Genomic DNA, 56,810 nt, shown 5'->3' with positions numbered 1-56,810 from the left:
ATAGGCGCGGGCCGCCGGGGCGTTGATGACCGGGTCGGCAGCGAGGATGCGCGCAAAATAGCTGCGCAGCGGGTCGTCTCGCTCCGGCCCGTCGAGCAGGCTCAGGAAGTCGTCGTAGAGCGCGGGGTAGAATGTCCGCGGCGCCGTCCCGAAGGACCAGTCGAGCTCATCGGCCGTGCCAAGGAAGGTGGCGCGCAGGACGATGCCGCTGACATGCCCGGGGTGCGCCTCGGCGTAGGCGAGCCCGAGCGTGGCGCCCCAGGATCCGCCGACGACCAGCCACTTGTCGATGCCGAGCCGCGTGCGGATCGCTTCCATGTCGGCAATGAGGTGCTGCGTAGTGTTGGCGTGGCGCGAGCCATGCGGCGTGCTACGGCCGGCGCCGCGCTGGTCGAACAGCACGGCATAGTGGCGCTCGGGGTCGAACAGCTGGCGATGCGAGGGCTGGCAGCCGCTGCCGGGGCCACCGTGCAGGAACACAACCGGGATGCCGGTCGGCCGGCCGACCGTCTCGACGTAGAGCTCATGCCCATCGCCGACCGGCAGGCGGAAGGTCACCAGCGAAGTATTGGTGTCGTCAAGGGGCATTGCTCGGGCTCTCCTACCCCACCGGCTGTCATCCCTGCGAAAGCAGGGATCCAACTCTCAGCTGGCGCGGGCGGTGACATCGATCCCTGCCTTCGCAGGGATGGCACCTGTGCTGAGGCAAGACCGTGCCTCCTCAGACCTCTTCCGGCTCCAGCGTGCCGCCGGCGAAGTTGCGGTAGATGTAGCGCGTGGTTCCCGTGGCCGCCTCGGTTTCGGCGGTCTTGAAGATGCGCTCGTGATGGGGCGAGAGGTGGCAGGCGGGATCGGTGTTGCCGGCGTCGCCGGTCAGCGCGAAGGCCTGGCAGCGGCACCCGCCGTAGTCCATTTCCTTGAACGCGCAGCCCTGGCACGGCTCCGGCATCCAGCCCGTGCCGCGGTACTTGTTGAAGGCATCGGAGTTCTGCCAGATCCAGGCGATCGAGTGGTTGGAGCGGACGCTCTCGAAGTCCAGCGTCGTGATCGTCTCCGCCGCGTGGCAGGGAAGGATCTTGCCCGAGGGGGTGATGTTGAAGAACTGCCGGCCCCAGCCGCCCATGCACTTCTTGGGGCGGAGCGCGTAGTAGTCGGGCACCACGTAATCGATGTCGAGGATGCCCTTGAGGCGGACCTGCGCTTCCTCGACGACGCGGGTCGCCTCGTCGATCTGCTCGATCGAGGGCATCAGCGCGGCACGGTTCTTCAGCGCCCAGCCATAGTACTGGACGTTCGCCACCTCGATGCGGTCGGCATCGAGCGCGACGGCGAGGTCGATCATTTCGGGCAGCTGGTGCAGGTTCTGCCGGTGCATCACGGCGTTGACGGTCAGCGGCAGGCCGAGCTCGCGCGCCCAGCCGGCAGCCTCGAGCTTCTTGGCGTGGCCGTTCCTGAACCCGCCGATGCGGTTGGCGAGCACCGGATCGTTGGCCTGGAAGCTGATCTGGATATGGGCGAGCCCGGCATCGGCGAGGGCCTCGAGCTTGTCGCGGGTGAACAGCACCGCCGAGGTGATGAGGTTGGTATAGAGCCCGAGGTCGTTGGCGAACTTCACCAGCTCGACGATGTCCTTGCGGACTGTCGGCTCGCCGCCGGAAAAGTGGACCTGCAGCACGCCGATCTCGGCGAGCTCGGTCAGCACCTTCTTCCATTCGTCGGTGCTGAGCTCGTTGCCGGCGCGCTCCATCTCGACGGGGTTGGAGCAGTAGCCGCATTGCAGCGGGCACCGGTGCGTCATCTCGAGCAGCACGGCCAGCGGGATGCCGTAGGTCTCGGCGATCGACTTCTCGCGGCCCTCCATGATGGCAAGCCCGTCCGTGCTGTCGTCCAGCACCGGACTTGCGTCGGTCAGCGTCGGGCTCATGGCTTTGGCTCCTTCGCTGCCACGACGAAGCCGGAATCGGCCAGGTCCTGCAGCATGGCGATGACGTCGCCGGCGATCTCCTCGCGCGGGGCGGCATAGCGTTCCGCCAGGATGTCGAGGACGGCGGCGACGGAGGTCTTGCCGTCGCAGAGCTGCAGGATTTCGACCGCGGTTTCGTCCGGGGCCATGACGCGCTCGGGGACCAGCAGCACCCAGCGCTGGCGGCTGTCGTCGAAGCGCAGGCGCACGCCGCGGGCGAGGGTGGGGACGCTCGTCTCCTCGACCTTCAGGCGGCGGCGCAGCGCGGGGGCGATCGTCTCGCTCATTGTGCGCTCGGCACGAAGGCGCCCGGCGGGATGTGACCGTCGACATAGGCGTGATAGAGCGCATCGAGTTGCACCCAGAGCACGTTGGTCTTGAAGATCAGCGCGTTGCAGACGAGCTGGCGCTCGTAGGGGGTCCTGGCGTGCTCTTTGACGTATCTCAGCGCAAACTCGGCATCGCGCGGCGCCTGGGTCAGGCGGCGGCTGAAATAGCTCATCACGTCCGGGTTCACGAAGTCGTAGTGCTTCAGCATGCCCGAGATGCGCTCCTCGTGAATGTTCGGCGCGAACAGCTCGGTGAGCGAGGAGGCGATGGCCTCGAGCGGGGACTTTTCGCGCACGAAATGCACATAGGCCTCGACGGCGAAGCGCGTGGCCGGCAGGATCCCTTCCGCGCTCTCGACATAGGCCGTATCGAGGCCGAGGCCCTCGGTCAGCTTGATCCAGCGCTCGATGCCGCCCTCCGTGCCAATGTCGCCATCATGGTCGGAGATGCGGTGGCGCCACTCGATGCGGGTGTCGCGGTCGCGGAAGCGGGAGATCACCACCGCATCCTTGATGGGGATCGTCGACTGGTAGTAGTAGCGATTGAGCGCCCAGGCCTGCACCTGACCCTTGCTGAGCTTGCCGCCATGCAGCAGGCCGTGGAACGGGTGGAGGCTATGGTAGCGCGTGGCGCCGATGAAGCGCAGCTGCTCCTCGAGCTGCTCGGGCGTATCGAGTGGAGCATCGGCCGGCACGGAAAAGGCCGTCAGGGCAGTCATAGCGTAATCTCCATCCCGTCGGCGGGGATTCGCCAGCCGGCGTGTTCGGCGGCCTGGCGCTCGGGTGAGCCGGGCATCAGGGCGGGGTTAGAATTGTTGATGTGCAGGAAGAGCTTGCGCTCGATGCCCAGGTGCTCGAGCGCCGGGATCGTCGCCGACATGGCCATGTGGCCCATGCGCTGGCCGGTCTTCTGGCTGAGGCCGGCCCGGATCATCTCGTCGTCGGTCCACAGCGTGCCGTCGAAGAAGACGAGCTTGCTGCCGCGCAGACAGGCCTCGACCTCGGGCGTGAGGGCGGCGCAGGCGGCGAGGAAGACGAAGCTCTCGCCGTTGGCCTTGTCGCGGATGACGAAGCCGAGCGTGTCGCCGTCCTCGTTGGCCCGGCTTTCCTCGACAAAGAGGGCCGCCTTGCCGGGGGTGACGAAGGGCAGGACCTCGAGGCCGGAGGGCGTGCCGTCGGGCAGGGTCGGCTCGAAAGCGGTGTCGGCCTCGATCGCGTGGCGCGGCACGAGGCTGGGCCTCAGGACGTTGAAGACGCTGTTGCCCGCGAGCAGTTCGAGCACGCGTGGGTGGCCATAGAGGTTGAACGCCGTGCCCTCGCGCAGGGAAAGCAGGCCGGCAATTGCGTCGATCTCCCCGTTGGAAAGGATCACGCCGGCAATCGGGCTGTGGCGCAACGCCCGGGGGTGCAGCGCCGGGGTATCGGTGATCTGCTGGCGCAGGTCGGGCGAGGCGTTAATGAGGAACCAGTTCTGCCGATCGGCGCTGAAGGCGATCGAGGCCTGGGTCATCCGCATTTCGGGGTGGCCGGTGCGGGCGGCGTTGCAGTTGGCGCAGCCACAGTTCCACTGTGGCACCCCGCCACCTGCCGCGGTCCCCAGGACGACGATGCTGAGCATGTGACCGGTCCCCGCGGCAGGATCAGCGTGCTACTTGCGGGTCGCGCAAGCGTACATGTTGATTTCCATGCTCACCGGAACTTCGACGAGCCGGGGCTTCTTCCATGCCTTCATTTGGGATCTCCTCACGATTGGGCGGCGGTGTTGCCGCACGGGTGAGGATTGCCGAGATCAATGCAGGACGCACTCTATCGCATTGATAGAAATGCCTTATTGTTTAGAAATCGGAGAGAGAGGGTCGGTCGAGGAACGGCGGGGTCGGGCGGATGGCGGGCAGCGCGAGGCTGGCGCCCGCCGCCTGCAGGGCATTGATCAGGCTCTCGTACGGCTCCTGCCGCCGATACTGCGAGGCCACCAGTGCGACGATGCGGCGCGCCTCGGCATTGATGCGGTAGAGGCGAACACCATCGAGCGAGGTGCCTCCGCTGAGGGTTGAAAGGGCGGGAGCCAGGCAGATGCCGGAGCCGGCGCGGACGAGGCCCAGAGCCACCTCGAAGCTGCGGCACTGGGCAACGACTCGATGCTCGGGCAGCATGTGATCGTACCAGTCGGCGACGCGCTTGGCGTGCTGCGTGCCGAAGATGAACTGAATGGAGCGGTTGAGGATGGCGGCCGCATCGGCGGGCAGGTCGGCTGCGTCGGCGATACCATCGAGGTCGAGGCGCTCGGGGACGACGAGGACGTAGGGGTCTTCGATCACCGGAACCTGCAGGAAGCCGACACCGGCCTCGGCCACGGAATTGGCGGCGAGCAGGCCGATATTAACGCGGCGGCTGTAGAGCATCTCGAGGATGTCGCCCGGGGCGCTCTCCTGGATGTCGAAATCGGCATCGGGGAACTTCGCCTGCACGCTGGCGATGGCGTCGGGCAGGACAACCCGCAGGACCGAATTGATACCCGCAAGCCGGATGGTGACGCGCTGGCCGCCGGAGTACTGGGCGAGGCCATCCTCGAGGTCCTGCATGTTGCGCAGGATCTGCTCCGCCTTGGGCAGCAGGAACGTGCCTGCTTCGGTCAATGTCATCTCAGTCGCGTGGCGGCGGAAAAGGCGGGTGCCGGCTGTCGCCTCGAGCTTGGCGAGCTGCTGGGACAGCGAAGGCTGTGCGAGGCCGAGGTGCTTGGCCGCCCGCGTCAGGGTCTCGGAATGGGCGACGGCCCAGAAGATGCGCAACTGGTGCAGGGTGATCTCGGCGCGGCGCCGACGGGACGAGCGGCCATCTCCGCGGTCGAGCAACTGGCCCAGTTCGCCGGAAAAAGTGCGGTCGTCGGTATCGCTCATCGACATTGCTCCCCGCTGGTCGTGTCAGAGCTAGCGCGCTCGCTCCATCGGATTGCCTATGAATTGCATTGGTGGCAGGGGCAACGCGGCGAAAGTGGGAGTGCCATCGACCGGGGAACCGGGTATCCACTTGCATCCGCATAGGCACCGGGAGCGCTCCATGGCCGAGGTCAACTACACATACGTTCCATGGGAGCAGCTACAGGCGAGAACCATCGCCGTGTTCCGCGCCGCGGGATCCGACCTGCGCGAAGCCCAACTGATCGCCGAGCACCTGGTCGAGGCGAACCTGCGCGGGCATGACTCGCATGGCGTCGGCGTCGTGCCGATGTACCTGGGCAGCCAGCGCGCCAAGGGGCTGGTGCTCAACCAGGAGCTGCGGGTCGCGATCGACACCGGCGCGATGCTGATCTGCGATGCCGGGCTCGGCGCGGGGCAGGTGATGGCGCACGATGCGATGGTGCTCGGTATCGAGCGCGCCAGGGACGAGGGCAGCGCCATCGTCAGCCTGCGCAACAGCCACCATATCGGTCGCATCGGCCACTGGGCCGAACAGTGCGCGGCGGCCGGCATGGTGTCGATCCACTTCGTCAACGTCGTCGCCGGTGCGATTGTCGCGCCGTTCGGCGGCACGCAGGCCCGGCTCGGCACCAATCCCTTCGCCGCGGCGTTCCCGCGCGCCGGCCAGCCGCCGGTGGTGGTGGACTTCGCGACCAGCACCTTGGCCTCGGGCAAGGTGCGCGTCGCGCACAACAAGGGCGTACCCATTCCCGCCGGTGCACTGCTCGACAACCAGGGCAAGCCGACTACCGATCCCGGCAAGCTGTTCGAAACGCCGCCCGGGGCGCTGACCACGTTCGGCGAGCACAAGGGCTGGGGGCTGATGCTGGCCTGCGAACTGCTGGGCGCCGCGCTGGTCGGGGCGCCGACCCAGCATGTCGGGCCGGGCACCGGCACCGTCATCAATTCGATGTTCTCGGTGATCGTCTCGCCCGAGCGGCTCGGCACGGCCGGACTGTTCGCCGGGGAACTCGAGGCCGTCCTCGGCTGGGTCACCTCCGAGGATGGGGTCCGGCTGCCGGGGCAGCCCGAGCTCGACTCGAGGAGCGTGCGCATCGCCAATGGCATCCCGGTAGATCCGGCAACGCTCGATCAGCTGGAGGCGGCCGCTCGCGATGTGGGGATGAATGGGTTCCTCGCGGCATAGGCCGCCGGGTAAGGCATTGCAGGTGGCCGGGTTGCCGGCTGCTGTCCTGGGATGATTGGGAGTTCGGCGTGAAGATCGGTATTTTCGGGCTCGGGGCCAGGGTTGGGTACCTGGCCAAACTCGCGGTGCAATCGGTGCCCGGGGCTCGTCTCGTGGGGTACGTCGACCCGAGCCCGTTCGGTTTGCCGCTGCTGGCCGAGGCCGGCATCGACGCCGGCCGGGCGTTCGCCTCCCCGCAGGAGTTGCTGGCGGCCGAAAAGCTCGACCTGCTGATGGTCGGCTCGCCTAACCACATGCACCTCGAACATATTCGCATCGGGCTCGAAGCCGGGCTCAAGGTCTTCACCGAAAAGCCGGTGGTGACCAGCGAGGACGAGACCTGGCAGCTGCTCGAGCTCCTGCGCCAGTCCGGCGGCGCGGACTCGGTGATGATCGGACTGGTGCTGCGCTATGCGCCGCTCTACCGTGATCTGGTCGCGAGCTACCGGCAGGGCGCCCTGGGCACGATCACCTCGATCGAGGCAAGCGAGCATATCGCGCCCTATCATGGCGCGTTCTTCATGCGCGACTGGCGGCGGCACACCCGCTATTCGGGCGGCTTCATCCTCGAGAAGTGCTGCCACGACATCGACCTTTACCAGGGGCTGGTGGGCAGCCGCCCCGTGCGGGTCGCGAGTTTCGGGGGGCGCAAGACCTTTGTGCCCGAGAACATGCCGAACAAGGCGGGGATCAACGACCTCGAGGTCTATTTCAGGAAGCCCGGTGGCTGGGAAAGCACCGACAGGGTATGGGACAGCGACGCCGACATCATCGACTACCAGACGGCACTGGTGGAATACGCGGGTGGCGAGAACCTCTGCTTCCACACCAACCTCAACGTGCCCGACGAATACCGGCACTTTACCGTCATCGGCACGCACGGCATGGCCGAGGGCGACTTCGTGCGCAACTACTACCGGGTGCACGACGCGCGCACCGGCGAAAGGCTCGTCGACAAGGGCTACCGGGCCGACGCCGGCCATGTGCACTACGGCGCCGACGAGCAGATGATCGCCGACATCTTCGCGCACGTGACCACGGGGGTGCCGCTGCCCGTATCGATCCTCGACGGACTCGAAGCGGGCCTGACCGCGATCAAGATCGACGAGGCGCGGGGCAGTCGGCAGGTGATCGAGATGGGCGAGACGTGGCGGCAGTTCGACAGCTTCGGTCTGAGGGGATAGGTCGTAGGACCCATCGCCTCTCAACGGGGGCCTCCGTGGCCGCACGCTCCGCAAGCAGAGGTTACCGCTTTCTCGGAAATGACTCAGTGGGTGGTTGGCAAGAACGCGGATGGCGCGCGCATGGCAAGCAGACGGATTCCCGGTTCGTAGGGCTTTGCGGGCGGGGGCGTCGCCGATAATGTCGCGCCCGGAATTTACGGAGGACTCCATCATGCTCAAGACCATCGCAGCCCTGGGGCTCGCGGCAACCCTGGCGCTCGGCGTCTCGCCGGCGGCGCTCGCCGCAGGCGAGAAAGTGTCCGTCATCACCCCGTTCCTTGCGGCCATCGCCACGGGCGAGATGATCGAGGCGTTCAAGGCCAAGGCGGCCGAGTACCAGTGGAGTGTCGACGTGGTCGACACCGCCGGTGACATGGCGGCGTTCGCGAGCCGCGTCGAAGACGCCACCACCAGCGGGGCCAAGGCCATCGTGCTGGTGTCGGTCGACCCGGCGCAGATTCAGGACCAGGTCGACAAGGCCAAGGCTGCCGGCGTGCCGGTGATCACCATCGACGGCGCGAAGAACGCCTCGAGCGTGCTCAACGTCACCTCCGACAACTATGCGCTCGGCGAGACGATGACCAAATTCCTGTTCGAGCAGATCGGCAACAAGGGCAACATCGTTCGCTTCTTCTACTCGGCGCATCCGGGCGTACATCAGCGCGAGCTGGCGCTCGACGATGCGCTGAAGGCCAATCCGGACGTCAAGCAGGTCGCCGACCACTACGTCGCCGTCCCGGGCCAGGTCGATGACAGCCGCGCCGCCATGGACGCCATGCTGCTCGCCAACCCGGGCGACGGCGCCATCAACGCGGTGTGGGCGGCCTGGGACGAACCCGGCATCGGGGCCGAACTGGCCATTACCGCGGCGGGGCGCAAGGGCATCATCATCGCCGGCATCGACGGCAATCCGCAGGCGATCGAGCTGATCAAGGGCTGCACGCCCTATGTCGGCACGGTGCGGCAGGGCTTTGGCGAAATGGCCAATATCGCCGCCGATCAGCTCAACAAGATCCTTGCCGGGGGCACGCCGGACAAGGACGAGCTCTACGCGCCGGTGGAACTGATCACCCGCGCGAGCCTCGGAGTCACCTGCAACTGACCCTGCTCGAACTCAAGGGCATCAGCCGCCGGTTCGGAGCGACACACGCGCTCGAGGATGTGAGCCTCGCCCTCGGTGAGGGCGAGGTGCTCGGGTTGGTCGGCCCCAATGGGGCCGGCAAGTCGACCCTGATCAAGATCATCGCCGGAGCCGATCGGCCGGATGCGGGCGAGGTGCTCGTCGACGGCGGGCCGGCCCACTTTCATTCGGCTCATGACGCCTATGCGGCCGGGATCAGGGTCATTCACCAGGATGCGCCGCTGGTGCCGGGCTTCGATACGGTCGAGAACTGCTATCTCGGCCGCGAGTATCCGCGCCGACACGGGATGATCGACCGTGCCGCGATGCGGGAGCGGATCGCCATGGTAGCGCGCGATATCGCGCCCGACCTGCCGCTCGACGTACCGATGATGTTCCTGCCGCCGGCCGAGCGGCAGTTCGTACGGCTGCTCAGGGCCATCGCCGACAAGGGCCGTATCCTCATCCTCGACGAACCGACGGCGGCGCTGCCGGCCGAGGATGCCGAGCGGTTCTACGACGTGCTCAAACGCACGCGGGACCGGGGCACCTCGATCGTTCTGGTCAGCCACCGGCTCGACGAGATCGCAGATTTCTGCGGGCGCGCCGTGGTGCTGCGCGACGGGCGGATCGTGGCTCGGCTGGGTGCCGGCGAAGTGACACCCGAGGCGATGATTGGCGCGATGGGCGGCAGCGCCGTGGAGCGTTCGACCCGCGCCACGGACACGAGCGCGCCGAAAGTGATTGAGGTCGAGGCCCTCGTTGCCGGCGATCTGACCCGGCCGGCATCGCTGCAGGTTCATGCCGGCGAGGTGATGGCGCTGTACGGGTTGGCCGGTTCGGGCCGCTCGAGCCTGCTCAATGCGATCTGGGGTGCCATCGGCTGGACCGGGTCCATGCGGCTGATGGGCGACGCCTATGCGCCGCGCAGCCCGCGCGAGGCCATCGCGCGCGGCGTGTCCTGCGTGCCGGCCGACCGGCACCGAAGCGGCCTGTTTCTCGACCAGGACCTGATCTTCAACAAGACGTTGCCGCTGCTCTCGAGCTACCGGCGGATACGCGGCCTGCCGGTCCCGCACGCCGCTTCCGAGCGCGATGCGTTTCTCGTCGCCGCCGAGCGCGTGTCGCTCAGCTATCGCGAGCCGGGCCAGCTGGCGCGCACGCTCTCGGGCGGCAACCAGCAGAAGCTGATCTTCTCGCGCTGGGCCAACCGGCACTCGCGGGTCATGCTGCTCGACGAGCCGACCGAGGGCGTCGACGTGATGGCAAAGGCCACCATCAAGGACATCATCCGGGCGATCGCGGCGGACGGCAACGCCGTGCTGGTCTCGACGTCCGATCGCGACGAGGCGCTGGAGCTGGGCGATCGCATCGCGGTGTTCCGCCAGGGCGGCATCGTCAGGATATTCTCGCGGGCGGAGGCGAGTGCCGAGGCGCTGTCGGCTGCCGCGCAATCGAGGGAGGCGGCGTGACCCGCACCAATCTCAATCGCTTCGGCACGCTGATCGCGTTCGTCGTCCTGTGCGTGGGCTTCTCCATTGCCTCGCCGACCGCCTTCGCCACGCCGGCCAACGCGTTCAACCTCGTCCAGCAAATGGCGACGCTGGCAATCGTCGCCACGGCGGCGACGCTGGTGATGACCATTTCGGAATTCGACCTTTCGGTCGGGTTCTCCGCCTCGCTCGCGGCGGTGATTTGCTTCGTGCTGTTCGGGCTAGGCTATGACGTCTGGCTGGCGGTGCCTGCCGCCCTGCTGGTCGGCATCGTCGGTGGAGCGGCCAATGGGGTGCTCGTGGCGCGCTTCGGCATTCCTTCGTTCGTCGCGACGCTGGCGCTCGGGACGATCCTCTCCGGCTTCGCCTTCGGCCTGAGCGGCGGACAGAGCCTGTTTCAGAAAGTACCGGATGCCTTCAAGGGCCTGGCGAGGGGCGATGTTTTCGGCATCCCCGTGCTCGGCTTCTGGATCGTGCTGGTGCTGGGCATCGCCGCCTTTGTGCTCAACCAGACCGAATTCGGGCGCCGGCTCAAGGCGATCGGCGGCAATGCGCAGGCAGCGCGCCTGGCCGGGTTGCCGATCGTGCGCGATGTGATCGTGACCTTCGCCATTGCCGGCGGGTTGTCGGCGCTGGCCGGGCTGCTGCTCGCCTCGCGGCTGGGCAGCGTGCAGCACACGATGGGCGAGCCGCTGCTGTTGCCGGCCTACGCGGCGGTGTTCATCGGGACGACGGCCTCGCCCACCGGGGCGCCGACCGTCGCCGGCACACTACTCGGCGTCGCCATCACCGGGGTGATGGTCAACGGCATGACCATTGTCGGGGTGGAACCGTTCGTGCAGCGCATCCTGACCGGCGTCATCATCATCGTCGCCGTGCTGCTGCGGCGGGTGGGACGGGCGCAATGAACGTGCTGGTGCTCGACTGCGGCAGTTCCGCGCTCAAGGCCACCATTTTCGCGGCCGATGGGGCGGTGATCGCGTCGGTCGATGCCGGCTACCCCACGGAACCGGCGCTGCATCGTCGCGATCCGCTCGACTGGTGGCGGGCGACGGTGGACGCGGTCGGCAAGCTGCCGCGCGAAGGGATCGGCGCGATCTCGCTGACCGGCATGATGGAGAACCTGATCGCGGTGGACGCGGCGGGGGAGCCGGCAGGCGAGGCCGTACTCTACTCCGATCCGGTGGGGGCGACGGCGCTCGAGGCTGTTGCGGCCAAGCTCGAAGCGGCGGGGGCGATGGCAATCCTCGGCAACGCGCCGGAGCCGTTGATGACGGCGTTCAAGCTGATGGCGCTTGGGGCAGAGGGCGCCACGCGCCTGTTGCCGGGCTCGAAGGACTTCCTCGCGCTCCGGCTCACTGGCGTCGCGGCGACCGATGCAAGCTGCGCCAGCACGACCGGGCTGATGGATATCGGTACCCGGGACTGGTCGGACACCTTGGTCGACCTGCTTGGGATCGACCGCGGCCTGCTGCCGCCGGTCCTCCCGGCGGAGGCGGTGGTGGGTCCACTTGCCGATGCCGCCGCTGATGCACTTGGTCTCGTGGCCGGCATCCCGGTGTTCAACGGCTGTGGCGACGGCGCGGCGACGACCATCGGCAGCGGCGCCGAGCGGCCGGATGAGGTCAGCGTCTACCTCGGCACGAGCGGGTGGGTGGCCGGGGTCACGGCGGACGCCGACCGGGCGCCGCGGCCGTACTACCGACTGGCGCATCCGCTGCATGCGGGGCTGATCGAGATCGCGCCGATCCTCTCTGCCGGGGCGGCGGCGCACTGGGCGCGACACACGCTGGGGCTGACTCTTCCAGAGTCGGAGCGGCTTGCGGCAGAGGTGGATGCGGCACCGGGCTCGGCACTGTTCCTGCCCTATCAGAGCGGAGCGCGGTCGCCCTTCGTCGACCTCGAAGTGAGGGCGGGGTTCGTGCAGGTCGCGGCGTCGGACAGCAGCGCGACGCTCTATTACGCCGCCCTCGAAGGCGTGGCCTTTGCCATCGCCGCCAATGTCCGCGCGATGGGCGCGGCAGGTCCGGTCTATCTCGTCGGCGGTGGCGCGAGAAGTACCGTCTGGCCGCAGGTCTTCGCCGATGTGTTGGGGCGCACCGTGACGGTGCCGAAGGATCCCGTGCTGGCAGCAAGCCTTGGCGCCTATCGCGTCGCGGCGCGGGCACTCGGTCTCGGTGCCGGGGAGGCAGCGGTTGGCCGGGTCCTGCAGCCACGACCGGAACGCGCCGAGCGCATCGCCGCCCAGGCCCGGGCGTTCGAGCGCGCGACCGCCATGCTGCGGGAACTGGCGCGGTCAGACTAGGCGTCGTCGCCCAGCATGTCGCCGAGGTCGCGCGAGAAGTGCTTGCGGAACATCGTCAGCTGGGCCGCGCCGAGCGGCGTGGCGCGGGAGCCGAGCTTGCCGGCGGCGAGTTGCGGTCGCGTGGCGCCGATCAGTTCGGCGAGGCTGCGGTCGGTGGCGGCAACGAGCCGTTCGATGATCCCCTGCGGTGAAGTGCTGTCGATGATGACATGGTCGACCTCGAGCACCGCTGCAGTGTTGGCGATGATCTCCGCCATGGCGGCGCCGGCGTGCTCGATCCAGGGGGCGACATGGGGCTCCCACTCCGCCCAGGGCCAATCTGCCGGGTTGGCTGCCGGCAGGACGAGCCCGTCGGCGGCCAGTCGACGGGCCAACGCGCTGTGCGAAGCAAGGTCATGGCCGGTGGTCCGTAGGCCGGCGGGGTTGTTGACCAGCATGGAGCCGAGATTGGCGGAGTTGCCGGTCGGTCCCTCCCAGAGCCTGTGCTCGGCGGTGAGGCCGGCGCCCAGGTAGGTCGACACGAACAGGTGTACCAGGTTGGGCGGGCGCGGCGCAGGCGACATCACCACCTGGGCGAAGCAGGCGCAGTTGCCATCGTTGAACCAGGTGGTGGGCAGGGCGGTTGCGTTCTCCAGTGCGGCCGTCAGGTCAAGCTGGGACCACAGTGCCACCTGCTCCTCGGGGACGCCGGCGATCGTCATGAGGCGGTTCATATGGCTGGGCGAGGCGAGGCCGATGCCGGTCACGCGTCGGCGCATGCCCGGCTCGAGCGTGCTGATCAGGTCGGCGATGGCGCCGGCGGCTTCCTCGACGATGGTTCGGGCATCGGGATAGGCGAAATCGCGGCGGTAGCGGCCGAGTTCCTCGCCGCCGACATTGACCAGCATGATGTCGAGGTGACGCCACGAGATCTCGCAGCCGATGCCGTAGGCGCCGGTGTGGTCGAGGAAAAGCGGCGTGGCGGGCTGTCCGCGGCGACCGCGCAGCACCTCGCCGCGGGTGACGAGGCCATCGTCCTCGAGTTCGGTGACGATGGCTGAGGCGGTCTGCGGCGCGAGGCCCGTCCGCCGCGAAACCTCGGCATTGGAAAGCCCTGGGGTGAGGGCGATGGCAGTGAGCACGGCGCGGCGATTGGCGGCCCTCAGGCTCGCGTGCTGAACGCCCCGCTCCGCCGGTTTGAAGAAGTCCGCCACGCCTCGCCTCATCGCAGGATGGATCGACGCCAAACGGTGCCGACCCATGCCAGGTATGGAGTGAGGTCTGATTCCCGCGTCTGCAAGTAATAGATGGCGACCGAGGTCGGGGGTCAACCCACTACGATGACTACCAGTTGGTCACCGAGCCGTCGCGGCGGTAGAGCATGGGCGCCTGCCAGTACTTGAAGCTTTGCTTCTTGATGAGTTCCTCGTTGACCTCGACGCCCAGACCTGGGGCATCGCTGACCGGATAGTGTGCGCCCTCAAGCCGCGGCTGCACCGGAAAGAACTCTGAATTGTCGAAGCCCAGATGTGTCTCGGCGGGACTGGATCGTGTCTCCAGCCAGGAGAAATTCGGCACCGCGGCGGCGAAATGGACTGTGGCGGCGGTGCAGATCGGACCCAGAGGATTGTGCGGCATCATGTCGACATAGTGCGCCTCGCTCCAGCCAGCGACCTTCATCGACTCGGTCAGGCCCCCGACGTTGCACACATCGATGCGGTTGAACTGGTGGATGCCGCGCTCGATGTAGGGCAGGAACTGCCACTTGCTGGCGAACTCCTCGCCGATGGCGAAGGGGATGTCGGTGAGGGTGCGCAGCGACTCGTAGGCTTCCGGCGTCTCGTCGCGGATCGGCTCCTCGAGGAAGTCGAGCGTGCCCGAGGGCATCTTCTGGCAGAAGCTCGCGGCTTCGCCGACAGACAGGCGATGGTGGTAGTCGATGCCGAGCACGACATCCTCGCCCAGTTCCTCGCGCGCCTTGACCATCCACTTGGCCGTCCTGCCGATGTGTTCGCGCGGCTCGTAGATGGTCTCGCCGTGGCCTGATGGCGACAGGCGCATCGCGGTCCAGCCGTGCTCGATCAGCATCTTCGCCTGCTCGATCATTTCCGGGCCCGGCTCGCCGGAAGTGGTGGCGAAGGTCGGGATCCGGTCACGCACCTTGCCGCCGAGCAGCTGGTGCACCGGCACGCCCAGCGCCTTGCCCTTGATGTCGTGGAGGGCGATGTCGATGGCCGAGATCGCCGCCTGCAGCACGCGGCCGCCCTCGAAATACTGGCTGCGATAGAGCAATTGCCAGATGTGGCCGATCCGGAACGGATCCATGCCGACGAGGAACTCGGTATAGTGCTCGATGGCTCCGACCACCGCTTTCTCGCGGCCGCTGAGTCCGCTCTCGCCCCAGCCGAATACGCCTTCGTCGGTCTCGACCTTGACGATCAACTGGTTCCGGATGCCCACCCAGACGGCATAGGGCTTGATGGCGGTGATCTTCACGTTTGCTTCTCCCTCTGGCGCGGTTGAGTCCGGCGCGCTGCTGAGAGGGGGAGCCGATTGACGAGGCAGAGTCAATTCGACGAGCGGATTGTCGCCGGCTGTCGGCTGCCGAGGCTGGTCAAAGCTGGCCGGCGAGATAGCGTGTCAGGGTCGCGCTCGTGCCGACCTGCCAGAGCGTGCCGAGCGCGTGCGTGAAGGCTTCGACATAGGCCGGGTTGGTGCTGAGATCGCCGAAGATGTCGGTCATCGCCAGCCAGGCCCCGGGGTCGTCCTTTGCCCGCCTCGCCTGCGCGGTCAGGCGTTCCCAATTCGGATCGTTGGCCGGGATCGGCTTGCCGCTGTCGCTCTCGCCATAGCAGTAGCGGGCCCACAGGGCGGAGACGAGCGCCAGACCGGTGACGGACTGGCCTGCAGCGAGGCGATCGCGCGCCGAGGGCAGGATGAACTTGGGCTGGCGATTGGAGCCGTCGAGGCAGAGGCGCTGGATGGTGTCGCCGATCTTGGGGTTGGCGAAGCGCCGCTCGATCAGCGCGTAGTAGTCGTCGAGACTGGTATCGGGCACCGGCGGGACGATGGGGACGATCTCCTCGCGCTCGACCTTCTCGAGAAAGGCGCGGATCAGCGGGTGCTCCATGGCCTCGTGGACGAAATGGATATCCAGCAGGCCGGCCGGATAGGCGATGGTGGCGTGGCCGCCGTTGAGGATGCGGATCTTCATCAGCTCGAACGGGGCGACGTCGGGCACGAACTGCACGCCGACCTTCTCGAGCGCCGGGCGGCCGAGCGGGAACCGATCCTCCAGCACCCACTGCTTGAAACCCTCGCAGAACACGGGCCAGCGGTCGGCGATGCCGAACTCGTCGGCGATGAGCTGCCGCTCGCGCGCGCCGGTCGCGGGGGTGATGCGGTCGACCATTCCGTTGGGGAAGGCGACGGAATTCCTGATCCAGGAGGCGAACGCCGGATCGCTCAGTTCGGCGAGGCCGGCCACGGCGTTCTGGGTGACGTGTCCGTTGCCCGGGATATTGTCGCAGCTCATCACGGTGAAGGGCGGGATGCCCGCATCGTGGCGTCGCCTGAGGCCGGCGAGGATGAGGCCGAAGACGGTCCTGGGCGCATCCGGGCTTCGGGCGTCGCCGACGATGTCGGGGTGATCGGCGGCGAACTGCTGCGTGGCCGGGTCGATGTAGTAGCCGCCCTCGGTAATGGTGAGCGAGACTATGCGGATGGCCGGGTCGGCCAACTGGGCGATGATGGCGGCACCGTCGCCCACGGGCAGGAAGCCGACCATCGGGGCGGTGACGTGGACGCGGCTCTCGGCGGCCTCCTGCTCGACCACGCTGGTCAGCCAGTCCTGCGACTCGAGGGCGGCGCGCATGGCGATATCGGTGTCGCGCGTGCCCGCGCCGATCAGGGCCCAGTCATGGTCGAGGCCGAGGTTGAACAACTCGTCGAGATAGACGGCCTGGTGGGCGCGATGGAAGTTGCCGACGCCGAAATGCACGATGCCTGCCGTGAGATCGGACTGCCGGTAGCGCGGCACGGCGGCGAAGCGCGAGATCGCCTCGAGATTGTCGGCTTTGAGCTCTGTCGGCATGGCGTAACCTCGTCGATAGGGAGCCGCGACCGGGAGGGCGCGGCCCGGTCAGCGGAGCGCCAGACCGGACTGGTCGAAGCGGTAGATGTGGCTTGGATCGGGACTGAGCCAGACCGGATCGCCGGGTGCGAAATCCTTCTCGCCCTCGGTGCGCACCGTCTGCATGCCTGCCCCATCCACATGGATATGAAAGAACGTATCGGAGCCCAGGTGTTCGGCAACCCCCACCCGTCCGGCCCACTCGCCGGACTCACGGGAAATGCGCATGTGCTCGGGGCGGACGCCGATGGTCGCCGCGCGGTATTTGTCGGCTGCAGGGCCTTCGAGGAAGTTCATCCTGGGCGAACCGATGAAGCCGGCGACGAACTTGTTGGCCGGGTTCCTGTAGAGCTCCATGGGCGAGCCCACCTGCTCGATACGCCCGGCGTTCAGCACCACGATCTTGTCGGCCATGGTCATGGCCTCGACCTGGTCGTGGGTGACGTAGACCATGGTTGTCTTGAGCTGCTGGTGCAGTTCGGTGATCTCGATGCGCATGTTGACGCGCAGCGCGGCATCGAGGTTCGAAAGCGGCTCGTCGAACAGGAAGGCCTTGGGCTGGCGCACGATGGCCCGGCCGATGGCGACGCGCTGGCGCTGGCCGCCCGACAGTTCGCGCGGCTTGCGGTCGAGATAGTCGGTCAGGTTGAGGACGCGGGCGGCGTCGGCGACCTTGCGCTCGGCGGTGGCCTTGTCGGTGTTGGCCATCTTGAGCGGGAAGCCGATGTTCTGGCGCACGGTCATGTGCGGGTAGAGCGCATAGGACTGGAACACCATGGCCAGGCCGCGACTCGCCGGGCCCTGGTCGGTGACGTCCTCGCCGTCGAGGCGGATGATCCCGGAGGTCGTGTCCTCGAGGCCGGCAATCAATCTGAGGAGAGTGGACTTGCCGCACCCCGAGGGCCCGACGAAGACGACGAACTCGCCGTCTTCAATCTGAAGTGATGCATCGGGGATGACCGGATGGCCGCCGAAGCTCTTGTGGACGTGTTCGAGCGTGATCGAACCCATGGCAGTTTCCCCTATTTCACGGCGCCGAAGGTCAACCCGCGCACCAGCTGCTTCTGGCTGAGCCAGCCGAGCACTAGGATCGGCGCGATGGCGAGGGTCGAGGCGGCGGAGAGCTTGGCCCAGAACAGGCCCTGCGGTGACGAGAAGGACGAGATGAAGGCGGTTAGCGGCGCCGCCTTCGATGCGGTCAGGTTGATGGTCCAGAACGCCTCGTTCCAGGCGAGGATGACGTTGAGGAGCAGCGTGCTGGCGATGCCGGGCACCGCCATGGGCACGAGGACGTAAACCAGTTCCTTCCAGAGGATCGCGCCGTCCATGCGGGCCGCCTCGAGGATGTCGACCGGGATCTCTCGGAAGTAGGTGTAGAGCATCCAGATCACGATCGGCAGGTTGATCAGGGTCAGGACGATCGTCAGCCCCCAGACCGTGTCGAGCGCGCCGGTGTCGCGGAAGATCAGGTACATCGGCACCAGCACGCCGACCGCCGGCATCATCTTGGTCGAGAGCATCCACATCAGCACGTCCTTGGTCCTGGGCGTGGGCGTGAAGGCCATCGCCCAGGCCGACGGGATAGCGATGAGCAGCGCGATGAGGGTGGAGCCGACCGAGATCCAGACCGAGTTGAAGAAGTGCCGGAAGTAGTCCGAGCGGATCTGGACCTCGATGTAGTTCTCGATGGTCCAGCTCGGGATGATCATGGGCGGGGAGGCGATGGCCTCCTGCTCGGTCTTGAAGCTGGTCAGGATCGTCCACAGGATCGGGAAGAACAGGATGAGGGCCACGATCCAGGCGAGGGCGGTAAAGGCCAGCTTGCGGCGGGTCGATACTTGGCGGGCCATTTCTAGATGCCTCCGATAGCGCGCCGTGCATGCGGCTTCTTGGCTTCCTTCGCCCTTGCGGGGAGGGATTGAGGAAGGGGGTGGTTCAGTGTGGTCATATGATGCCTACGCATCGAGGTTCCTCCCCACGGCCCGCATCAGGAAGATGGCGACGATGTTGGCGAGGATGACGGCGATGACGCCGCCCGCGGAGGCGCCGCCCACGTCGAAGCTGAGCAGAGCCGTGCGGTAGACGAGGAAGGCGAGATTGGTCGAGTTGTAGCCCGGGCCGCCGTTGGTGGTGACCAGCACCTCGGCGAAGATGCCGAGCAGGAAGATGGTCTGGATCAGGATCACGACGGTGATCGCCCGAGCCAGGTGCGGCAGGACGATGTAGATGAAGCGGCGCAGGGCGTTGGCGCCGTCCATCTCGGCGGCTTCCTTCTGCTCCTCGCTCAGCGATTGCAGCGCGGTCAGCAGAATGAGGGTGGCAAAGGGCAGCCACTGCCAGGCGACGATGAGGATGATCGAGAACAGCGGGAACTGGGCGAACCAGTCCACTGGCTGGAAGCCAAAGGTCTCGGCGATGCGGGCGAAGATGCCGTAGCCGGGATGCATCAACATGTTCTTCCAGATCAGCGCCGCAACCGGCGGCATGATGAAGAACGGGGAGATGACGAGGATACGCACGATGCCCTGGCCGAAGATCGGCTGATCGAGCAGGAGCGCGAGCAGGATGCCGCCGACAACGGTGATCAGAAGCACGCCCCCGACCAGCAGCAGGGTATTGCCGATCGACTGCAGGAAGGCCGGATCAGTCACGAAGAACTGGTAGTTCAGCAACCCGGCGAAGCTCGTGATCGGGTTGAGCAGGTTGTAGTTCTGGAAGCTGAACCACAGCGTCAGCACCAGCGGTACGATCATCCAGATCAACAGGACGATGACGGACGGCGCCATCATGATGCGCGCAAGCGTGCGCGACTCTCGCGTAGCCATTGGCGTTCTCTCCCCTTAACGCCGGTTGCGGATGCTGACGTTTGGTGCGCCGGTCGGATCCCGGGCGCGGGTTCGGAAAAACGGGCCGCCGGCGGCAGAATGAGGTACCGGCGGCCCCAGGCCGTCTTGGGAGGCCTATTTAATGTAGCCGGCCTTGGTCATCTCGCGGGTCGTGACGTCCTGGGCCTGCTTGAGCGCGTCATCGACGCTCATCTGGCCGGCGAGCGCGGCCGAGAAGAGCTGCCCGACTGTGGTGCCGATGCCCTGGAACTCGGGAATGGCGACGAACTGCACGCCGACATAGGGCACCGGCTTGACGGTCGGGTGGGTCGGGTCGGCGGCGTTGATCGAGTCGAGCGTCATCTTGGCGAAGGGCGCTGCGGCCTGGTACTGCGGATTGTTGTAGAGCGAGGTGCGGGTGCCGGGCGGGACATTGGCCCAGCCTTCCTTGCTTGCCACCAGTTCGAGATAAGCTTTGTCGGTCGCCCACGAGATGAACTTCTCGGCGGACGCAGCCTTCTGCGACCCGGCGGGGATGGCCAGCGACCAGGCCCACAGCCAGTTGCCGCGCTTGCCCAGGCCCTTGTCGGGCGCCAGCGCGAAGCCGACCTTGTCGGCCACGGTGGAATCTTTGCCGGTGACGAATGAGGCTGCCACGGTGGCGTCGATCCACATGCCGCACTTGCCCTGCTGGAACAGCGCCAGGTTCTCGTTGAAGCCGTTGGAAGAGGCGCCCTGCGGGCCGTCGGCGTTCATCATGTCGACGTAGAACTGCAGGGTGTCCTTCCACTCGGGCTGGTCGAACTGGGGTTTCCAGCTCTCGTCGAACCAGCGGGCCCCGAAGGAGTTGGACATGGCCGTCAGGAAGGCCATGTTCTCGCCCCAGCCGGCCTTGCCGCGCAGGCAGATGCCGCTGATGCCGGCGGCCTTGTCGGTCATCTTGTCGGCGGCCTGGCGGATGAAGTCCCAGGTCGGGGCGTCGGGCATGGTGAGCCCGGCCTTCTCCATCAGGTCCTTGCGATACATGACCATCGAGCTCTCGCCGTAGAACGGGGCGGCATAGAGCTTGCCGTCCATGGAGAGGCCGTTGCGGATGGCGGGTAGCAGGTCGTTGACATCGTAGTCGGCGCCGAGGTTGTCGAGGGGCAGCAGCCAGCCCTGCTTGGCCCAGATCGGTACTTCGTAGGTGCCGATGGTCAAGACGTCATACTGGCCGCCCTTGGTGGCGATGTCGGTGGTGACGCGCTGGCGCAGCACGTTCTCTTCCAGCGTCACCCACTCGACCTTGATGTCGGGATTCTTGGTCGTGAAATCGTCGGTGAGCTTCTGCATGCGGATCATGTCGCCGTTGTTCACGGTGGCGACGGTGATCGTCTCGGCGGAAGCCGAGCCGGCGAGCGCGAGAAGCATGGAGCCCGCGAGAAGCGGTAACAGTCTCATCGTTATCCTCCCTTTCCGAGACGGGCATTTGTCTCGGTCATGGGCAAATACTCACACCTTCCGGGATAAAGTCAAGCGAGTGATTTATCCCGGGGGCGTGCGGGAGGGCGTTCAGAAGCGGCTCGGGCTCCGTTCATCGAGCGACAGCATGGGGTTAGGAGTTGGACAGCAGGCCTTCTGCGGTGGCTTCGTCCGTAAACAGCCCGTTGACAAGGCGGCGGTTCAGCGCCGCCCGGATGCCGGGCAATTTCCTGTTGCCCATGGCGAGCGCCACGACCAGCGAAGCCTCGCGCGAAGGTAGCGGCGCGCTGGCGACGCGCTCGTTGGTCAGGCCCTCGATGAGCCGGCCACTGGCATCGAAGGCCCAGCCCAGCACTTCGCCGATGGCTCCGGCCTTCTGCAGGGCCTTCAGTTCGCCCTCGGAGATGAAGCCGTCGAGATAGAGCGGGGCCTCGGGACCGAGGTCGCCGAGGCCGAGGAAGGTCACGTCGGCCTGCCCGGCAAGGGCCAGGGTGTCGCGGATCATGGGCTGGCGATGCAGCATCTCCCGCTCGCTTGCCGAAGAGGCGATCACCGGCAGCGGCATTGGAAAGCTGCGGGCCTTCACGGCATCGGCAATGGCGAAAATCACGTTGTAGAAGGCGGCCGAGCCGTCTGGGGCGATATTGCCGGTGAGCGACACGATCTTGTGCTGGGGCGCCTCGAGCGGGATCAACTGCTCGATGGCGGCCTTCAGCGTGCGGCCGGTGCCCAGCCCCATGATGATCGGCCGCTCGTCGCGGAGGCGTCGCTCGATCTCGGCGGCTGCCGCCTGGGCAAGCCCGAGCAGGGTCGAGTGCGAGCCGGGATCGGATGGGACCACCTCGACCAGATCCAGCGCATACCGCTGGCGCAGCTTGTCCGCCAGCTCCATGCAGCGGCCGATGGGGTGATCCAGCCTGACCTTGATCAGGCCTTCCGACACCGAAAGCGAGACCAGCCGCTGCGCTGTCTGCCGCGAAACGCCGAGCTTCCGCGCGATCTGCTCCTGGTTGTTCCCCGCCACGTAGTACAGCCAGCCGGCGCGCGCAGCGTCGTCGAGGCGGTTGCCCGAGGTTTCCGGTCGTGTGGCCATAAGGGTGTGCAAATCCGATTGAGTTGGGCGGATACTCACGCAACGGGCTTTTGCCCGCAAGTGGTTTGGTCAATCGCGAGCATGACTTCCGGGCCCAGACCGGTAGGGGGAGTCGGCTTCCCGCGGGGCATGGGAAAAAGGGGCGCCAGCCGAACCACCATCGGCCGATGCCAACGGACCCGCGAATGTGGTGGGGCTCGTCCCTCTGTTCACCGGAGCGGAAGAGCGAGTGCCTCCCAGCCCTGCCTACCGCTCCCGCGGGGTCAACATGGCAAGTAAGACGTAACGAAATACTGGGGTGGCGACTTTGGTCGGTATCCGGGCCTTCCAGGTAACCCTTGCGATCATTTTTCGTTTATTTTGATGAACTTGATCTGGCCAGGAACGTTGACATGCATGCGTGCAGAAGATAATCATGAACGATGTGTTAAAGACGAAGGAGGGATTTATGCCTCGTCTTGGAGCGGTGCGTAATAGTCTGATCGTGCTATCCTTGGGAGCGGCCCTGCTCGCCTCCGGTGCAATGGCCCAAAGTTCTCCGACTGATATTCCGGGCGTGCTCAACGTTTGCGCCCCGGTGATCAAGGAGGAATACCAGGCCGACCGCACCCGCTGGGGTCAGTGCATCGCAGCCGTTGATGCATTCGTGAAGCAAATCGGGGCGCCGTCGGACGCGACCAATCCGATCATCGCTGACCTGGTTACGGAACTGGTGAAGCTGTACGAGGAGCAGTACTGCCCAAAGGCGGATACCGAGCTCCCCATTGCGATCGAGCTGGCCGCCCAGTCGTCCACGGATGCGGTGCAGCAGGCGCAGATCATCGAGATCAGTGCCACGGTCAGGGATTGCGGCGTGTTCGCCACCGCGGCGATCCAGACCGCCCCGTCAGCCAGCGCGTTCTAACGCGGGGCGGACCCATTGCCGGATCTGGCCGGGAGCTTGTCGCGCAATTGCGCGCGGCATGACCAGAGATTCTCGGGAACGCCGACAGGCTGGGCCACAAGCCTGCGGCATCCCGCATGGGTACTTCCGTATCCATGATCCAGTGAGTTCGACCGTTTGAGTTCGGTCGGGCGCACCCCACCCGTTGCGGCGTGAGGATGTGGTCGCTTGGCAAGAAATCGAACAAGGTGAGTGCTGAGCGACGGAGTGTGTCATGTCCATCTCATCGTTCCCGGGGGCCGGAAACTTCTCGCGCCGTTCCCGCAGCGGGGGTGGTGACCAACACGGCCTGCGGGTTGTGTACAGGAACGGTCTGCCGGTTCCGCCTTCCCGAACAGTGAAATCGGCGCTCCGGGATGCCGCGAAGCGCTGCATCGACGTGGTGGTATCGGGGACTGCCTTGATCGCGCTGGCACCGGTACTGGCGCTTTTGGCTGCGACGGTGGCGATCTCGAGTCCTGGGCCGGTCTTGTTCAGCCAATGGCGCATAGGTCGAAACGGGCAGAAGTTCCGCATCTACAAGTTTCGCACCATCCGTATCGATGCTGCGGACGAGAGCGGGGTGCGGCAGGTCATTGCGAACGATCCCGGGGTGACTCGGGTGGGCGCTTTCATGCGTGCCAAGAGCCTCGACGAACTGCCACAGCTCTTCAATGTGCTACGTGGCGACATGTCGCTGATCGGCCCCCGCCCCCATCCCGTCGGAATGAAGGCCGCAGGCATTCCTTACGAAGAGCTCGTGCCGTACTACGACATGCGGCACTCGGTGCGTCCCGGCCTGTCGGGCTGGGCGCAGGCCAACGGCTTTCGGGGTCCGACCCTGGACGCTGACGCGGCGCGCAGTCGTATCGAACACGATGTCGCGTACATCCAGAACCAGTCGATCTGGTTGGACGTCAAGATCGTAGTGCTTACCCTCAAGCACGAGTTCCTCTCGGGTAGTGGGGTATAGTTCATGGTGATGGGTACTTTGACGCGGTGACAGATTGGACTGCCCGCATTCATCGATTGATGATGCTGGTCGAAAGACTGTGGCTGGCGGCGGTTGTGCCCTTCGCGGTTGACGAATGCATCACGCGGCCCTCGGTTCTGGTTTGGTGAACGAATGAGCATTGCACTTGTTACGGGGGCGGGCGGGCTGATCGGCTCCGAAGCTGTGAGTTTTCTCGTCGACCAGGGTCTCGACGTAGTCGGCATCGACAATGACATGCGCGCGTACTTCTTTGGCGCCGAGGCTTCCACAAGCTGGAGGCTCGATGAGCTCAAGGCGCGACATCGGCGATTCCGACACGTCGCCCTCGACATTCGCGACTTCGGCGCGCTCGAAAATCTGTTTGCGGAGATCGGGTCGGATTTGTGGTTGGTCGTTCACGCTGCAGCTCAGCCCTCGCACGACTGGGCGGCGCGCGAGCCATTCACGGATTTCGGCGTGAACGCCACCGGGACACTTAATGTACTCGAGGCGATGCGCCGGCATGCGCCGCACGCGTCGCTCGTCTTCACCTCGACCAACAAGGTCTATGGCGATACGCCCAACAGCCTGCCCCTGGTCGAGCGGGAGACGCGGTGGGAGATTGACGAGCGTCACCAGTTTTTCGCACGCGGCATCGATGAGACGATGAGCGTCGACCAGACGACTCATAGCCTGTTCGGTGCCTCGAAGCTGTCCGCAGACCTGATGGTACAGGAATATGGTCGTTACTTCGGGATGAACACGGCGTGCTTCCGAGGCGGGTGCCTGACTGGCGGCAGCCATTCGGGCACGGAACTGCATGGGTTCCTTGCATACCTAATGAAGTGCACGGTTACCGGTCGGCCGTACACGATATTTGGCTACGGCGGCAAACAGGTACGGGACAACATCCACGCGAACGACCTGGTGGCGGCGATCTGGGCATACGCGAACGCGCCGAAGCCCGCCCGCGTTTATAATATGGGGGGCGGGCGGTTCGCCAATTGCTCGATGCTGGAGGCCATCGAAGTGTGCGAGCAAATCTCTGGTCGGAAGCTCGAGGTGTCCTATAGCGATGCCAACCGGCGCGGTGATCACATCTGGTGGATCAGCGACATGACCCGCTTCACGACCGACTTCCCAGACTTCAACCTGACCTATGACATCGAGGCGACCCTCCACGACATCTACGAGGCTGGACGCCGGAGGTGGGTTGCATGACCGTTGATCTTGGAAAGAGGAGCGTCCTGGGCGTCGAGGTCAATGTCATAGACTATGAGGCCGCCGTCGCGCGGATCCTCGAAGCTGCAAGCTCCGGGGGTGCCCTTTCGGTGTCGGCGCTGGCCGTGCACGGGGTGATGACCGGGGCGCTCGACATAACCCACAAATACCGGCTCAATCGGCTGGATATCGTGGCACCGGACGGACAACCGGTGCGCTGGGCATTGCGGTTGCTGCATGGTGAGAGGTTGTTGGACAGGGTCTACGGTCCGGCGCTCACCCGGCGGGTTTGCGCGGCCGCGGCGAGGCGCGGGCTGCCCATCTACCTGTTCGGCAGCAAGTTGGAAGTCCTTGAGGCTTGGAAGAGCAAGCTGGCAATTGAGCTGCCGGACCTCGTCGTTGCCGGATATGAGCCCTCGCGGTTTCGTCAGATGAGCGACCAGGAAGCATCGGACCTTGATGCCCGTGTTGTCGCAAGTGGGGCGCGTATCGTGTTCGTTGGCCTAGGTTGCCCGCGCCAGGAGGTGTTTGCCTACGAGCACGCCAAAGCGTTGAGCATGCCGGTAATTGCCGTCGGTGCCGCTTTCAACTTCGAGGCAGGAACGAAGGAGGCTCCTGACTGGATGCAGCGCGCTGGTCTGGAATGGCTGTTCCGCCTCGCGCTCGAGCCGCGTCGGCTTTGGCGGCGTTACCTGCTGCTCAATCCACTCTATTGCCTACTGATCTCGGCACAAAAGCTGGGACTGCTGAAGGCCTGGTTCGAGCGCGAGCAGGCACCGTCGCGCCCGCTGAGATTTGGATGACGGAGCGAGTGCTGTGAAGGTCGTCGTCACGGGCGGGGCAGGATACATAGGCAGTCACACCTGCAAGGCCCTGGCCCGAGCGGGCCATCAACCTATTGCCGTCGACTGCCTGGTGACCGGGCATCGCGAAGCGGTCAAATGGGGACCTCTGCACGAACTGGATATCCGCCATGGTGACGCCATTGGCCGCCTACTTGAGCGACTGATGCCGGATGCGATCATCCATCTTGCGGCATCGGCAATCGTCAGGGATTCCATGTCCGATCCGTTCGGGTACTTCGACAATAATGTCGGAGGGACAACGAGCCTACTAAAGGCAGCGACGGCCGCAGGCATTGAGCGGGTGGTGTTCTCGTCGAGTTGTGCAACCTATGGCGCCCCCTCGCGGTTGCCGATAACGGAGGATTCGCCGCAACTTCCTTCCAATCCCTACGGCGAGACCAAGCTGGTCTGCGAGAGGCTACTCAAGTGGAGCGAGGAGGCATTCGACACACGGTGGGTGGCGCTGCGATACTTCAACGTCGCCGGAGCTGATCCAGAGGGCGAGATTGGTGAGGTTCATAGCGACGAAACGCACCTAATCCCGCTAGTTCTGCGAGCTGCTGCAGGGGACGGTACCGCGCTCTCGGTTTTTGGAACGGATCACGCAACAGAAGACGGAACTGCGTTGCGTGACTACGTACATGTCTCCGACATTGCCGACGCTCATGTTGCTGCCGTCGACTATCTCGTCAGAGGAGGTGTCTCGGGCGCCTTCAACCTCGGCTCGGGGAGGCCGATGAGCGTGCGCGACGTTGTTCGCGTCGTCGAAGATATCATCGGACTACCTGTGCCTTTTCGGGATATGCCGAGGCGGTTGGGCGACCCTCCGGCGCTCTGGGCCGATCCGCGCAAGGCCCGCCAGATGCTCGGCTGGGTCGCCAGGCGCTCAAGCATCGAGGACATTGTTCGATCCGCTTGGGCGTGGGAGCAACGCCTAAAAGACGGGGACCCGTGGAATCGACGATCGCAAACCATGCTCGTTCCGTCATAAACAAGTACCCGCTTTGCCAGTACCGGCGGATTCGAGAGACTGGACGATAGCAGGCAGGCCTGCGGATCGTTGGGTTACCATCTGCACCGGTCTGATTGGGCAGGCCCCTGACATATCATATGTCTCTGGCTCGCGAGCTGCGGCGAGTCGAAAAGCGCGGCCGGGGAGGCGCCCCTTGCTAGTACTGCGAGCCCCAAGACGGAGGGACCGCTTATCATGGTCACCGTCGAGTAGCCGCCCGTTGGCGCTGCGTTAAGAGCATCGGAGGCAGTATTGAATAGGCACCAGCCGACGGGAGCGCTCGAGACTGACATGGAAGAAGCAGAGATCAGCCTGCATAGCGTGCTCAGCCTGCTGAGACGCCAGTCACGGCTCATTTCGGTGGTAGTTGTAGGACTGACCATCGTGGCGGCGGTACTAACGTTTACGCTCACGCCGATATACAATGCATCGGCTTTGGTCTTGATCGACACGAGCGCAAAGAATCTTCTGGACCCGAATTTCCAGAGCGCAGGGATTCAGATCGACGACGCGCGTGTTGCCAGCGAAGTCGAAATCATCCAGGCGTCACCGGTATTGCTCGAGGTGATTTCGCAGGCGGGATTAATCAGCGACCCTGAGTTCGGGGTAAGTATCGGTCTTCGCGACAGGATCCTGTCGTATCTGCAGCTTGCCAAACCCGTGTTGCCCACGGGGGAAGCTGCGCTGCAGCGCGTCCTCGACAGCGTAAGAAAAGCTTTCTCGGTGGAGCGCCGTGCCCGCACCAACCTAGTCACGCTGACCGTCAAGTCGGAGGACCCAGCCAAGGCTGCCCGACTGGCCAACATCTGGGCGCAAGCATACGTCTCTTCGCAAGTAGCGGCCAAGATCGATGCCACCTTGCTGTCCCGTAACGCCTTGCAGGCGCGGCTTGAGGCAGCGAGGTCGCGGGTTGTGCAATCTGAGGGTTCGCTCGACAGCTTTCTCGACGACAACCTGCCCCAGATTGTCAAGGAGTCCGGGCGGACGGAGCTTGCTAGCATGCGTGATCGGCTCGCGAGCCTTGCAGCCGAGAGCAAGTCGTCTGCCGACCTGGCAAAGGTTGTCGAATCCAGCCTCGCATCGCGCAACTGGGCATCGCTTACACAGTCCTTGCAGAACCAGGCGCTGCAGGAGATGGAGAAGCAGCGGCAAGATCTCACGCAGCGCGTCGGAAATGCCGTTGGCGCCAGCGCTACTGACCTGCGAGCAGAGCTCGCCAAGATCGAGCAGAAGATGGTGGATACGGCACAGCGCCAGCTCAATGATCTTAACACGTCCATCGCTGGCACTGCCGACCAAGAAAGCCAGCTGCGCCAGCAGCTCCGGTCAGCGGTTCTGAGTAGTCCTCTCAGCCCGGACATTCTCGCGCGAGTGTACGAACTTCAGCAGACCTCCGAGCTGGCCAGGTCTCAGTATCAGACATTGTTGGCGCGCATCCAGGATCTTGACATACAGGCTAACCTGCAGGTGGCAGACAGCCGGATCGTCGCCGAAGCCATGACTCCTCAGACCGCGGCGTTTCCCAACGTGCCGATGCTGCTGGCTGCAGCCGTGGCGGGGTCTGCACTCCTGGCGATCGTGCTGGCGTATCTTCGGGAGCACCTCATCGGCGGGTTACTGACCGTGGAGCAGACGGCGGCGGTGCTGCGCGTACCCGTCGCTGCGGCGCTGCCGCGGCTTCGGCGTACTGCTGAGGGTGGGGGTGGCGGCCCCGCAGATGTCGTCGTCGACTCGATGCTGTCCCCGTACTCCGAAAGCGTTAGACGGATCAGGGCCGCAGTCGAGCAGCGGCTGCGCCGACAACGTCAGTTCAAGTCCTCCGCGTCGAAGGGCAGCGGTGTGACGATCATGGTAACGTCATCCGCGCCGGGCGAAGGGAAGACGACTGTCGCGCTGTCGCTTGCCAGGTCAATGGCAATCGCGAAGCGGCATGTGCTGTTGATCGATTGCGACCTTCGTCGCCCGAGCGTGCACACGACCGTTGGATTGCCGCCTGATGGGAGCTTCGCGCAAGCCCTTGCTGATGAAACCGCAACAGTCGAGCTCTCAGGGATGGTGAAGCCAGATCCGCAGTCGGACGTAGGTCTCATTCTCGCCTCTGCATCTACCGAGTTTCCCACCGACCAACTTGTCGGCAGTCCGGCCTTCGCAGCGGTGCTGGATCGCCTCGCGAGCCATTTCGATGCTGTGATCCTGGATACTCCGCCGATCGGTGCGGTGGTCGACGGTCTCTACATCGCGCCACTGGTCGATGCGATCCTCTATGTCGTGCGTTCGGGCTCGACACGGCAATCAGAAGCAAGGGCGGGAATTGCCTCGGTTTCTTCGGTGAAGCGAGAGGATGCAGTCGTTCTGGCAGTTCTGAACCAGCAGGACAGCGCCGACGCCACATATAGGAGACAGTATACCGGCTACGGATACTGACCCGGAACGAGCGCGTTGCGGTTAGTACATTGGCGAGTTGGGCGGCCTCGGTGGCTGTCTATTGGCGTCCGGAGTGCCGGCGCCGGCAGACTCTAGCGGCCGCGCACTGGCCTGCCGACTGAGTTGCAGAAGCACAAGGGAAAAGAAGTAGAAGAAGCCCGCCGAGCCTTGCACCAGGAACGGGCTGACTTCTGTTATGGCGCCCATCAGGCTCATCAGCAGAGCAGTGCCAGCGACAGCCTGCACTCGATCGATTGTCCCGCGCATTCGCAAGAGCCGAGAGAAGGCGAGAGCGGCCGGGAGCAGGAAGAGCACGAGGCCGACGACACCGAGATCCAGTAGCATGGCCAGGTAGCCGCTGTGGGGGTCGACTGCCTCAGCAAAGGTCATCTCCTGAAGCACCGGACGGGCAAAGGACGAGCCTGCCCCAAAACCGACCCCCAGCAGAGGGCGCGACAGGAAGATGTCAAGCGCCACGGTCCAGATTTCCGTGCGCCCAGTGAGCGTCTCCACCTTGGTGCCGGCGAAGAGCTCTCCCCAACCAAGCATGGTGACGGCGGTCAGGGTGGCGCCTGCACAAAGAAGAAGAGCGCCCATTCCCGCTGCGGCGAGTTGGGCGGAGGTTCGGCGCATGAGCGGCAACGCTACACTCATTGAGAAGACACCGAAAATGGCCGCAACCAACGAGGTCGTCGAGTTCGAAAACAGCACACAGGCAATGGCTGCGGTCAGATAGGGGAGAACGGTCCACCTGGGTAAGCGATCCCGGAACGCGAGAACAATGACCACTGCGAATGCGGCGTAAGCGCCCAGTGAATTCTTGTGTGCAAACAATCCACGCCACGAGCCGACGTGTTCGCCCTGAACCAAGTCGTCAATATTGTGTTGGCCGATACTTGGAACAAACAAGGCCAACAGCGCCGAGACAACCATCGCTAGCCCCATGATGTGGGCGAGAATGCTCGCGGTCCTGACGGCCCCCACCGCCCGGGTAGTTGTCGTGACTGCGAGCAGGAAGGCGATGAGCAGGAATGTGGATCTTAGCGTAAGGCCCGCGTCGACGGACCACAGGGTGGACGCGGCGGCGAGGGCGAGAAAGGGTGTGAATGCGAGAATGCCGGAGAGGTTGAGCACTCCGGAGTTTCGCCATATGCCTGCGAAAACGCAGGCCGCCGGGAAGACGTACTGCGCTAGCGTGAAGTACTCGGCAACGGGATCTCCGTCTGGTCCGCTTACGAAGGGGTTGTAGATGATGAAATGTCCAACCTGCATCAACGCAAGCAGTGACGCGGCAAACAGGACTGCGACTAGATCGCGTGGCTGAAACGACACCAGGGAATCCAACAGATTGGCGATGACGCCGATACTAGCCGTTGCGGGCCTTGGCAGCCAGTAGGGCCTCGTTCGAGGCGGGTCGCGCTGTAGCAGATGACCCCGATTCATGGTGTGCGGCACTCGGCCTTGCTGTTAGGTTGCGGCACGGTGCGTTGCAGGCACTTCTTTGGCTTTTGCTCGGGTTGCGAGGGAACGGTTGAATCGGTCCTGTCCCACTGTGATAGGCGTCATCTGCAAGGACGGAGCCCGGTTTCTGCCGGCCTGTCTCGCAGCACTGCCCTCGGATGCCACGGTCATTCTGGTGGACAGTGCGTCCGGCGACGCCACGCCGCAGATCATGCTCGATTATGGCCGCGCCACTGGGGCGAGGGTCTATCGATTGGACGGAGAAGTGAACGCGTCGGTGGCCCGCAATGTAATCCTAGCCAATGCGCCGCCGGGCCATCTCCTCCTGCTTGACGGGGACATTGTGCTGAACCAGGCCTTTCTGGCCGAAGCCGTGGACGCACTGGACCAAAACGAGGCGGTCGCTGTCTGCGGGCGGTTGCTCGACAGGTTCCACGATGCCGAAGGACGCGATACGGGCGAGACCCACATGCGGTATGGAACTCGACGGGCTGGCCCCGTGCGGTCAGCGGCGGGCGTGATCGTTCTGGGTTCTGGCCTGCGAGAGAGCGGTATTCGCTACGATGAGACGCTCGACCGTAACGAGGACACCGATTTCTCGCTGCGTGTATCGCGCCTCGGAACGATCCTCTTCACCACTACAGTCATGGGCGAGCATATGACATTGCGCTACTATGAGGGCGAGCGGGGGCGCCAATGGTTTCGCGACCAACATCAACGTGCCATCGGGCGCCTTGTCATGAGGCACCTGAATCTCGGCGATCTTCTCCATATTGCTCGGCTGGAGAGGGGGGTGGTCGTAGGACTGTTGCTGGAACTGGCGACCATCGTCGCGCTGCTGCTCGTGGCACTCGGTTGGCCAATAGCACTCGCCGCGATAGCCGTTGCGTGGCTACTCGACATGCTGCAGTTCCTAAGGCGGCGAAACCTGCAGGACTATCTGCGCGCGCGTATACTCTCGCCGCTCTTCGCACTGAAGGGACTGCTCGATGCTGGTCACAAGCAGCCCCGCTACCATGTGACCCTGGTGGAGTGAAACAGCGCTGATGAAGGCTCGGACCGGGTTGCTGATAAGCGCTGGCTCGATCATTCAGCAGGGCTCTCAGTTCCTGTTCGGAATCATCGTAGCCCGGGCTCTTGGTCCCGCTGACTACGGCTGGTTCTCGATCGGTCGTAACGCCTTGATCTGGGCAGCAACTCTTGCACCGCTGGGACTAGATGTGGCCATGATCCGCTATGCCTCCCAGCATGGCGCAACAGCCCAGTTCTGGAGCGTCCTGTCCAGGCTTCGCGTGATCGTAGCGCTCATCTCCGTAGCCACGATGGTCGCCATAGTCGGATTTTCGGGCATCGCTCTCGGCTCGGGCGCTGCGCTTGTGATGGCCGCCTCGCTGGCTGCGCTGCCCTTTGTCGCCGACTCCGCCCTGCTAGGCGGATACTATCGGGGGATGCGCCGACCGGCGCTGTTTTCGGTCATCTTCGACTATGGGCAATCGGCCTTGCGGCTAATGGTAGGCGGTGGACTGGTCGTGTTTGGTGCGACGGTCGTGGTGTTCGCACTGGCCAATTCCGCGATTGCGGCGCTCGGCGCCCTTTCTGTCGCGGTTGTTGCTTTTTCAGTAAGGCCAAATGCGGGACAGCCGGGTAGTTCCATTAACGCCCGCTCCATCCTGACGGTCGGGCCGTGGTTGGCGATATCCTTGGTTAGCTATGGCCTGTTGCGCATACTCGACCTCATGGTGCTCGGCGCCCATGTCTCGAGCGATGAGTTGGGTCGATATGCGGCCATCGCCGCTGTCAGCGTTTTCGTCCAAGTCTACCCCATGACCCTGTCCCAGGCGCTTGGCCCGGAGATCGCCGAACTGTCGATGAGATCCGACGCTAGGTCCGCCGGGTTGGCAATACGCGAATTCGTTGGGCGCGCCTCGGTGGCGGGCGCCTTCGTCTATGGTGGAATTGCGATATTTGGGACGCACCTTGACCTTATTTTTGGCGACAAGTTCCACTTCGATTCATGGACCTTGCTGCTGATGTCCACGGCTTGGCTCCTCAGCGGAGTTCTGAATCCCACGGGTTACGCACTTTCCATGACTGGCCGACATCGGTCTGAAAGCATGCTCCTCGTTGGTGGAGCGGCTCTGTTTGCCTTTCTGCTGTTCGCACTGGTGCCGACTCTGGGCGCGCGCGGCGCTGCCGGTGCGCTGCTGCTTGCCATGCTCTTCATACAGGGGGGGCGGGTCGTGCTGGTGTCCCGGCTTATAGACAGTGCCGTCGTGAGAGCGCGGGATCTCCTCCCGCCAGTCCTGGCGCTCGGAATCGCCAAGTCGATCGACCTGGTGGTGGAACACTACCTTGGACAGTCCTTTGCCACGCTGGTGGGAGAGTGCGTCACCTACACAGCGGCTTACGGTTTGTCGGTCTTGGGGTTTCGCTACTTCAGACGACGGCTACAGCCGGACTTGGCCCGCTAGCGTCCTGCGCAATGTCCGCCAAATGCGGCCCATGTAGAAGGACACAGGGCCCACTGGGGCGTGCTCGGGCGGGGTGGCAATACACAATTCGTCGATTACCGCGACGCGTTCTTCAGTTCCGGAGTCCAGGGAATGGTGAAAGACAACGTGCTCGCAAATGCCGGACCCGCCACCAAGGTAGGAGCCGCGAACGTAGTCAGCGTAACGGTAGACCGCTAGGCCGTTGAAAGCCGAGTAGCATCGGCGCGGACCCAGTCGCGTCAGCCTGATTTGCTCGGAGAAGACCTGCTCGTACATGAACCGATAGTATAGCAGCGGGCTGCGCTGGGCTTGCTGTATGCGTTCATTCAGACCGTCGAAATTTGTGCTGTGGTCTCGGTAGGCAAGCACGTCGTAGTAGTGCGGACGTGATGAGGCGGTTACCGCGATGAGCTCAGGCGCGGAGGCTAGCAGATCGATGGCGCGCTGCAGGCCGACAATGTCGGGGGGGCGGCGCATGACACTGTCGAGGTCTGCAACGACGACGATATCGGCCCGTTCTGACTTGGCCTGCTGCAGCAGACGTTCGCGCCCCACCGCCATCCGTCGCAGGCGATCCCCAATTGCGGCCATTTCGGATGTATCGACCAGGACGACTGGCATGCCGGCCCGCTCGGCATCGACAATCAGGTGACGTGTCTGGTCGCTCGAGCCATTCTCACCGATCAAGGCGCTGATCCGGAACGCTGAGGACAAGGAGTCGACCCAGCCAAAGAAGACCGGCAGTGTGGCCGCGCAGTTCCTAGCCAAGCCAAGCACCAAGACGCGAGGCGGGGTCATTTGGCAATGCCTGCGATGATCTCCGCCAGCCTTTCCTTCAGCTTTGACCGGCGATAGGGCGCCGCCTTGGCAACGCTGTGCAGTGTGAACGAAGGTAGTTCAAGGGAAGCGCGAGAGAGCAGCAGGGCGAAGTCGCGGGGATCACGTGACGCCGATACGAAGCCGTTTACGCCTTCGTCAACGAGGGTCTCGGTTCCACTGACGGCTGTCGAGACGACTGGCTTTCCACATGCCAGCGCTTCCAGCATGGCGATGGACCAGCCTTCGTAGTACGAGCCGAAAACCACAAGGTCGGCGCCCCAGATATGCTGACGGACTTGTTCGCGACTCATCATGCCGGTAATGCTTACATGATCGCCGATGCCAAGCTCGGCGATGGCGGCTTCCAACATGGGCCTATCCTCGCCATCTCCGACGAACACCAGTTCGAGGGGACGCTTGAACGGTTGTTTCAAGGCAAGCGCCATTGCTTCGACAAGCAAGCGCCAGCCCTTGCGCTGGCTAATGCGTCCTACACATAGGATACGGTACCGTTCGCCCTCTGTGCGAGGGGCGGCTTCGGGATAGAAGAGGGAGTCGTCATAGACCTCCCTGAAGGTGCGCACCCCGCCTTGCGGGACCAACGCCCCCATCTTCCTCTCAAGTCTTGCAATGGAGCTGTCGTCGGCGCTGGCCAGAACGGCAGGGGAGTCTCGCAGCGCGCGAAACAGCAATCGCTCAAAGGGCCGGGCGACGATCTTGCCCCACCGGTAGCGTGGCATCTCGAGCGGATTTTCTGTGCCGTGGAACATGTAGGCGAAACGGGCGCGCCCCATCGTCGCAACAAACAATGCAATAGCCAGTTCCGGACTGTTTACGAGCAGGGGGCCGCGAGCACTGGCAACGAGCCGCCTGCCTAGCCACAGCGCCGCGATGAAATTGCGCACGCGTAGGGGAATCTTTGGCCGCAGGACCGGAGCATGTCGATACAGGCTGAAATAGCGAAACTGCGTTCCGCCGATTTGCCGTGTGGTCCAGCGACCGGTCGCCGAGCCTTCGTCTGCGAGGGAGATGCCGACCAGATCTACATCCGCGCCGAACTCGTCGGCGACCTGTCTTGCGAACGTCAGCTGCCCGCTCATCGGCACCGCAACATAGTCACATGCATCGACATAGGTAAACGACGCAACGCTCGGCGGTAGACTCGTCTGGGCCGGCACGGATGGTCCTCTCCAAGCTACCGCGTCGACAGAAACGAGGTATGATTGTCCCGGTCGAGCCTCAGGGCCGTAAGCCGTCCCGTTGCGGCAACCGCTGTATCGATGCCAATGTGCGAAGCGGTGACAATAGGTTCGGCCACCGGTGTATGGCCGTGCACGACGACGGCATCGCCTGCCGCGGGGTTATCGAGGAACGGCTCCCGGATCCACATCAGGTCATCGTCCGTCTGCTCATCGAGCGGAACGCCCGGGCGCAGTCCGGCGTGCACGAATACGAAGCCGGGAATGGCCAGCAAGGACGGCAAGTTTGCCAGCCACTCACGATGGGATGCCGGCATGCGGCCCACGAGTGCTGCTGCCAGTGCCGTTGGTGACTTTTGTAGGGCCAGGTCGCTCAGTCCATAGGAATGCGCCGTTTCGAGGCCGCCATTGTCCAGCCAAGCCACGTTTTGCCTTGGCGCCTCCAGGAAGTCGAGCAGCATCTGCTCATGATTCCCGGCAAGGCAGATGCGCCTGAAGCCAACCGGCGGTCGTGCCATCAGGTGATCGACGACCTGCGCCGCCGCGGGGCCGCGGTCGATGTAGTCACCAAGGGTCACGATCCACTTCTCGCCGTCCGTGTCGATCGCGTCCGCAACGATCATCCGTTCGAGCACAGCAAGCTCCGCTAGGCAGCCGTGAATGTCACCGATCGCATAGACTAGAGACGGGCGGCTATTAGCCAACATGTGCACCCGACCTGGCCGGCGATCAGCCCTGCCACCAAGACCCAGCAAGCTCCGCAGTGCCGTCAGCATGGCCATTTCACCGCGCGGAACTCTTGTTGCGCATCGCGCCCGCGGTCGCGATGGCCGTGATGAACAACAGCAAGATCGTGTTCGCCTGTATTTCCAGGCTGAAATCGACCAGCGAATGGACCGCGCCGACGGTGACGACGCCAAGTCCCGCTGCTTGCGCCCCCCAGCTTCGGCGCGCGGCTCCGATGCCGCCGAGGATGCGCACGAGGACGATCGCAAGGAGGAGGATCGGGATTGAGCCGATCACAACTCCCAGCTCTGCCCACAGTGCGAGGTAGCTGTTGTGAGCTCTCTCCCACACCAGGTCCGGACTGACCGGGAGTTGGTGGAACAGCGGATATACCAACTCAAAGCTACCTCCGCCGTAACCCAGCCATGGTCGGGCCGCGATCATTGCGATGATCTGCTTGTAGAGCTCGAGACGTACGTCGGAACTGGTTGCGGTTGAGCCGAGTCGCTCCAACAGGTCCTGGCCGAAAATGAAGAAGGCGAGCGCGCCCGCCACGATCACGGCAGGAACAAGCATCAGAGCCCTAAGCCATAGCTTAGGCATCCGGACCAATGCTGTAACAATTACCACGAGGCAGCCAACTGACGCGGATAGGGTGCCCATACGAGATTGGGTCGCGAGCAGCGTTGGCACGATCGCGGCGAGAGCCACAGGATAGAATAGCAGCGTGGGATCGAGGTTCCGACGGAGGGGCGCCTCGCCTGGGGCCGGCAACTGACGAACCAAAGCGCCGGCGAACAGTGCGCAGCCAAGAGTCGCACCGAATGCAAGGAAGGTAGCGAACGAGTTTCGGTTGACGAATGTAGCCGTGGCTGAACCTTGGTAGGCCCACTTGGGCAAGCCCAGAACGGTGTCTCCGAACTGGAGGAGCGAGGCAAGTCCAAAAATGCCGTAAGCGGAAATGGTCATCAGTGCCGAATGAAGGAGGAGGCTGCGTCTACGCTCGTTGCTGGCGATCTGCAGAACAAGGAAATAGAAGAGCCCAAAGGTTCCCCAACGCAACAGCATCAACCAGGTGGCACCAGGGGCGAGACTGATTCTGTCTGGTGCCAGGGTCATCCCGCTTTGAGCGTGGATTTGAAGGTTCGGCAGCCAGTTGACGACGAAAGGCACTAGTTCGAGGGGAGTAACTTGCACCAGCAAGTACAGCATGAAGACGAAGTAGAGCGTCGCCGATACGGGGAAGTGTGCCATCGAATGGCGAAAAGGCTCCCGCAAGTGGTAGAGCCCAGTTGCGTAGGCAACTCCCGCGAGCCCCACAAAGACGGCATTTACGCCCCAGAAGAATGGGCGGCCACTGCCGAATGGAATGGGCACCAGGGCAACGAATGCCACAATCACCCAGCCCATCACGTTGTTCAGAGACGTCTGCCGACTCCATGCCACGCCCCCGGATCGTGGGGAGAATGATCGGCGAGTTTCCAGATGGATCTCGGTCATCTTGGGTTGCTGCCCGCCCGGGCGGCGATCTCGACGTTCGCCACGAAACGTTGCTGTTCATCTGCGGGAAGGTTTTCGACAACCGCGGTAATCCTCTCGCGGAATGAAGGATCGTCGACGTAACGCTTCGCTATACTGGCAACCCCCCGGTAGCTGGTCACAAGGAGTGCGAGGTCCCGGTCGTTGAGTTGGAGCACGTCTGAAGTCAGTCGCTCGCGATTGTCCTCGACCAGTTTGACGCGGAGCTCAGCGATCCATTGTTCGGTGGGGCCACTCAGCTGCGATTGGAGCAAATGGTACGCGAGCTTGGATGCGTCCCCGAGTTCCCAGGATGCAAGCGCGCCCACATACCAGGCATACGAGTAGCTCGGCATCTCGTTGCTGATGGCGTCCGCTTGGACGAGGCATTTTGAGGCGACCAGGTCGCGCGTAGTTGCGGTCTGTAGCCGACCGTAAACCCCAACGATGGCATCGTAACAATTGTCGAGCACCAAACGGCTGGATGCTACGGACAGGCCCCGAACCTGTTCATTGCCGACCAGGGCATCAAAGCTTTCCTTGGGCGTTGCGCCGCTACTGAAATACGAGCTTGCCTCAGCGTACGCCGCAATGAACCCAGCACCGCACAGGCCAAACGATGCAAGAAAGGCAAAGCGGTGCAAGTTCCAGCTCACTGCTGCCACCACTATCAACCCGCCCGAACTCGCAAGGCCAACATTTCTCCCTCCCAGAGCGTGTCAGCGCACAGTTGTATATGCAAGCTGTATCCGCAATCTATGGTGAAGCGTTGAACTCCGGGCCGAGTGCAGCATCCATCGTCCATTGCCGATGGACACCTCTTTTCTTTTTTTACGTATCCGCCTAGAGGAGTCTGGTGGGGCAGGGGAGGCACGATGCCGAGGACGGATATTGCGCGGCGGGTCTACAACCATGCGTGGAAGCTCGACCCGATCGTCAGGTCGCTGCTCGATACCGACTTCTACAAGCTGCTGATGCTGCAGATGATCTGGGGCCTTTACCCCAAGGTCGACGCCACCTTTTCGCTGATCAACCGCAAGACCTCGGTGCGCCTGGCCGAGGAGATCGACGAGGGCGAACTGCGTGCCCAGCTCGATCACGCGCGGACGCTCAAGTTCTCCAAGAAGGAGATGATCTGGCTGGCGGGCAACAGCTTCTATGGCTCGCGGCAGATCTTTTCGCCCGAGTTCCTGCGCTGGCTCGAGGGGTTCCGCCTGCCCGAGTATCGGCTCGAAAAGCGCGACGGGCAGTATGTGCTGGAGTTCCCCGGTCGGTGGGTCGAGACCACGATGTGGGAGATCCCGGCGCTCGCCATCATCAACGAGCTGCGCAGCCGCGGCGCGCTCAAGGGCTATGGACCGTTCACGCTCGATGTCACCTATGCGCGGGCCAAGGCCAAGATGTGGGAAAAGGTCGAGCGGCTGAAGAAGCTGCGGGACCTGCGCATTTCGGATTTCGGCACGCGGCGGCGGCACTCGTTCCTGTGGCAGCGCTGGTGCGTCGAGGCGCTGAAGGAGGGGCTGGGGCCGGAGGTATTCACCGGCACGTCGAACGTGCTGCTGGCGATGGACAACGACCTCGAGGCGCTGGGCACCAATGCGCACGAACTGCCGATGGTGCTGGCGGCGATCGCGCCCAACGAGGACGCCCTGCGCCATGCGCCCTACCAGGTGCTGCAGGATTGGGAGAGCTACTACGGCGGAAACCTGCTGATCGTGCTGCCCGATGCCTTCGGCACCGACGCGTTCCTGCGCGATGCGCCCGACTGGGTTGCCGACTGGAAGGGGTTCAGGCCCGACAGTGCGCCCGCCATCGAGGGCGGTGAGAGGATCATCGCGTGGTGGAAGGCGCATGGGCGCGACCCGCGCGACAAGCTGCTGATCTTTTCCGACGGGCTCGACGTCGACATGATCGAGGAGGCCTATCACCACTTCCACGGGCGGGTGCGGATGAGCTTTGGCTGGGGTACCAACCTCACCAACGATTTCGCCGGTTGCTCGCCCAGCCCGAACCCGCAGCTCGATCCGATCTCGCTGGTCTGCAAGGTCAGCGAAGCCGACGGACGCCCGGCCGTAAAACTCTCGGACAATCCCGAGAAGGCAACTGGGGATGCGGCCGAGATCCAGCGCTACATCAAGATCTTCGGCGACAAGGGCCGGGTGTCGCACAAGGTCACGGTCTAGAGTACTTGTTTGGTCGGGGTCGTCCGGAAGAGCATGCCGCTTTTCCTGACCCACTCCCGGTAGGTTCACATGCGCTATTCCGCCTGCATCGAGTGGCTCTTCGCCGCCGAGGAACCCGATGTCGCCAATCGCGTCCGCGCCGCCAGGGCGGCGGGGCTGGACGCGGTCGAGTTCTGGCGCTTCTCCAACAAGGATTGCGTGGCAATTCGGCAGGCGCTCGACGAGACCGGACTGACGCTCGCCGGCATCCTGTGCGAGCCGATCGCGCCGCTCGGCGACCCCGAGGCGCATGAGGGGTTTCTCGAGGGTGTGCGCACGTCGCTGGCGGCCGCATCGCAGCTCGGGGCGAAGGTGATGATCGCCCAGGCCGGCGACGTCCAGGCCAACGTGGCGCGAGCGGCGCAGCACGCGGCGATCGTCAAGGTGCTGGGTGAGGCGGCCCGGATCATCGAAGGGTCGGGCGTGATCCTGGCACTGGAGCCGCTCAACGACCGGGTCGACCATCCGGGCTACTACCTTACCTCGACCGAGGAGGGGCTCGATATCATCGATGAAGTCGCGCGGCCCGAGATCAGGCTGCTCTATGACCTCTACCATGCCGCGGTGATGGGCGAAGGGATCGAGGTCCTGACAGGGCGCCTGGATCGCGTCGTGCATGTCCACCTCGCCGACACGCCGGGGCGCGGCGAGCCGGGTAGCGGCCGGATGGACTATGCCGACCGGCTCGAGTGGCTCGAAAAGCAGGGATATTCAGGGCTGATCGGGCTCGAGTACCGACCGAGCGGGGCGACCGTGGATTCGCTCGGCTTTCGCGACCGCGTGGGCTGAGAAGCGGCAGATGCCCCCGGTCGGTTCGATCCGCGCCCGGCAGCCCTGGAACGCCGTACCGATCCCGGCATTGTTCGGTAAACAAGAACAATCCCTTGCGTGGGCGTTATCCTATTCGTGCCCGATGGGCTGGCCTATCTCTATGGCCGAAGCAACCGGCAGCGAGGCCGGTCCAGTCAGGAGGCAGCAATGCTCACTCAGATCAAGGGATTGCATCACGTCACCTCGATGGCGCGCGATGCAGCCGAGAACAACCATTTCTTCACCAGGACGCTCGGCCTGCGCCGGGTGAAGCAGACCGTCAACTTCGACGCGCCCGACGTCTACCACCTCTATTATGGCGACGAGGTCGGCACGCCCGGCACGGTGATGACGCATTTCCCGTTCCCGCATATCGCCCGCGGCCGCCCCGGGACCGGCGAAGTGGGCCGCACCGTCTTCTCCGTGCCCAAGGGCTCGCTCGGCTACTGGCAGGAGCGGTTCGCCGCCGATCGCGTCGGTGACGTCGAGCTGGTCGAAAGCTTCGGCAACAGGCAGCTCAACTTCCGGGCCTCGGAAGGCGATGCCATGGCGCTGGTCGAAGCGGCCGACGACAAGCGCGTGCCGTGGACCGGCAACGGCGTCGATGCCGAGCATGCCATCCGTGGCTTTGACTCGGTGTCGCTACGCCTGCGCGACGACGGCGCCACCGAAGAGTTGCTGAAGTTCATGGGCTACGAGAATGCCGAGTCCCGCAATGGCGTGAAGCGGCTGATCCGGCCCGACGGCAACGGTGCCGATGTCATCGATCTCGAGGTCCTGCCCGACGTCGGCCTTGCCGGGCTCGGCGCCGGCTCGGTGCATCATGTGGCCTTCGCGGTCGAGAACCGGGCGGCGCAGCTCGAGGTGCGCAAGGCCCTGCTCGACACCGGCTACCAGGTCACGCCGCCGATCGACCGGGACTATTTCTGGGCCATCTACTTCCGCACTCCCGGTGGCGTGCTGTTCGAGATCGCGACCAACGAGCCCGGGTTCGACCGGGACGAGGATACCGCGCATCTGGGCGAGAGCCTGAAGCTGCCAACCCAGCATGAGCACCTGAGGAGCGCACTGCAGGAGCACCTGCAGCCGCTCGAGGAAAAGGAGGCCGCGTAAATGGCCGAGGTTATCGACAGCTACGACTTCATCGACATTCCCGGCGCGTCACCCGACGCGCCGGCTTTCTTCCTGTTGCACGGCACGGGTGGCGACGAGCACCAGTTCATCGAGCTCGCGGCCGAACTGAAGCCGGGCGCGCGACGGATCGGGGTGCGCGGCGACGTCTCGGAAGGCGGGGCGCTGCGCTATTTCAGGCGCGTCGGCGAGGGGCGCTACGACATGGCGGACCTGGCGCGGGCCACGGGGAAGCTCGGCGCGTTTGTCGCGGCCAATCGCGGCGGGTCGGCGCAGAGCCTCGGCCTCGGTTACTCGAACGGGGCAAACATCCTCGCCTCGGTGCTGTTCGACGCGCCAGAGCAGTTCGACGCAGCGGTGCTGATGCATCCGCTGATCCCGTTCACGCCCGCGCCGCAGCCTGGCCTCAGGGGCAGGCGGGTGCTGATCACGGCCGGCCGGCGCGACCCGATCGCTCCGGTCCACTCGGCCGAGCTGCTGGCGGCGTATTTCAAGGAGCAGGGCGCCGATACGACGGTGTTCTGGCATGAAGGCGGCCACGAAATCCGGCGCGAAGAGCTGCTGGCGGTTCGGGACTGGCTCAACGCCTGAGACCGCGCGAGGCGCCTCCCTCAGGGGGGGCGCGCTGCGCCTTCGCTTCAGGCGTGCAGGTCCGCCCATTCCGGGTGGCGACGGAACTGGGCGACGACGTAGGAGCAGACCGGCACGATCTTGCCGCCGGTTGCGCGCGTGTGGTCGATGGCCGCCTTCACCAACTGCTCGGCAATGCCGTGGCCGCGATACTGGGGCGGGACCCCGGTATGCTCGGCAACGATGGTGTGGTCGTCCCGGCGCGAGTAGGTCATCTCGGCCTCCGAGCCATCGGGAAGGTAGATCACGTAGCGACCGTGGTTGCCGCTATGCTCGTGCTCGACGGTGAACTGCTCGGCCATGGGATTCCCTGGAGGACGGTCTGGTGCCCGTATCCCTCATATGGCATCGCGTCCTTGCTGCCCATAGGGCTGTCGCTCAGCGGCCGGAGACGACCAGGACGATCCGCCGCCAGTTGTGAACGAGCAGGAACAGCGCGACCAGTACCAGGGCGCCCACGACGATCACGCCCTCGAGGCTCAGGCCCATCGACCTCAGCCAGGTGGACAGCAGCATGCCGGGCAGGATGTGGGCGGCGGCCCAGGCGAAGGCCGAAGTGACGTTGATGACCGAGAAGCGCCGGTAGTCCATGCCGAACATGCCGGCAATCCCGGGCACCACCGCCTTCACGCCGGGAATGAAGCGGCCGATGAAGACCGACTTGCCGCCGTGGCGGGCAAAGAAGGCCTCGCCCCGGTCGATCAGTCCGAGATAGCTGCGGAACGGCCAGATCGTCCTGATCCGATCCTTGAGCCAGTAGCCGACGGTGTAGGAGACGGCATCGCCCACGACAGCGCCGATGACGGCGGCAAGGTAGACTTCCCGGAACGGCAGCCTACCCTCGGCGATCAGGCCACCGGCAAGCAGCAGCACCGGCGTCGAGGGGATGAACAGGCCGAGGATGAACACCGCCTCGGTGGCGGCGATCACGAAGATGAAGGCGATGGCGAGCCAGAGGTTGGCCGCAACCTGCTCGAGCAGCAGTTGGAGCCAGCCGGCCAGCGCGGTGAAGATCTCGAGCATTGCCGCAAGCTAGTGCCGCAACGTGAGAATTGCGTGACAGGGCGACCGCTAGTGGCCCGTCCCCGTCTCGGTCTTGCCGAAACGGGCCTGCAGGGAGCGGCCGAACGCGCCCAGATAGGGGGCAATGGCGAGCAGGATCTTCTTCCAGAAGTGGAGCAGGACGAAGAGCACGGTCAACACCAGCGCACCGACGATGATCACCAGCTCGAGGCTGAGCCCGATCGACTTGAGCCAGCCGGTGAGCAGCATGCCGGGCAGGATATGGGCCGCGGCCCACACGAACGCCGAGATGACGTTGATCACGGAGAAGTGCCGGTACGACATGCCCATCATGCCGGCGACGCCCGGGATCACGGCTTTGACGCCGGTGATGAAGCGGCCGATGAAGATGGCCTTGCCGCCGTGCCGGGCGAAGAAAAGTTCACCCTTCTCGATCAGCGCCAGATGGTTCTTGAACGGCCAGACCGTTCGGATGCGATCCTTGAGGGCCCAGCCGACCACGTAGGAGATGGCGTCGCCGATGATGGCGCCGGCCACCGCGGCAAAGAAGATGGGCCAGAAGGGCAGGCTCCCCTGGGCGATGAGTCCCCCGGTCAGGAGCAGGATCGGGAGCGACGGCACGAGCAGGCCGACGATGAACACCGCTTCGCCGACGCAGACCAGGAAGATGAAGACCAGCGAGAGCCAGAAATTGTCCGAGATGGACTGCATGATCATCTCGAGCCAGGCGGAGATGGTGTGGAAAAATTCGAACATTGGGCCCTTGGCTTGCTCCCAGGCGCCCCTTCCAGGACGCGTCTCCAAAGCGCCAGCGTGTCACGAATGACCGCTCGCCGCCAGCCGCGACTGGCGCGACCAATGCGGCTATTTGACGGGCAATGCATGAACTGTGCGTGAACGTGTCGTCGCCTGGAGGAGCAACCGCCCCCAGGGGTGACGGCCGCGCAGCGCTTGTCGGGATCAGAACAGCGTGAGGCCGGCGCCGAGCAGGGCGCTGGTGAAGACGACGAGCGGGGGCGGGACCTTGCGAAGCAGCAGGGCGAGCGCGGCGGCAGCCCATACCAGGTCGGGCCAGGCGGTGATGCTGCTGGTCGCGACCGGGTCGTAAAGCGTTGCGAGCAGGAGACCGACGACGGCGGCGTTGGCAAGGGTGAGGCCGTGGCGCAGGCGCGCATTGGCCCGCAGCGCCTGCCACCAGTCGAGGGTGGCGAAGACAAGCAGGAGGCTCGGCAGGTAGATCGCGACGAGGGCGAGGATCGCCCCCCACAGGCCGTCGGGTGGGTTGGTGAGCAGCGCCCCGGCATAGGCGGCAAAGCTGAACAGGGGCCCGGGGACCGCCTGGGCGGCACCATATCCGGCAAGGAACAGGTCGCGCGGGATGAGGCCCGGGGTCACGAGCTCGGCCTCGAGCAGGGGCAGCACGACGTGGCCGCCGCCGAAGACGAGCGAGCCGGTGCGGTAGAATTTCTCGGCGATCGTGGCGGTGGGGTCGCCGGTGAGCGCGAGGAGGGGCAGGATGACGAGCAGCGCGGCGAAGGCGCCAAGCCAGTACAGGTCGGCGCGACGGGGCGGCGCCAGGGGCGACGGCGGCGCCGGCTGGACGAGGCCGATCGCGGCGGCCAGCGCGATCAGCGCGACCTGGGTGATGCCGGAGGGGAAGGCGAGGGCGAGGATTGCGGCGCCCAGTGCGATGGCGCGGCGGGGCCAATCGGGGGTCAGCGACCGGGCCATGGCCCACACGGCCTGCGCCACGACGGCGAGGGCGGCCAGCTTCAGCCCATGCAGGGCGCCGTCGGTGAGGGGGCCGGCGAGGTGGGTGACACCGAGGGCGAAGACCAGCAGCAGGATCACGGAAGGGGCCGTGAAGCCCACGAAAGCGGCGATTCCGCCCCAGTAGCCGGCCCGCAGCTTGCCGATGGCGATGCCGACCTGGCTGGAGGCGGGGCCGGGGAGGAACTGGCAGAGCGCGACGAGATCGGCATAGGCGGCGTCATCGAGCCAGCGTCGGCGGGTGACGAACTCGGCATGGAAGTAGCCCAGATGCGCTACCGGACCTCCAAAGCTTGTCAGGCCAAGGAGCAGGAAGATGCGGAAGACTTCTGTGATCGACCTCATGCCGGCTTGCTGCCGCACCGCGGCGTCACAATCAAGCCGGGGGCGGGCGCCGCAAACGAAAGGGGCGCCACATGGGCGCCCCTTGAGGAGTTGTCGAGCGACGGGTCAGGCCGACCAGGCCTTGGTCAGCTGCTGCTGCTCGCCGAGGCCTTCGATGCCGAGCTTCATCACCTGGCCGGGCTTCAGCCAGATCGGGGTCGGCTTCTGGCCCATGCCGACGCCCGGCGGGGTGCCGGTGGTGATGACGTCGCCCGGCTGCAGGCTCATGAACTGGCTGAGATAGGCGACGAGGTGGGCGACGCCGAAGATCATGGTCTTGGTCGAGCCGTCCTGGTAGCGGTGGCCGTCGACGTCGAGCCACATCTTCAGGTTCTGGACGTCCTTGACCTCGTCCTTGGTGACGAGCCAGGGGCCGATCGGGCCGAAGGTGTCGGCCGACTTGCCCTTGGTCCACTGGCCACCGCGCTCGGTCTGGAAGTGGCGCTCGCTCAGGTCGTTCACCACGCAGTAGCCGGCGACGTAGTCGAGCGCGTCCTTCTCCTCGATGTACTTGGCTTCCTTGCCGATGATCACGCCGAGCTCGACTTCCCAGTCCGGCTTCAGCGTGTTCTTGGGCAGGATGACATCGTCGTTCGGTCCGATGATGGCGCTGGTCGCCTTCATGAACAGGATCGGCTCCTTGGGGATGTCGGCGCCGGTCTCGGCGGCGTGGTCGGCATAGTTGAGGCCGATGCACATGAACTTGCCGACATTGCCGACGCAGGGGCCGATGCGCGAGGACTTGTCGAGAACGGGCAGGCTGCCGTGATCGGCCGCGGCGATCCTGGCGAGACCGGCTTCGCCGATCGAGGCGCCGTTGATGTCGGACACGACCGAGCTCAGGTCGCGGTAGGTGCCGTCGGCATGCAGGATGGCGGGCTTTTCGGCGCCCTTGGGGCCGACGCGAAGAAGTTTCATGGGACAGCTCCTCAATTTGGGGCGAAGGCATAGGGCCGGCCCGGCACGAAGTCGAGGCCAACCATGGTCGAATCCGTTCGGCGGGGGCCGTGGCCGGCCTATTCGGGCCGGACGATGCCCTTTTTCAGCAGGACATTGCCATAGAGGCGGCGCTCGCCGGTCTGGACAACGGCGAAGGCGCCGTGCACGCGTTCGTAGAAGGCGAAGCGCTCGAGCATCGCGAGCTTCATGCCCGGCTCATGCTTCTTCACCAGCCTGTCGAACTCCTTGTGCGTGAGCTCGCGCTTCTTGGGGTCGCCGACGACCTCCATGCCGAAGGCCTGCTCGTCGACGAACGTATCGAGCGGCATGAGCGTGAGCACAGCATCCAGCACGTCGGTGGCGCTGAGGCCATCGAGGCGGATCAGCTGCGGACCGGCGCTGTCGGCGGGGTAGTTGGCATCGACGATGGCGATCTCGTCGCCGTGGCCCATGGCGCGCAGCACATAGAGCAGGTCGGGGCCCAGGATCGGAGGTATCCCCTTGAGCATGGTCTTCTCCCTTGGATTATTCGACGCTCAGCCGAACGGAAAGGCGGCGTAGGTGGGGTCCGCGCGCAGCGATGCCCCGTCGGCGAAGAGTTCGGAGTGGTCGGTGGCGAAGGCGATGAGCTCGGCCATGACGGAATCGATGTGGGCCCGCATGGCCGCCGACGCGGCGGCGGCGTCGCCGGCGACGATCCCGTCCAGCACCTTGCGGTGCTCGTTGAGCGTGACGCTGAGGCGGCGCGGGGTCAGGATCAACCGGCGCGCCCGGTCGAGGTTGGCGCGGGTATTCTCGATCACGCCCTTCACCTTGGTGAAACGCATGTCGCCGAAGATGATGTCGTGGAACTCGAGGTCGCGCTCGTGGAAACCGTTGCGGTCGTTGATGTCCACCGCGGCGCGCTGGTAGCTCATGTTACGCTGCAGCGTCTCGATCAGTTCCTCGGAATGGTTGCCGGTGACGACCCGCACGGCCTCGGCTTCGAGCGCCTTGCGGATCAGCATGTATTCGAGCACGTCGGCGATGCGCACCAGCGAGACGGTGGAGCCGCGCTGGGGCAGGATGTCGACCAGGCCCTCGGCCTGGAGGCGCGCCAATGCCTCGGACACCGGGAAGCGCGAGACGCCGAGTCGTTCGCAGATGGCGCCTTTGTCGATTACCTCGCCCGGCTTCAGGTCGAGTTGCACGATGGCCTGGCGCAGCGTGTCGGTGACGAACACGGTCACGTTGCCGCGCGTCGGTGTCGCGGGGACCGAGAGAAATTGGTAGGGACTTGCGTCTGGCTTCATGCTAACATGTTAGTTGGACTGCCGGAGCAATTCAATCGCGACCGGTTGTCGCCCGAGCGCATTTCCGCCGCAAGCCGGCACGGCCGGGCGTCACCGGTTTTCGGCAGTCCAGGCCCGAAGTCCCATTTTGCATGAGCCACCGATGTCCGAAGTCATGTCCCGCCCCGCGGCCGCCAAGACGCTGCTGCTCAACCCCAGCGACAATGTCGCGGTTGCCCTCGTCAATCTCGATGTCGGCACCGATACGCCGCAGGGGGTGCGGACGACCAAGCGCGTGCCCAAGGGACACAAGTTCTCGGTGCGGGCGATCGCCGCCGGCGAGCCGATCGTCAAGTTCGGCCAGATCATCGGCTTCGCCAGGGACAGCGTGCCGCCGGGCGAGTGGATGCACGAGCACAACGTGACCATCGGCGAGGATCATGGTGCGTTCGAGCGCGACTATGCCTTCGGTGAGGGCGTGGTGCCGGTCGACTTCGTGCCGGACGACGAGCGGGCGACGTTCCAGGGGTTCAAGCGCGCCAACGGGCAGGTGGGGACGCGCAACTACGTCGGCATCCTCACCTCGGTGAACTGCTCGACGACGGTCGCCGGGTTCATCGCGCGCGAGATCGAGCGCTCGGGCATCCTCGACGATTATCCGAACATCGACGGCGTCGTGGCGCTCAAGCAGGCCAATGGCTGCGTGATCGACTATCGCGGGGTGATCTTCGACACGCTCAAGAAGACGACATGGGGCTACGCCACGAACCCCAACATGGGCGGCGTGATCATGGTCGGGCTGGGCTGCGAGGGCTTCCAGATCCCGCGGCTCAAGGAGGCTTATGGCGTCACCGAGAACGAGACGTTCCGCACCATGACCATCCAGGAGGTCGGCGGTACCAGGAAGACCGTCGAGGCCGGGGTTGAGGCGGTGAAGGCCATGCTGCCGATCGTCAACCGGTCGACCCGTACGACGCAGCCGGCGTCGGAGCTGATGCTGGCGCTGCAGTGCGGCGGCTCGGACGGCTATTCGGGCATCACCGCCAATCCGGCGCTGGGCGTCGCGGCCGACATCCTGGTCCGGCACGGCGGCACGGCAATCCTTTCCGAGACGCCGGAAATCTATGGGGCCGAGCACCTGCTGACGCGCCGCGCCAAGACACGGGAGGTTGGCGAGAAGCTCATCGATATCATCCATTGGTGGGAAGATTACGCCGAGCGCAACAACATGGAGATGAACAACAACCCGTCTCCAGGAAACAAGTTGGGCGGACTTACGACAATTCTGGAGAAATCGCTTGGTGCGGCCGCAAAAGGCGGGACAACGCCGCTCAATGCAGTGTATCATTATGCCGAACCAGTGACCGAGAAGGGGTTCGTCTTCATGGACACGCCCGGCTACGACCCGGTATCGGCGACCGGCCAGGTGGCCGGCGGTGCGAACGTGCTCTGCTTCACCACGGGCCGCGGCTCGGCCTATGGCTGCAAGCCGACGCCGTCGATCAAGATCGCCACGAACTCGGACATCTACCACAAGATGATCGACGACATGGACATCAACGGTGGCGACGTCGTCGAAGGCGGCTCGCTCGAAGAGAAGGGGCAGGAGATCTTCGACGAGATCCTCGCCGTGGCTTCGGGCAAGAAATCCAAGTCGGAACTCCTGGGCTACGGCGACAACGAGTTTGTCCCCTGGCAGATCGGCGCCACGTTCTGATGCGCCGGTCCGTCCACGTGATCATCAGCGGACGGGTGCAGGGGGTCGGATTTCGTGCCTTCGTGGTCGATGAAGCGCAGGCGCTCGGCCTCGACGGTTGGGTACGCAATCGCCGCGACGGGACCGTCGAGGTGGTGTTCGCCGGCGATGAGCAGGAGATCCAGCATATCCTGATGGAACTGCACGCGGGACCGCCGGCGTCGGCGGTCACCGATGTGCGCACGGGGCCGTACGAGGCTCCGCTGCCCAAGGGTTTCAGCGCGCTGCCCACGGCGTGAGGCTGGGCCGATTTGACATTGCCGCCAGCATCCCCATATTGGCTGCATGTCTTGCTTCGCGACCATTACTGGTGTCGAGCCGCGCTGGGAAACGCCCATCGCAGGACTATAGCCCCATGACTCGCGCCTGAGGCGCCGGCGGGTCCGGGGATATCCTGGTCCGCGCGGAACACGCCCGGCCAGTCATGCAAGGCGCCAATCTCAAGCATTCAGCGAGCTATCGCGGGGCCGATGTGCCCATGCGGACGCTCACACTCGAAAGGAATTTCACGATGCCATCGCTGCGTCGCCAAGACCTCAAGCCGAAGATCGTCCTCAGCGAGGACGACCATCGCATGCTCATCGCCCTTGCCATGGCTGGCAGCGGGCACTCCTCCGATGCTGCCGACGATCTCCTCTACGAGGTCGAGCGGGCCCGCGTCGTGCCCCAGAAGAAGCTCGCGCCGAGCGTGGTTCGCATGGGCTCGACCGTGACCTACCGTCCCGACAACGGAGCCGACCGCACGGTGACGCTGGTCTATCCCGCCGAAGCCGACATTGCCGAGGGCAAGATCTCGGTGCTGACGCCGGTCGGCACGGCGCTGGTCGGCCTCGATGTCGGCCAGTCCATCACCTGGGTCAGCCGGGACGGGGCAAAGCACGTGCTGACGGTGCTGTCGGTCGACGCATGATACCGGCGCGGCCCCGGGCCGGTGTGGCCGCCTGAGCCAGGCGGCCGACCGGACCCGGCGGCCTGCCAGCCTAGGGGCGACGCGCCCCGTTCACGGCCAGGTAGATGCTGTGCAGGCTCTGCGTGGCGCAGATGAACAGGCGGTTGCGGCGGGGGCCGCCGAACTCGACATTGGCCACGCTGTCGGGCGTCAGGATCTTGCCGAGCAGGACGCCCGAGGGGTTGAAGCAGTGCACGCCGTCCCAGGCGGAGGTCCAGATGTTGCCGCGATCATCGACGCGGAAGCCGTCGGGCAGGCCGACATCGGTGACGCAGAAGACGCGGCTGTTGCCGACGGTGTTGTCGGCATGCACGTCGAAGGCGCGGATGTGGCGGGGCAGGTCCTCGCCGTGGCTGTAGGCGCTGTCGGCGACGTAGAGGATCGACTCGTCGGGCGAGAAAGCCAGCCCGTTGGGGCGGATGAAGTCGTCGACGACGACCTTGAGCGTGCCCGTCGCCGGATCGAGGCAGAAGACGTAGCAGCCGTCCTGCTCGAACTCGCCCTTGTAGCCCTCGTAGTCGGAGAGGATGCCGTAGCCGGGATCGGTGAACCAGATGGTGCCGTCGGACTTCACGACGACGTCGTTGGGCGCGTTGAGCTTTTTGCCCCGGTAGCTGTCGGCGAGCACGGTGATGGTGCCGTCGAGTTCGGTGCGAACCACGTTGCGGCCGCCGTGCGAGCAGGACACGAGCCGGCCTTCGCGGTCACGCGTGTTGCCGTTGATGTAGTTGGAGTTGTGGCGGAACACCGAGGCGCCGCCGTCGGGCGTCCAGCGCATGAGGCGGTTGTTGGGGATGTCGGACCAGATCAGCTGGTTGGCATCGCCGAACCACACCGGGCCCTCGGCCCAGCGGCAGTCGGAGAACAGGGTTTCGAGCTTGGCGCTCCCCTGGATCAGGTTCCCGAATTCCTTTTCATGACGCTCGTAGATGCCGGCCATCGACTCCCCCAGTCTGGTTTTCGGCGGCATCCAACAGGAAGTTCCGGAGCCGGGCAAGGCCACTTGCACTGACCGAGGGCGAGGTGCAGAGCTTTCGGCCTGAAGGAGAATTCCGATGCCGATCACCGACGCGCTGAATAGCCATCTCAAGGACAGGTCGCTGCTCAAGGCGGCCGCCCATATCGGTGGGCGATGGCTGGAGACGGCGGAGAACGGCTCGACGTTCAAGGTCACCAACCCCTCCACCGGGGAGGTGCTGGCCGTGCTGCCGAACTGCGGCGTCGCCGAAGCCAGGCTCGCCATCGCGGCGGCGGAGGCGGCGCAGGCGGAATGGGCGAGAAAGACCGGCAAGTCGCGCGCCGCGGTGCTGCGCCGGCTCTACGATCTGATGGTCGAGAACGCCGACGACCTGGCCGCGATCATGACGGCCGAGCAGGGCAAGCCGGTGCCCGAGGCGAAGGGCGAGGTGCTCTATGGCGCGAGCTATGTCGAGTGGTTCGGCGAGGAGGCCAAGCGTGTGTATGGCGACACGATCCCCGGCCATCAGGAGGACAAGCGCATCATCGTCATCAAGCAGCCGGTCGGGGTGGTGGCGACGATCACGCCGTGGAACTTCCCCAACTCGATGCTGGCCCGGAAGATGGCCCCCGCGCTGGCAGCGGGCTGTGCGGTGGTGAGCAAGCCGGCCGCGGAGACCCCCCTCTCCGCCATTGCGCTGGCGGTGCTGGCCGAGCGGGCCGGGCTGCCGGGCGGGCTGTTCAACCTGTTGCCGTCGACGCATTCGTCCGACCTGGGCAAGGAGTTCTGCTCCAACGAGATCGTCCGCAAGATCAGTTTCACCGGCTCGACCGAGGTCGGCCGCATCCTGATGCGGCAGGCGGCGGACCAGGTGAAGCGGCTGGGGCTGGAACTCGGCGGCAATGCGCCGTTCATCGTGTTCGACGACGCCGATCTCGATGCGGCGGTCGAGGGCGCCATGGTGTCGAAATACCGCAATAACGGGCAGACCTGCGTGTGCGCCAACCGCATCTATGTGCAGGCCGACGTCTACGACGAGTTCGCGGACAAGTTCGCCGCCGCGGTGGCCAAGCTTCGGGTCGGTGACGGGTTTGGCGAGGGGATCACCACAGGGCCGCTGATCGACGAGAAGGCGGTGGAGAAAGTGGAGCGGCACCTCACCGATGCGCTACGCAAGGGCGGCAGGCTACTGGCGGGCGGCAAGCGTCGAGGCGGGCTGTTCTTCGAGCCCACCATCGTCGCAGACGCCACGGCCGACATGGTGCTGGCGCGCGAGGAAACGTTCGGGCCGCTGGCGCCGCTGTTCCGGTTCGAGACGGTGGAGGAAGTGATCGAACTCGCCAATGCGACGGAGTTCGGGCTCGCCTCATACTTTTACGCGACGGACCTCAGCCGCGTCTTCAAGGTGGCCGAGGCGCTCGACTACGGCATGGTCGGGATCAACACCGGGCTGATCTCCACCGAACTGGCGCCGTTCGGCGGGGTGAAGCAGTCGGGGCACGGACGCGAGGGATCGAAATACGGGATCGAGGACTATCTCGATATCAAGTATCTGTGCCTGAGCGTCTAGGCAGTAGCGCTCGGCTCCGCCCCACCCAGTTTCGGCAGACGGTCCGGACGCCGGCCCGTCAATGCCGGTGCGGCATCCCCGCCAACCCTTCGATGATAGGGCAGTCCGGCCGGTGGTCGCCGTCGCAGGCGGCCGACAGGTTGGCCAGGGTGGCGCGCATCTCGCCCATCAGCCGAATCTTGGCGTCGAGTTCGGCGATATGGGTCTGGGTCAGCGCCTTGACGTCGGCGCTCGAGCGATGCGTGTCGCCCCAGAGCCGGAGCAGGTCGCGGATCTGGTCGATCGAGAAGCCGAGATCGCGGGCGCGGCGGATGAAGCCGAGGCGATGGATGTCGTGGTGGCCGTAGTCGCGGTAGTTGCTGTCCCGCCGGTCCGCCGAGGGGATCAGGCCGATCGCTTCGTAGTGGCGGATCATCTTGGCGGATACGCCGGTCAGCCTCGAGGCCTCGCCGATCTGCATGCTCGTTTCCATCCTAAACAACAGACTTGACCTTACCATGATGGGAAGGTGCAGAACAAGGTCCAGTAGGATAGGAACGGACCATGGACACACATCAGCACAACCATTCGCATGGCAGTCACGAGGGCGCGGTGACGCGCGACCCGGTATGCGGCATGATCGTCGACATGGCGAAGACGCCGCATCGCACCACCCATGAGGGGCGCGAGATCGGCTTCTGTTCGGCCGGCTGCAAGGGCAAGTTCGAGGCCGATCCGGACAGGTATCTCAAGGCCACCGACCCCGTGTGCGGCATGCAGGTGGACCGGACGACAGCGCGCCACATGCTCAAGCACGAGGGCACGCGATACTATTTCTGCAGCGAGGGCTGCCAGAAGAGCTTCGAGGCCGATCCGGCGAAGTATCTGAATGCCAAGCCGTTCGTGTTGCCGGGGATACCGGCGGGCGGGGCGGCCCCCTCCGGCCAGCCTGCGGCTGGCCACCTCCCCCGCCCCGCGGGGGAGGATCACGCGGGGCACGACCACGCCCACCACGCGCACCACGGCCATTCGCATGGCGCCGCGCCGGTGGACCCAGCCAGCGTGCCTCAGGGCACCAAGTGGACGTGCCCGATGCATCCAGAGATCGTCAAGGACGGGCCGGGCGATTGCCCGATCTGCGGCATGGCGCTCGAGCCGATGGTAGCTTCGCTCGGTGACGGGCCGAATCCGGAGCTGGTCGACTTCACGCGCCGGCTGTGGGTGAGCGCCCTGCTGAGCGTGCCAATCCTGGTCCTGGCCATGGGCGGGATGGTCGGTGTCCCGGTGCGCGAGTGGATCGGAGAGGATCTTGCGACCTGGCTCGAGCTGGTGCTGGCGACGCCCGTGGTGCTGTGGGCGGCCTGGCCGTTCTTCCGGCGCTTCTGGAACTCGCTGCGCAACCGTTCGCCCAACATGTGGACGCTGATCGGGCTGGGGGTCGGCGCGTCCTACCTGTTCTCGGTGGTGGCCGTGCTGTTCCCGCAGATCTTCCCGATGAGCATGACGCATATGGGCGGCAAGCCGCCGGTCTATTTCGAGGCCGCCTCGGTGATCGTGGCGCTGGTGTTCGTCGGGCAGGTGCTGGAACTGCGCGCCCGCGATGCCACCGGCAAGGCGATCAGGGCGCTGCTCAACCTCGCGCCCAAGACGGCGCGGCGGGTCTGGCAGGGCCGCGATATCGAGGTGCCGATCGAAGAGGTCGTCGCCGGCGACTGGCTGCGGGTGCGGCCGGGCGAGGCGGTGCCGGTCGATGGCGTGGTGCTGGAAGGGCAGAGCTTCGTCGATGAATCGATGCTGACCGGCGAGCCGGTGCCGGTCGAGAAGACCAGGGACGAGGCGGTGACCGGTGGCACCCTCAATGGCCAGGGCAGCTTCGTCATGAAGGCGACCCATGTCGGCGCCGAGACGCGGCTCAGCCAGATCGTCGCGCTGGTGGGCAAGGCGCAGCGCAGCCGCGCGCCGATCCAGGATCTCGCCGACCGGGTTGCCGCCTGGTTCGTGCCGGCGGTCGTCGTGATCGCCATCGGCGCGTTCGTCGCCTGGCTGGTGTTCGGGGGTGACCTGGGCGAGGCGGTGATCGCGGCGATCTCGGTGCTGATCATCGCCTGTCCGTGTGCGCTGGGCCTCGCAACGCCGATGTCGGTGATGGTCGCGACCGGGCGCGGTGCGCATGCCGGCGTGCTGGTCAAGGATGCCAAGGCGCTCGAGGCTTTCGCGCGGGTCGACACGCTGGTGGTCGACAAGACCGGCACGCTGACCGAAGGCCGGCCGACGCTGGAGCAGGTGATCCCGGTGCGGGGCGTGGACGAGGGCTTCGTGCTCTCGGTTGCCGCGGCGCTGGAGAAGCACTCCGAGCATCCGATCGCGCATGCGGTGGTGAAGGGCGCGGAGGCGCGCGGCGCCCGGGTCCTCCTCGCCGAGGGTTTCACCTCGCTCACGGGGCGCGGCATCAGGGGCGATGTCGGCGCGAAGCCGGCACTGATGGGCAATATCCGGCTCCTGCAGGAGCAGGGCATTGCCGTGGACGACAAGCTCGCCGAGCTGGTCGGGCAGCAGGCGGCGGCGGGCAAGACGGCGATCCTCGTGGCGCATGACGGAGCGGCGATCGGTGTTGTCACCGTGGCCGATCCGATCAAGGCAGGAGCCCGCGAGGCGATCGCGAGCCTGCGCGCCGACGGCGTGGCGGTGGTCATGGCGACCGGCGATGCCAGGGGGACCGCCGAGGCCGTGGGCCGCGATCTGGGGCTCAGCGAGGTGCGCGCCGGCATGACGCCGGAGGACAAGCACACGCTGATCGGTGAACTCAAGCGCCAGGGCCGCGCGGTGGCCTTTGCCGGCGACGGCGTCAACGACGCCCCGGCCCTTGCCGCTGCCGATGTCGGCGTCGCCATGGGCACGGGTGCCGACGTGGCCATCGAGAGTGCCGGCATCACGCTGCTCAAGGGCGACCTCGCCGGCATCGTCAAGGCGCGCCGGCTCGCCAAGGCGACGCTCCAGAACATCAAGCAGAACCTGTGGCTGGCGTTCGGCTACAACGCCGTCTGCATCCCGCTCGCGGCCGGCGTCCTCTACCCGCTCACCGGCTGGCTGCTGTCGCCGATGATCGCCGCCGCGGCGATGTCGCTGAGTTCGGTCAGCGTGATCGCCAACGCACTGCGGCTGAACGGGGTGAAGCTGTAGGACCTCTCGTCAGCTGGGGCACCGTTCTGCCCACACCCATCCGGCGAGCGTCGTATCCCCCGCCGAGTGCCGCCCCACCCTCATCCGGGCTTCGCCCACCTTCTCCCATCCAGGGAGAAGGTGCCCGAAGGGCGGATGAGGGGGCCCACGTTCGGGACTGGCGACGCAGCGCCTTGGGCCCCACCCCACCCAGTTCCGCTAGGCAGCAAGCTGCCAAGCTCCACTACCCTCCCCATCAAGGGGAGGGAGACGATGGAACCGAAGCTTGCAGTCGGATTCTCCCTCCCCCCCGTGGGGAGGGGGGACCGGCGAAGCCGGTGGGTGGGGGGGCCCCACGCACCAGCCGAAAGTCTTTCGCACAAAACTTATCCCCCCACCACCCAGCCCCCCTTATCCTCTCCCGGTCCTTCGCACGGGCGGCGGTCGCGACGAACGAACGGTGGGGGATATCGAGGGTCATGGGAGTCGTCCCATGGCGGGTCGGTGTCGTGGGCAACCGGCCGACTGGTCAGGTCCCGTCCTGGTAACAGGGGTGTGGAGAGAACCAGCCGCGCACGCTC

Annotated in this window: 53 protein-coding genes (1 of these 53 running past the window's edge); 23 read left to right on the top strand and 30 right to left on the bottom strand. The window is 65.2% G+C overall.

Going from position 1 to position 56,810, the window contains the following annotated elements:
* From pip to J0I99_RS17190, 7 genes are all read right to left on the bottom strand, one after another.
* Nucleotides 1-588: the 5' portion of a prolyl aminopeptidase gene (gene pip, locus J0I99_RS17220; RefSeq protein ID WP_291398763.1), read on the bottom strand. Its footprint begins 357 nt before the window's first position; 588 of the gene's 945 nt are visible here — the first part of the coding sequence; it begins with the start codon at nt 586-588; its stop codon lies off the left edge, out of view.
* A gap of 133 nt (nt 589-721) precedes the next feature.
* Complete coding sequence (pqqE, locus tag J0I99_RS17215) at nt 722-1,924, bottom strand: pyrroloquinoline quinone biosynthesis protein PqqE (protein ID WP_291398762.1); 1,203 nt, start codon at nt 1,922-1,924, stop codon at nt 722-724.
* Complete coding sequence (gene pqqD / locus J0I99_RS17210) at nt 1,921-2,238, bottom strand: pyrroloquinoline quinone biosynthesis peptide chaperone PqqD (RefSeq protein ID WP_291398795.1); 318 nt, start codon at nt 2,236-2,238, stop codon at nt 1,921-1,923. Before pqqD ends, pqqE begins: the two co-directional genes overlap by 4 nt.
* An 8-nt stretch (nt 2,239-2,246) precedes the next feature.
* On the bottom strand, nt 2,247-3,011 hold the full coding sequence (pqqC, locus tag J0I99_RS17205; protein WP_291398761.1) for a pyrroloquinoline-quinone synthase PqqC: 765 nt from the start codon (nt 3,009-3,011) through the stop codon (nt 2,247-2,249).
* On the bottom strand, nt 3,008-3,910 hold the full coding sequence (pqqB, locus tag J0I99_RS17200; protein WP_291398760.1) for a pyrroloquinoline quinone biosynthesis protein PqqB: 903 nt from the start codon (nt 3,908-3,910) through the stop codon (nt 3,008-3,010). The genes pqqC and pqqB overlap by 4 nt, the downstream gene beginning before the upstream one ends.
* Nucleotides 3,911-3,940: 30 nt before the next feature.
* Entirely contained in the window at nt 3,941-4,024 is an 84-nt protein-coding gene (pqqA, locus tag J0I99_RS17195; protein ID WP_291390513.1) for a pyrroloquinoline quinone precursor peptide PqqA, read from the bottom strand.
* Between the two features lie 103 nt (nt 4,025-4,127).
* Nucleotides 4,128-5,189, bottom strand: coding sequence for a LysR family transcriptional regulator (locus J0I99_RS17190; protein ID WP_291398759.1), 1,062 nt, complete (start codon nt 5,187-5,189; stop codon nt 4,128-4,130).
* Between the two features lie 160 nt (nt 5,190-5,349).
* On the opposite strand from J0I99_RS17190, the gene J0I99_RS17185 reads away from it, so the two are divergent.
* The 6 genes from J0I99_RS17185 to J0I99_RS17160 all read left to right on the top strand — a co-directional run bounded on the left by J0I99_RS17185 (nt 5,350) and on the right by J0I99_RS17160 (nt 12,576).
* Complete coding sequence (locus tag J0I99_RS17185) at nt 5,350-6,396, top strand: malate/lactate/ureidoglycolate dehydrogenase (RefSeq protein WP_291398758.1); 1,047 nt, start codon at nt 5,350-5,352, stop codon at nt 6,394-6,396.
* A 68-nt stretch (nt 6,397-6,464) separates the two neighbouring features.
* Nucleotides 6,465-7,619 (top strand): Gfo/Idh/MocA family oxidoreductase, encoded by a 1,155-nt coding sequence (locus J0I99_RS17180; RefSeq protein ID WP_291398757.1) that lies wholly within the window; start codon nt 6,465-6,467, stop codon nt 7,617-7,619.
* Nucleotides 7,620-7,830: 211 nt separating this feature from the next.
* Nucleotides 7,831-8,760, top strand: coding sequence for a substrate-binding domain-containing protein (locus J0I99_RS17175; RefSeq protein WP_291398756.1), 930 nt, complete (start codon nt 7,831-7,833; stop codon nt 8,758-8,760).
* A gap of 59 nt (nt 8,761-8,819) precedes the next feature.
* On the top strand, nt 8,820-10,250 hold the full coding sequence (locus J0I99_RS17170; RefSeq protein WP_291398755.1) for a sugar ABC transporter ATP-binding protein: 1,431 nt from the start codon (nt 8,820-8,822) through the stop codon (nt 10,248-10,250).
* On the top strand, nt 10,247-11,179 hold the full coding sequence (locus tag J0I99_RS17165) for an ABC transporter permease (protein ID WP_291398754.1): 933 nt from the start codon (nt 10,247-10,249) through the stop codon (nt 11,177-11,179). Before J0I99_RS17170 ends, J0I99_RS17165 begins: the two co-directional genes overlap by 4 nt.
* The gene (locus tag J0I99_RS17160) at nt 11,176-12,576 is read left to right on the top strand and encodes an FGGY-family carbohydrate kinase (RefSeq protein ID WP_291398753.1); all 1,401 of its coding nucleotides are present in this window, start codon (nt 11,176-11,178) and stop codon (nt 12,574-12,576) included. Before J0I99_RS17165 ends, J0I99_RS17160 begins: the two co-directional genes overlap by 4 nt.
* Here J0I99_RS17160 and J0I99_RS17155 read toward each other — a convergent pair.
* From J0I99_RS17155 to J0I99_RS17120, 8 genes are all read right to left on the bottom strand, one after another.
* Entirely contained in the window at nt 12,573-13,769 is a 1,197-nt protein-coding gene (locus J0I99_RS17155; protein ID WP_291398752.1) for an ROK family transcriptional regulator, read from the bottom strand. The two genes, J0I99_RS17160 and J0I99_RS17155, sit on opposite strands and share 4 nt — an antisense overlap.
* A 130-nt stretch (nt 13,770-13,899) precedes the next feature.
* Nucleotides 13,900-15,051, bottom strand: coding sequence for a mandelate racemase/muconate lactonizing enzyme family protein (locus tag J0I99_RS17150; RefSeq protein WP_291391683.1), 1,152 nt, complete (start codon nt 15,049-15,051; stop codon nt 13,900-13,902).
* 118 nt (nt 15,052-15,169) lie between these two features.
* Nucleotides 15,170-16,648, bottom strand: coding sequence for a mannitol dehydrogenase family protein (locus J0I99_RS17145; RefSeq protein WP_291398751.1), 1,479 nt, complete (start codon nt 16,646-16,648; stop codon nt 15,170-15,172).
* A gap of 48 nt (nt 16,649-16,696) precedes the next feature.
* Nucleotides 16,697-17,698, bottom strand: coding sequence for an ABC transporter ATP-binding protein (locus J0I99_RS17140; protein ID WP_291391681.1), 1,002 nt, complete (start codon nt 17,696-17,698; stop codon nt 16,697-16,699).
* Nucleotides 17,699-17,709: 11 nt separating this feature from the next.
* Nucleotides 17,710-18,537 carry a carbohydrate ABC transporter permease gene (locus tag J0I99_RS17135; RefSeq protein WP_291391680.1) on the bottom strand — a complete coding sequence of 276 codons (828 nt, stop codon included), beginning with the start codon at nt 18,535-18,537 and terminating at the stop codon, nt 17,710-17,712.
* Nucleotides 18,538-18,642: 105 nt separating this feature from the next.
* Complete coding sequence (locus J0I99_RS17130; RefSeq protein WP_291391679.1) at nt 18,643-19,512, bottom strand: carbohydrate ABC transporter permease; 870 nt, start codon at nt 19,510-19,512, stop codon at nt 18,643-18,645.
* A gap of 135 nt (nt 19,513-19,647) precedes the next feature.
* On the bottom strand, nt 19,648-20,952 hold the full coding sequence (locus J0I99_RS17125; protein ID WP_291398750.1) for a sugar ABC transporter substrate-binding protein: 1,305 nt from the start codon (nt 20,950-20,952) through the stop codon (nt 19,648-19,650).
* 154 nt (nt 20,953-21,106) lie between these two features.
* Nucleotides 21,107-22,066, bottom strand: coding sequence for a sugar-binding transcriptional regulator (locus J0I99_RS17120; protein WP_291398749.1), 960 nt, complete (start codon nt 22,064-22,066; stop codon nt 21,107-21,109).
* A 415-nt stretch (nt 22,067-22,481) separates the two neighbouring features.
* On the opposite strand from J0I99_RS17120, the gene J0I99_RS17115 reads away from it, so the two are divergent.
* From J0I99_RS17115 to J0I99_RS17090, 6 genes are all read left to right on the top strand, one after another.
* Nucleotides 22,482-22,970 (top strand): hypothetical protein, encoded by a 489-nt coding sequence (locus J0I99_RS17115; RefSeq protein ID WP_291398748.1) that lies wholly within the window; start codon nt 22,482-22,484, stop codon nt 22,968-22,970.
* A 253-nt stretch (nt 22,971-23,223) separates the two neighbouring features.
* The gene (locus tag J0I99_RS17110; protein WP_291398747.1) at nt 23,224-23,961 is read left to right on the top strand and encodes a sugar transferase; all 738 of its coding nucleotides are present in this window, start codon (nt 23,224-23,226) and stop codon (nt 23,959-23,961) included.
* 153 nt (nt 23,962-24,114) lie between these two features.
* Nucleotides 24,115-25,182, top strand: a complete 1,068-nt coding sequence (locus tag J0I99_RS17105) for an NAD-dependent epimerase/dehydratase family protein (protein WP_291398746.1) — start codon at nt 24,115-24,117, stop codon at nt 25,180-25,182.
* Nucleotides 25,179-25,985 carry a WecB/TagA/CpsF family glycosyltransferase gene (locus tag J0I99_RS17100; protein WP_291398745.1) on the top strand — a complete coding sequence of 269 codons (807 nt, stop codon included), beginning with the start codon at nt 25,179-25,181 and terminating at the stop codon, nt 25,983-25,985. Before J0I99_RS17105 ends, J0I99_RS17100 begins: the two co-directional genes overlap by 4 nt.
* Before the next feature lie 13 nt (nt 25,986-25,998).
* A complete protein-coding gene (galE, locus tag J0I99_RS17095; RefSeq protein ID WP_291398744.1) occupies nt 25,999-27,018 on the top strand; it encodes a UDP-glucose 4-epimerase GalE in 1,020 nt (339 codons plus the stop codon).
* Between the two features lie 312 nt (nt 27,019-27,330).
* Nucleotides 27,331-29,463, top strand: a complete 2,133-nt coding sequence (locus J0I99_RS17090) for a polysaccharide biosynthesis tyrosine autokinase (RefSeq protein ID WP_291398743.1) — start codon at nt 27,331-27,333, stop codon at nt 29,461-29,463.
* Between the two features lie 21 nt (nt 29,464-29,484).
* Here J0I99_RS17090 and J0I99_RS17085 read toward each other — a convergent pair whose 3' ends face one another.
* On the bottom strand, nt 29,485-30,795 hold the full coding sequence (locus tag J0I99_RS17085; RefSeq protein WP_291398742.1) for an O-antigen ligase: 1,311 nt from the start codon (nt 30,793-30,795) through the stop codon (nt 29,485-29,487).
* A gap of 220 nt (nt 30,796-31,015) precedes the next feature.
* Between J0I99_RS17085 and J0I99_RS17080 the strand changes: the two genes are divergently transcribed.
* Nucleotides 31,016-31,960, top strand: a complete 945-nt coding sequence (locus J0I99_RS17080; protein ID WP_291398741.1) for a glycosyltransferase — start codon at nt 31,016-31,018, stop codon at nt 31,958-31,960.
* Between the two features lie 10 nt (nt 31,961-31,970).
* Nucleotides 31,971-33,395, top strand: a complete 1,425-nt coding sequence (locus J0I99_RS17075) for a lipopolysaccharide biosynthesis protein (RefSeq protein ID WP_291398740.1) — start codon at nt 31,971-31,973, stop codon at nt 33,393-33,395.
* On the opposite strand, the gene J0I99_RS17070 is transcribed toward J0I99_RS17075, so the two are convergent.
* The 5 genes from J0I99_RS17070 to J0I99_RS17050 all read right to left on the bottom strand — a co-directional run bounded on the left by J0I99_RS17070 (nt 33,372) and on the right by J0I99_RS17050 (nt 38,334).
* Complete coding sequence (locus J0I99_RS17070) at nt 33,372-34,103, bottom strand: glycosyltransferase family 2 protein (protein ID WP_291398739.1); 732 nt, start codon at nt 34,101-34,103, stop codon at nt 33,372-33,374. The genes J0I99_RS17075 and J0I99_RS17070 overlap by 24 nt on opposite strands.
* Nucleotides 34,104-34,210: 107 nt before the next feature.
* Nucleotides 34,211-35,413: a glycosyltransferase gene (locus J0I99_RS17065; RefSeq protein ID WP_291398738.1), complete on the bottom strand. Its 1,203-nt coding sequence runs from the start codon at nt 35,411-35,413 to the stop codon at nt 34,211-34,213.
* Nucleotides 35,414-35,430: 17 nt separating this feature from the next.
* On the bottom strand, nt 35,431-36,141 hold the full coding sequence (locus tag J0I99_RS17060) for a metallophosphoesterase family protein (RefSeq protein ID WP_291398794.1): 711 nt from the start codon (nt 36,139-36,141) through the stop codon (nt 35,431-35,433).
* Between the two features lie 76 nt (nt 36,142-36,217).
* On the bottom strand, nt 36,218-37,660 hold the full coding sequence (locus tag J0I99_RS17055; protein WP_291398737.1) for an O-antigen ligase: 1,443 nt from the start codon (nt 37,658-37,660) through the stop codon (nt 36,218-36,220).
* A complete protein-coding gene (locus J0I99_RS17050; RefSeq protein ID WP_291398736.1) occupies nt 37,657-38,334 on the bottom strand; it encodes a hypothetical protein in 678 nt (225 codons plus the stop codon). The genes J0I99_RS17055 and J0I99_RS17050 overlap by 4 nt, the downstream gene beginning before the upstream one ends.
* Nucleotides 38,335-38,553: 219 nt before the next feature.
* On the opposite strand from J0I99_RS17050, the gene pncB reads away from it, so the two are divergent.
* The 4 genes from pncB to J0I99_RS17030 all read left to right on the top strand — a co-directional run bounded on the left by pncB (nt 38,554) and on the right by J0I99_RS17030 (nt 42,432).
* Complete coding sequence (gene pncB / locus J0I99_RS17045) at nt 38,554-39,861, top strand: nicotinate phosphoribosyltransferase (RefSeq protein WP_291398735.1); 1,308 nt, start codon at nt 38,554-38,556, stop codon at nt 39,859-39,861.
* Between the two features lie 69 nt (nt 39,862-39,930).
* Nucleotides 39,931-40,689, top strand: coding sequence for a TIM barrel protein (locus J0I99_RS17040; protein WP_291398734.1), 759 nt, complete (start codon nt 39,931-39,933; stop codon nt 40,687-40,689).
* Between the two features lie 189 nt (nt 40,690-40,878).
* Nucleotides 40,879-41,823, top strand: a complete 945-nt coding sequence (locus tag J0I99_RS17035; protein WP_291398733.1) for a VOC family protein — start codon at nt 40,879-40,881, stop codon at nt 41,821-41,823.
* Complete coding sequence (locus J0I99_RS17030; RefSeq protein WP_291398732.1) at nt 41,824-42,432, top strand: alpha/beta hydrolase; 609 nt, start codon at nt 41,824-41,826, stop codon at nt 42,430-42,432. It abuts the gene before it with no gap.
* 47 nt (nt 42,433-42,479) lie between these two features.
* Here J0I99_RS17030 and J0I99_RS17025 read toward each other — a convergent pair whose 3' ends face one another.
* From J0I99_RS17025 to J0I99_RS16995, 7 genes are all read right to left on the bottom strand, one after another.
* Nucleotides 42,480-42,773 (bottom strand): GNAT family N-acetyltransferase, encoded by a 294-nt coding sequence (locus J0I99_RS17025; RefSeq protein WP_291398731.1) that lies wholly within the window; start codon nt 42,771-42,773, stop codon nt 42,480-42,482.
* 76 nt (nt 42,774-42,849) lie between these two features.
* On the bottom strand, nt 42,850-43,494 hold the full coding sequence (locus J0I99_RS17020) for a DedA family protein (RefSeq protein ID WP_291398730.1): 645 nt from the start codon (nt 43,492-43,494) through the stop codon (nt 42,850-42,852).
* 48 nt (nt 43,495-43,542) lie between these two features.
* Nucleotides 43,543-44,250, bottom strand: a complete 708-nt coding sequence (locus J0I99_RS17015; protein WP_291389663.1) for a DedA family protein — start codon at nt 44,248-44,250, stop codon at nt 43,543-43,545.
* 204 nt (nt 44,251-44,454) lie between these two features.
* Complete coding sequence (gene chrA, locus J0I99_RS17010) at nt 44,455-45,609, bottom strand: chromate efflux transporter (protein WP_291398729.1); 1,155 nt, start codon at nt 45,607-45,609, stop codon at nt 44,455-44,457.
* 105 nt (nt 45,610-45,714) lie between these two features.
* A complete protein-coding gene (locus J0I99_RS17005) occupies nt 45,715-46,566 on the bottom strand; it encodes a fumarylacetoacetate hydrolase family protein (RefSeq protein WP_291398728.1) in 852 nt (283 codons plus the stop codon).
* 98 nt (nt 46,567-46,664) lie between these two features.
* Complete coding sequence (locus J0I99_RS17000; RefSeq protein ID WP_291398727.1) at nt 46,665-47,096, bottom strand: RbsD/FucU domain-containing protein; 432 nt, start codon at nt 47,094-47,096, stop codon at nt 46,665-46,667.
* Nucleotides 47,097-47,123: 27 nt separating this feature from the next.
* The gene (locus tag J0I99_RS16995) at nt 47,124-47,879 is read right to left on the bottom strand and encodes a GntR family transcriptional regulator (protein ID WP_291389667.1); all 756 of its coding nucleotides are present in this window, start codon (nt 47,877-47,879) and stop codon (nt 47,124-47,126) included.
* Between the two features lie 142 nt (nt 47,880-48,021).
* On the opposite strand from J0I99_RS16995, the gene J0I99_RS16990 reads away from it, so the two are divergent.
* From J0I99_RS16990 to rnk, 3 genes are all read left to right on the top strand, one after another.
* Nucleotides 48,022-49,575 carry a UxaA family hydrolase gene (locus tag J0I99_RS16990; protein WP_291398726.1) on the top strand — a complete coding sequence of 518 codons (1,554 nt, stop codon included), beginning with the start codon at nt 48,022-48,024 and terminating at the stop codon, nt 49,573-49,575.
* Nucleotides 49,575-49,853, top strand: a complete 279-nt coding sequence (locus J0I99_RS16985; RefSeq protein WP_291389669.1) for an acylphosphatase — start codon at nt 49,575-49,577, stop codon at nt 49,851-49,853. Before J0I99_RS16990 ends, J0I99_RS16985 begins: the two co-directional genes overlap by 1 nt.
* Before the next feature lie 272 nt (nt 49,854-50,125).
* Entirely contained in the window at nt 50,126-50,524 is a 399-nt protein-coding gene (gene rnk / locus J0I99_RS16980) for a nucleoside diphosphate kinase regulator (RefSeq protein WP_291398725.1), read from the top strand.
* A 70-nt stretch (nt 50,525-50,594) separates the two neighbouring features.
* Here rnk and J0I99_RS16975 read toward each other — a convergent pair whose 3' ends face one another.
* The gene (locus tag J0I99_RS16975; RefSeq protein ID WP_291389671.1) at nt 50,595-51,503 is read right to left on the bottom strand and encodes an SMP-30/gluconolactonase/LRE family protein; all 909 of its coding nucleotides are present in this window, start codon (nt 51,501-51,503) and stop codon (nt 50,595-50,597) included.
* Between the two features lie 115 nt (nt 51,504-51,618).
* On the opposite strand from J0I99_RS16975, the gene J0I99_RS16970 reads away from it, so the two are divergent.
* Nucleotides 51,619-53,091, top strand: coding sequence for an NAD-dependent succinate-semialdehyde dehydrogenase (locus J0I99_RS16970; RefSeq protein WP_291398724.1), 1,473 nt, complete (start codon nt 51,619-51,621; stop codon nt 53,089-53,091).
* A gap of 58 nt (nt 53,092-53,149) precedes the next feature.
* Here J0I99_RS16970 and cueR read toward each other — a convergent pair whose 3' ends face one another.
* Nucleotides 53,150-53,551: a Cu(I)-responsive transcriptional regulator gene (gene cueR, locus J0I99_RS16965; RefSeq protein WP_291389673.1), complete on the bottom strand. Its 402-nt coding sequence runs from the start codon at nt 53,549-53,551 to the stop codon at nt 53,150-53,152.
* Nucleotides 53,552-53,634: 83 nt separating this feature from the next.
* Here cueR and J0I99_RS16960 point away from each other — a divergent pair, with 83 nt between their 5' ends.
* The gene (locus J0I99_RS16960; protein WP_291398723.1) at nt 53,635-56,250 is read left to right on the top strand and encodes a heavy metal translocating P-type ATPase; all 2,616 of its coding nucleotides are present in this window, start codon (nt 53,635-53,637) and stop codon (nt 56,248-56,250) included.
* Nucleotides 56,251-56,810: the final 560 nt, after the last annotated feature.

It is taken from the genome of Devosia sp. (assembly GCF_017307495.1).
In the GTDB taxonomy this organism is placed as follows: domain Bacteria; phylum Pseudomonadota; class Alphaproteobacteria; order Rhizobiales; family Devosiaceae; genus Devosia_A.
This window is presented reverse-complemented; position numbering and strand designations above follow the sequence as displayed.

What these genes read in the sequence shown, in the direction of transcription:
- pqqE (WP_291398762.1), bottom strand. Translation starts at nt 1,924, where the DNA reads ATGAGCCCGACGCTGACCGACGCAAGTCCGGTGCTGGACGACAGCACG.
- pqqC (WP_291398761.1), bottom strand. Translation starts at nt 3,011, where the DNA reads ATGACTGCCCTGACGGCCTTTTCCGTGCCGGCCGATGCTCCACTCGAT.
- pqqB (WP_291398760.1), bottom strand. Translation starts at nt 3,910, where the DNA reads ATGCTCAGCATCGTCGTCCTGGGGACCGCGGCAGGTGGCGGGGTGCCA.
- pqqA (WP_291390513.1), bottom strand. Translation starts at nt 4,024, where the DNA reads ATGAAGGCATGGAAGAAGCCCCGGCTCGTCGAAGTTCCGGTGAGCATG.
- J0I99_RS17190 (WP_291398759.1), bottom strand. Translation starts at nt 5,189, where the DNA reads ATGAGCGATACCGACGACCGCACTTTTTCCGGCGAACTGGGCCAGTTG.
- J0I99_RS17185 (WP_291398758.1), top strand. Translation starts at nt 5,350, where the DNA reads ATGGCCGAGGTCAACTACACATACGTTCCATGGGAGCAGCTACAGGCG.
- J0I99_RS17175 (WP_291398756.1), top strand. Translation starts at nt 7,831, where the DNA reads ATGCTCAAGACCATCGCAGCCCTGGGGCTCGCGGCAACCCTGGCGCTC.
- J0I99_RS17160 (WP_291398753.1), top strand. Translation starts at nt 11,176, where the DNA reads ATGAACGTGCTGGTGCTCGACTGCGGCAGTTCCGCGCTCAAGGCCACC.
- J0I99_RS17145 (WP_291398751.1), bottom strand. Translation starts at nt 16,648, where the DNA reads ATGCCGACAGAGCTCAAAGCCGACAATCTCGAGGCGATCTCGCGCTTC.
- J0I99_RS17140 (WP_291391681.1), bottom strand. Translation starts at nt 17,698, where the DNA reads ATGGGTTCGATCACGCTCGAACACGTCCACAAGAGCTTCGGCGGCCAT.
- J0I99_RS17135 (WP_291391680.1), bottom strand. Translation starts at nt 18,537, where the DNA reads ATGGCCCGCCAAGTATCGACCCGCCGCAAGCTGGCCTTTACCGCCCTC.
- J0I99_RS17130 (WP_291391679.1), bottom strand. Translation starts at nt 19,512, where the DNA reads ATGGCTACGCGAGAGTCGCGCACGCTTGCGCGCATCATGATGGCGCCG.
- J0I99_RS17125 (WP_291398750.1), bottom strand. Translation starts at nt 20,952, where the DNA reads ATGAGACTGTTACCGCTTCTCGCGGGCTCCATGCTTCTCGCGCTCGCC.
- J0I99_RS17120 (WP_291398749.1), bottom strand. Translation starts at nt 22,066, where the DNA reads ATGGCCACACGACCGGAAACCTCGGGCAACCGCCTCGACGACGCTGCG.
- J0I99_RS17115 (WP_291398748.1), top strand. Translation starts at nt 22,482, where the DNA reads ATGAACGATGTGTTAAAGACGAAGGAGGGATTTATGCCTCGTCTTGGA.
- J0I99_RS17110 (WP_291398747.1), top strand. Translation starts at nt 23,224, where the DNA reads ATGTCCATCTCATCGTTCCCGGGGGCCGGAAACTTCTCGCGCCGTTCC.
- J0I99_RS17105 (WP_291398746.1), top strand. Translation starts at nt 24,115, where the DNA reads ATGAGCATTGCACTTGTTACGGGGGCGGGCGGGCTGATCGGCTCCGAA.
- J0I99_RS17100 (WP_291398745.1), top strand. Translation starts at nt 25,179, where the DNA reads ATGACCGTTGATCTTGGAAAGAGGAGCGTCCTGGGCGTCGAGGTCAAT.
- J0I99_RS17090 (WP_291398743.1), top strand. Translation starts at nt 27,331, where the DNA reads ATGGAAGAAGCAGAGATCAGCCTGCATAGCGTGCTCAGCCTGCTGAGA.
- J0I99_RS17075 (WP_291398740.1), top strand. Translation starts at nt 31,971, where the DNA reads ATGAAGGCTCGGACCGGGTTGCTGATAAGCGCTGGCTCGATCATTCAG.
- J0I99_RS17060 (WP_291398794.1), bottom strand. Translation starts at nt 36,141, where the DNA reads ATGTTGGCTAATAGCCGCCCGTCTCTAGTCTATGCGATCGGTGACATT.
- J0I99_RS17055 (WP_291398737.1), bottom strand. Translation starts at nt 37,660, where the DNA reads ATGACCGAGATCCATCTGGAAACTCGCCGATCATTCTCCCCACGATCC.
- pncB (WP_291398735.1), top strand. Translation starts at nt 38,554, where the DNA reads ATGCCGAGGACGGATATTGCGCGGCGGGTCTACAACCATGCGTGGAAG.
- J0I99_RS17040 (WP_291398734.1), top strand. Translation starts at nt 39,931, where the DNA reads ATGCGCTATTCCGCCTGCATCGAGTGGCTCTTCGCCGCCGAGGAACCC.
- J0I99_RS17035 (WP_291398733.1), top strand. Translation starts at nt 40,879, where the DNA reads ATGCTCACTCAGATCAAGGGATTGCATCACGTCACCTCGATGGCGCGC.
- J0I99_RS17030 (WP_291398732.1), top strand. Translation starts at nt 41,824, where the DNA reads ATGGCCGAGGTTATCGACAGCTACGACTTCATCGACATTCCCGGCGCG.
- J0I99_RS17025 (WP_291398731.1), bottom strand. Translation starts at nt 42,773, where the DNA reads ATGGCCGAGCAGTTCACCGTCGAGCACGAGCATAGCGGCAACCACGGT.
- J0I99_RS17020 (WP_291398730.1), bottom strand. Translation starts at nt 43,494, where the DNA reads ATGCTCGAGATCTTCACCGCGCTGGCCGGCTGGCTCCAACTGCTGCTC.
- J0I99_RS17015 (WP_291389663.1), bottom strand. Translation starts at nt 44,250, where the DNA reads ATGTTCGAATTTTTCCACACCATCTCCGCCTGGCTCGAGATGATCATG.
- chrA (WP_291398729.1), bottom strand. Translation starts at nt 45,609, where the DNA reads ATGAGGTCGATCACAGAAGTCTTCCGCATCTTCCTGCTCCTTGGCCTG.
- J0I99_RS17005 (WP_291398728.1), bottom strand. Translation starts at nt 46,566, where the DNA reads ATGAAACTTCTTCGCGTCGGCCCCAAGGGCGCCGAAAAGCCCGCCATC.
- J0I99_RS17000 (WP_291398727.1), bottom strand. Translation starts at nt 47,096, where the DNA reads ATGCTCAAGGGGATACCTCCGATCCTGGGCCCCGACCTGCTCTATGTG.
- J0I99_RS16995 (WP_291389667.1), bottom strand. Translation starts at nt 47,879, where the DNA reads ATGAAGCCAGACGCAAGTCCCTACCAATTTCTCTCGGTCCCCGCGACA.
- J0I99_RS16990 (WP_291398726.1), top strand. Translation starts at nt 48,022, where the DNA reads ATGTCCGAAGTCATGTCCCGCCCCGCGGCCGCCAAGACGCTGCTGCTC.
- J0I99_RS16985 (WP_291389669.1), top strand. Translation starts at nt 49,575, where the DNA reads ATGCGCCGGTCCGTCCACGTGATCATCAGCGGACGGGTGCAGGGGGTC.
- rnk (WP_291398725.1), top strand. Translation starts at nt 50,126, where the DNA reads ATGCCATCGCTGCGTCGCCAAGACCTCAAGCCGAAGATCGTCCTCAGC.
- J0I99_RS16975 (WP_291389671.1), bottom strand. Translation starts at nt 51,503, where the DNA reads ATGGCCGGCATCTACGAGCGTCATGAAAAGGAATTCGGGAACCTGATC.
- J0I99_RS16970 (WP_291398724.1), top strand. Translation starts at nt 51,619, where the DNA reads ATGCCGATCACCGACGCGCTGAATAGCCATCTCAAGGACAGGTCGCTG.
- cueR (WP_291389673.1), bottom strand. Translation starts at nt 53,551, where the DNA reads ATGCAGATCGGCGAGGCCTCGAGGCTGACCGGCGTATCCGCCAAGATG.
- J0I99_RS16960 (WP_291398723.1), top strand. Translation starts at nt 53,635, where the DNA reads ATGGACACACATCAGCACAACCATTCGCATGGCAGTCACGAGGGCGCG.